Here is a 57671-nt window from a genome sequence, read left to right on the forward strand (position 1 = left end):
TTTCTGACTATCTGTCAAAACAAATGATTTACGAATGTATTCTTCAACGAAGCGGTCATTCTGATCATTGTCTTTAATTATAAATCGCTGTTTGGAATGGCTTTGCGACAATGCTTTTTCCAGGTCATCGGTAAATATCCGGATACTTACTTCAAAAGACCGGGCCACGGCATTGTACTGCATTTGCGTCACGGAAACATGGTAGTCGTGTTTCGGTTTGAATGACGTCAGCAGGAGTAGGGAGGAGAGGAGGAAGGGGAATAGAGGGAGGAAGGGGAATAATGGGAGGAAAGGGAATAAAGGGAGGATGGAGGAAGGGGAAGAAGGACAAAAATCCCTTTCCTCCCTTTCCTCCATTCTCCCTTTCCTCCCTTTCCCTAAAATACCGCTTTCCATACGTCGTTGAAGATCGCGAACGCCATCAGGCCGAGCAGGAGTACCATGCCCACTTTTTGTGCGTTTTCGAGGAAACGGTCGGACGGCTTGCGGCCGGAGATGATTTCGTAGGATAGGATTACCGCGTGGCCGCCGTCCAGCGCAGGGATCGGCAGGGCGTTCATGAATGCGAGTACCATTGAGAGAAGGCCGGTGAGTGACCAGAAACGGCCCCAATCCCACACGCCGCCGAACATCCGGGCAATGCCGATCGGCCCGCTCAGCGCTTTGGAAGCGGAAACTTCACCGCGGAAAATTTTACCGAAACCTTTGATATTATTATACACCACGCCAAAGGCATTCTCCGTGCCAATAGCCACGGCCTCGCCAAACGAATAATTCACGGTGGTGAAGTTCAGCAGCGTTTCGGGATAGAACCCTAGCGTGCCCTCTTCGCTTACAGTCGCATTCAATGTTTTCTGTCCTTCGCCGCGTTGTACGACCAGCGTGGTTGCCTTGCCTGCCAGCGTTTCTAGCTGCGCCTGCAATTCGTGGAAGAACCGGATAGGCGCTCCGTTGATGGACACTACTTTGTCGCCAGGTTCCAGGCCTGCTTTTTCTGCCGGCATTCCGGGAATCAGCTCGCCGATCTTGAATGGTTCGAGCGGGAGGATAAAGTTGCGTTTCTCGTCGGGGTCCGAAAGTTTTTCGATGAAATTATTCGGAATGTCGATCTGGATCTCCTGGCCGTTGCGAAGCACGGTGTAGGAGCTGTTGCTGCCCAGGAACACCTCCGAGCTCACCAGGTCGCTGTAATCGGAGAAGGGCTTGCCGTTCACGCGGATCACTTTATCGCCGGTTTTAAGCCCAATTTCCTGAGCGAGTTCGCCCGCCACGATGCCGTACTTATTCACTTCATTGATCGAAAGGAACTTCCTGCCGTCGTGGTAAGCAATGGCAATGAATATGATAATCCCCACGATTACGTTTACGATGATCCCGCCGAGCATGACAATCAGCCTTTGCCAGGCTGGTTTCGAGCGGAATTCCCACGGCTGCGGTTCCTGGCTCATGCTTTCGGTGTCCATCGACTCGTCGATCATCCCGGAAATTTTTACAAACCCGCCCAGCGGTATCGCGCCTATGCCGTACTCTGTTTCGCCTTTCTGGAAACTGAAAATTTTAGGAGGAAAGCCTATAAAGTATTTTTCAACCCTCATTCCGAACATTTTTGCGGCGGCCATGTGCCCCCACTCATGCAACCCCACCAGGATCGACAGGCCCAGGATAAGCTGCCCTGCCATGATCAATATTTCCAATGCTTTCTGTAATTCCATTCAGGTTTTGTAATCGCTACGGGTTAATTGTACAAGAATTAAAAAGTTCGACCTCCGCTGCCGGATCAGTATTTTAAACGTAAATGTAAACAGTAAAGTTACGCAAATCCTCGTATAACCGTACAAATGACCGTCATGAGTGTACAAGTGGAGATTCGTCCGGGCCGATCGCAATGCCCATCATGCGCATCAGCTCCGAGGCATTGAAGCTCCGGCAGATGCCGTCGTGCAGGCGGTAGTCGAAATGCAGCTGGCCATTCTCTACATCCGACCGGAAATGGAAGTTGTGAATGTACGTTTCCGTCGCGCCCCATTCGCCGAGTTCGAGGTCGTGGGTGGACACCATGCCCGATGCTTTTTTCGTGTGCAGCTGCCGGATCAGCGCTTCGGCGCCGCGGTGGCGGTCGGCCGAGTTGGTCCCTTTCAGTATTTCATCAAGTAGATAAAAAACCGGCGCATTGGCCTGCTCGTCGGCCAGTTCGAGGAGTTTTCGGAGCCTTTTCAATTCGGCGTAAAAAGAGGACGTGCTTTCTTCGAGCGAATCCTGCGTGCGCATGCTGCTGAACACCCGCACGGGCGAGCACGCGAGTGCGCCCGCGCTCACTACCGCCCCCATTTGCGCCAGCACGAGGTTGAGGCCGATCGTGCGCAGAAATGTACTTTTGCCCGACATGTTGGAACCCGTCACAAGAATCGTCTTGCCCGTGCCCTGCATCGCAAAATCGTTACTGATTCGCTTTGCTCCCGGAATAAGCGGATGGCCTAAATCGGCTGCGCTGATCGTTACTTCGGCAGTGTCACTCACTTGCGGCACAATGTAATGCGGGTTGGCGAATGCGTGGCCAGCCACACTGTTCATCGCCTCGGTATCGGCCAGTACATCGAGCCAGTGATTGAGGTGGCTGTGGTGTTCGGCCTTCCAGGCTTCCAGGCCGGCCAGGCAATGCATATCCCAAAGCGTGGGAATGCCCACAAAAATGGCGAAATAGGGATTGTTGCGGTAATCGAGCTTTTCGAACAGGTTCCCCACCTTCGCGAGCGCTGCCGACGAGCCGGTAATCCGCGCCTTCCGCGACTGCCACCACGCCGATTGGTAAGGCGCATCTTCCGCTTTTTTCAGCAATTCGGAATAGGCCGTGAGCGTCTGGCCCATGGAGGTCGTCCGGTTGGCGAGCACCTTGACGAACTCCGTGTAGCGCCCCAGGATAAAAAGGTGGACGGCCAAGCTGGCAAACACCGCGTAGCCCGGCACAATGCCCGCAAAATACAGCACCATAATCGCCAGCGTAACCAGCGGGAACCACCGCCATTTCAGCGCGGCCTGCAAAGGTGCCGGAAACATTTCGACCACCCACGTTTGGAATTCGCCCACGTGGCTCGCGGCGTGTTCGTGCAGCAGGGCGGTAGCTTCCCATTGCTGCATCAGTCCGGGATGGCGGCTGAAATCCGTTGCCGCGGCCTGCCGGAGCGCTATTTCCGGGGGGGTAGCGGGATTTTTAAGCCAGTTGGCCAGCCGGCGGCTTCCTTCGGCGGTGCGGGTACGGTTGAGGAGTTTGAACAGGGAATATTCTCCGAAAATATCGAGATCGTCGGCATAGTGGTGGTCCTTTTCGCGGAAGCCGGCGCCGGTATCGGGCCGTTTGAAGCGGAAATCGAGGCGTGCGAGCTCGTCGTCGTTAATGGTGACCAGGTTTCGCTGGAAGTTGCGGCCGATGCGCGCCTGCTGCTGTTTGCCCATCAAAACCAGGAAGATTACCAGCAAAACCAGTATTCCGATGCCCCAGTACGCGACGCCTGTTTTGTTCCACACCACAGCCAGCAGCACCATGCCCGCGAATGTGGCCAGGCGGAGCAATGCAATGCGTTTGAACCGCTCGTTCGCAGCCTGCTCGGCCGTTGTTGCTTTTTCTTTCTCGGCCTGGAAGAACTGCCGGGACGCGGAGGAGGTGATTTCAGTATTTTTCAATGGCTGTTTCAAATTGTAGTTTGATAAGATTGGCATACACGCCGTCGGGGATCGTGCTCAATGCCTGGTGCGTGCCCGACTCGGCAATGCGGCCGTCGCGCAGCACGTAAATCATGTCCACCTTGCGAATGGTGGCGAGCCGGTGTGCGATCACGATCGTGGTCCGGTTTTGCATTAATTCGTCCAGCGCGATCTGTACCAGCTTCTCCGACTCGGCGTCGAGCGAGCTCGTGGCTTCGTCGAGGATAAGGATTTTGGGATCTTTCAAAATGGCCCGCGCGATGGCAATGCGCTGCCGCTGGCCTCCGGAGAGCTTGATTCCCCGTTCGCCGACGATGGTTTCGAAACCTTCGGGAAACGATTCGATGAATTCCAGGGCATGCGCACGGCGGGCAGCGTCGATAATGGCCTCGCGTGAGGCCGACGGCTTTCCGTAAGCGATATTTTCATAAATCGTCCCGCCGAACAGCATCACTTCCTGCGGCACGATGGCGATGTTTTTGCGTAGTTCCGAAATACCATAATCCCGCACCGGCTTGCCGTCCACCAGGATTTCGCCCGATTGATAATTGTAAAAACGCATCAGAAGCTGCACGATGGTCGATTTACCCGCGCCGCTGTATCCCACCAAAGCGATTTTCTCTCCCGCCCGGATGTCCAGCGACACGCCTTTCAACACGGGCAGGTCCGCGCGCGATGGGTAGGCGAAATGCACGTCCTGATAGGTAACCCGGCCTTCGATATCGCCCGCGACGGCATTCCTGGCAGCTTCGACCGAGACCTCAGCCGTTTCACCCAAAATTTCAAAAATCCGCTCCGAGGCACCTACCGTCCGGTTGATTTGCGCATACAAATCGCCCATTCCGCTAATCGACGCGCCGATAAAAGTGGTGTAGAGAATAAATGTGAACAAGTCAGAAAGCCCGAATTCTCCCGCCTGCACCAGCGCCGCGCCATACCAGATCACGCCCACAATGCCGCCGAACATCGCAAAAATGATAAACGAAGCGAACCCGCCCCGAAAGCGGGCGGCAAACAGCATAAGGTTCACCACACGGTCCAGGATGGTGCGGTAGCGATGGATTTCGAGCGGCTCATTGGTAAATGCCTTCACCACATGCACCGATTGCAAGGTTTCTTCCACCACCACATTCGCCGCTGCGAGCTGATCCTGCGCCTTGCGGGAGAGCCTGCGCGTGTGACGGCCGAAAAAAACCGAAGCAACGCCAAGCACCGGCACCGTGGCGAGCATGAAGAGCGTGAGTTTCCAGGAAGTATAAAACAAAATGGACATACCGACGATCAATGTCGCCGCCTGCCGGAATAACTCGGCCAGTGTGAATGACAGCAGGCCCTGCAATTGCGAAACATCGGAAGTGATGCGGCTCGTAAGCTCGCCCACGCGCCGCTCTTCGAGATATGGAACAGGTAATGTGATAATCTTACTGAAAACATCCAGCCGGATATTGTTCACCGCCCTTTCGCTCACCTGGGAAAACAGGTAGATCCGGAAATATGAAAACACCGCCTGCCCGAGTAGGACCACAAACAAAAGCAGGGTGATCTGATTAATCGAAAACTGCGATTTGCCTTCGATTACCTCGATAATGCTGCCCACGAGCTTCGGAAATGCGAGCGAGGTGCCGGTCGATAATGCAAGGAACAGCATTCCCGCGGCAAATGTCATGCGGTACGGCCTGAGGTAACGCAGCAGATGAAGCGTGATTTTCAGTCCTTCCCATTTGATTTTTCTTACTGCGAATGGCGATTGCAAGTCGTTCCGGGGCAAATCTTTGCCGGACAGCCCTTTCCCATTTTCTTCTTTGGCCATTTGATCTGTGTAAAAGCGCGGGACAATCGTCAGCCCGCATCTTTGTATATAATTATTGAATGCTTGCCTGCAAAAATAAGCAATTATTCAAATGTCATCCGGCTGGGGCAAGGCATCAAGTTTACGTGCGATTTTGGCTAAAAATTGCTATTTTTTGAATGAACGGACGATGGGTCCTTTTGCCGGTGCGAAAATGTTGTAAAAAACTTGGGTTTCCCAGGCAACCCTGCTTTTCAATTCTACGTATAGGTTCAAAAAAGCAAATAGCATGCCCGAGTATAACTCCGCCGTTCTTCAAGAACTACTCGACGGCTGTTTACAAAAAAACCGCCGCAGTCAGGAGCTGTTATACAAGCAGTTCTACGGCTATGCTATGAGCATTTGCTTACGCTATACACGCAGCCGGGAAGAGGCGAAAGAAATACTCAACGATGGATTTTTGAAGGTTTTCACGAAGCTGGACAGTTTCGATGCAAGCCGGCCATTTAAAACCTGGTTGAGCAGAATCATGATTAACACAGCCCTCGATCATTACAGACAGGAAGTTCGCAGAGATGTTTTTGACGACGTGGAGGTGGCGGAACAGGTGTCCGTCGACGAAACGGTTATCAGCAAGCTTTCCCACGAAGAGCTGGTCGGATTGATCCAGCGCCTGACGCCCGCATACCGGCTGGTTTTCAGCTTGTCGGTCATTGATGGCTATACACACGAAGAGATTGCAGAACAACTGAATATTTCGGTTGGGGCGTCAAAGTCGAATTTGTCGCGTGCAAGGGAAAAGTTGAGAGAAATGTTATCCAAGATTAGTATTGACGACTATGATAGAGTTGCCAGATGACGAACTGGACAAGCTCTTCAGAAAGTCATCCGAAGAGCTTGATCCGACATACGAACCCGATGACTGGAACGACCTGCGCAAGCGCCTCGACCAGCAGGATGGGAAAACTCCGGCCGGATGGTGGCGGAAATGGTGGCCGCTGGGCGTGCTGGCGTTGTTGGTGCCGATTGGATTGATATTGTACCCGTGGGTAGGGGAGGATGGAGGAACGGTAGAGCGGAGGAAGGAGAAGTCAGAGGTCAATGGGTCAGGTGTTATTGCTGAGGGGGATGGAGCTGAGAACGGTGCCGTTGATAGCGGCGTGAAAGAGGATGAAGGTCTAAAAGCCGCCGTAACCGTGGAAAATGGTGATGGAATTGTGGATAACGGGATTTCGGGTGTTGATAATGAAACAAAATCCGGCGCTGAAAACAGTGTTGTTGATCGTAACGGAAAAGCTATTGGAAATAAATTGAAAACCAGTGTCAATCAATCTGGTAAATCTTCCTCAACGTCAGAATTGAATGCTGCTGTTGGTAACAATGGCAGAAAACCATTGCCCCGGAGCCGATCTAAGGCAGGCGGAGTGTTCTTAGAGCCTAACCGCTCAAAAGTGGAAGGAGGCGACGGGGCTCTTTCTTTTGAAAACAATACAAATGCGGTCGGCAGCGAAACGTACCTGCCGCAGCAAACGGGCCAGCCGATAGCCACGGGCGAAGCGGAGTCAAAAGCCGAAGAACCAGGTCGTACAGCGGTTTTTGCATCTGCATTAAGCAGTAAAGGGTTGAGATGGAGTGCATTAGCGCTGCCCGGGATTTCGGAGCCGGTGTATGAGCTGCCCGGGCCGTCTGCCCCGCCGAAGCCATCCTCACTTTCTGCGGACGATCAGCCGCTGGGCGCGGTACGATTTGGTTACTCGCCCGATCTGAGCACGGTAGGGTTGAAGGATTTTACAAAACCGGGAACGTCGGTTTCGCTGCTGGTGGAATATTCGGTGTTGCCTAAGCTGTATTTGCAAAGCGGGATGGTGTGGAGTAGGAAGGATTATTATGCCCCGGCAGAGGCTTACCAGTTGCCGAAACACGGCTACTATCCTCCATTGGCACTGAGCGGTATCGACGGCGTGTGCAAAGTGCTGGAAATACCATTGAATGTGCGGTTCGATATTGCCTCGGGCGAACGGTCACGCTGGTTCGCGACAGGCGGGTTCTCGTCGTACCACATGAATAGTGAAAAATACAAATACCATTACATCGATCCGAAGGACCCTAATGCGCAAACACGGAAAGGATGGAACGGAAATACCGGCTGGTACCTGCTTAGTCATGCCAATGTTTCGGCCGGTTATGAATATCGGATTTCGCGTAAACTCTCCCTCCTTGCGGAGCCTTCGATCCGGATGCCGCTCAAACGTGTCGGATACGGAAAAGTGAATCTCATTACGACAGGCCTCTGGCTATCGGTGCGCTACACCCCTGTTTTCAAGTGAGCACTATGCCCACATTAGCATTGAATCGTATCTACTAATTTATTCATTATTCACTATGAACTCAATTGAAAAAGGAAGCATGAAAAGAGGCGAATTCCTGCGCAGCCTTGGGCTCAGCACCTCAACGTTAATGGCATTCTACTGCCTCGGCACCACTATGACGGCCTGCGGGTCCAGCGACGACGATCCGAACCCGAACCCCGACCCGGGGACAGGCACCGGCATCTCGGGAACAACCACCGGCTCGAACATCAATTTTACCGTGGATCTGACCAATTCGAACACTTCGAAGCTGAAAACCAATGGCAATTCTATCATTACCGGCGATGTGCTGGTAGCCAAAACCACCGCCGGCAGCTATGTGGCGTTGAGCAAGATTTGTACCCACGAGGGAAATCCGGTTGCATACAGGACGACATCCAATGATATTTTCTGTCAAAGCCACGGCTCGACATTCACCACGGCCGGTGCCGTAACGAACGGTCCGGCTACCGCTGCATTGAAAACGTATACTGTGACCGTTTCTTCCGACGGCAACACTTTAACCGTGAAAGCTTAACCTGCACCGACCATGAAAGTACTCCGCCTACTCGTGATGTTGATGGGTTCATCAACAGTTTTATATGCACAGGACGACTTGCTGAACGAACTTTCCAAACAGGACAGCGCGCAAACGGTGCCGGTTACCGCCACTTTCAAATCGACGCGCGTGGTGAATGGGCAGTCCGTGGAAACGATGAAAAAGAAGCACCTCGATTTCCGCATTTCGCACCGTTTCGGGAAGCTTAATTCGGGCGCCTACCAGTTTTTCGGGCTCGACCAGGCGACGATGCGGCTCGGTTTCGAATACGGGCTGACGGACGATCTGATGATCGGAGTGGGGCGCAGCACGTCGCAGAAGGTGTATGATTTTTTTGGTAAATATAAACTACTGAAACAGAGCACCGGCGCACGCATTATGCCGGTTTCGGTGACGCTGTTTGGCGGCACGGGCGTGGCTACGGTGGATAAGGAGCGGGAGTTTCAGGATAAGCTTTATTACACGGCCCAGGTGCTGGTAGCGCGCAAGTTTGGCGAAAGATTGTCGCTCCAACTGTCGCCAACCTACTTGTACCGCACCATGCCGGACGTGACCGGCGATGAAAAAGTAGTACTTGCCGTGGGCATCGGCGGGAGGTTTAAGCTGTCGAAACGCGTGTCTTTGAACGGGGAGTACTTTTACACCGCCCGCGAGAAGAACACGGTCACGGCCCCTTACCACGATTCCATGTCATTCGGCGTCGATATTGAGACGGGCGGGCACGTTTTTCAGCTGCATTTTACCAATTCCCTGGGCATGATCGAGAAGCAATTCATCGGTGAAACCGCCGGCAGCTGGGGCAAAGGGGATATCCATTACGGGTTCAACATTTCCCGGACTTTCAGTTTCGACAAGAAGAATAAGAGACAGCCAAACTGATCCATTACCATCATGAAAACGCACTTTTTCCGCGTGGCCTGCCTGGCCATGTTCAGTACCGCTTTGCTCTCTGAAAATGCATTCGCCCAAATGTTTTCAACCTCCGGCGGCAATACGAAGTTTTCGGCATCGACGCCTTTGGAAAACATCGAGGCAGAAAACAAAAAATCGCAAGTGATCCTGAATACGGCGAACAGCGAAATCGCGATCCGGATGAACATGCGCGACTTCGTTTTCCCGAACAAGCTCATGCAGGAGCATTTCAATGAGAATTACATCGAATCGGAGAAATACCCGACGGCCACGTTTTCGGGCAAAGTCGATAAGGCGCCGGATTATGCCAAAGACGGCGATTACGACGTGTCAGCCACCGGGAAGTTCACGGTTCACGGCGTGACCAGGGAGCGGACGATCAAAGGGAAGATGAAAGTGGAGGGAGGTAAAATCACGATCAGTTCCGACTTCGAGGTGGCGCTGGTGGACCATAAAATCGAAGTACCAAAAGTGGTTTTCGTGAAAATCGCGCAGATCATCAAAGTGAAGGCGCAGTATGTGCTGTCGCCAAAAAAATGATAAAGACCTGGCAAGGTTTTCCGTGTTGTCAGGTCTTTATTAAAACTGTGGGGTATTGCAGACTTGGTAAGCCTTTCTTGAACTTGCCAAGTCTTTTCATTATCTCCTGCGGCGCCGGGTCGGTTTCTTCTTCCGCACGACCTTTTTGCGAACAGGCGCTTTTTTGACCGTCGTTTTGCGTACCGGTGCTGTTACCGCCTCTTCTTCCTCTTCGTCTTCTGTTACTGCTTCTTCGGTCGCCGCAGCGGTTTCCGCGGTCGAGACGCTCTCATTGGTTTCTTTCTGATCCACATAAGGCAGGCGCACGGCCGCTATCTGCTCGATATTGGAAGTGCTTTCGATCGGCCTCAGCCTGAATGCGTATGAATAGGTTTTCGCGGGCAGCAGGTACGCTTCATGCACGCGCGGCGACCAGCTATCGTCGCCGCCCAGGCCCATTTGCGCGAGGTCGATGTTAACGGTCGTGGACGTTCCCCGGGCCAAAACCGCTGCGCGGCGTTTTGCTGCCAGGAGGTCTTTGTCTGTATAATCGTGCACGTTGAAATTGAACGCGGTATCGCTCAGCACGAGCAGGCCGGTGCCTTCCGCATTGGTGACGGTTGCCCAGCGAATGCCGGTTTTATTGCCGTTTTCCTGCGGCGTAATGTAAGGGAAATGCTGCTCGGCCACCGTTCCGGCGTAAATGCCCACTTTTGCGCTCGTTTTACGATCTGCATAGGTTTCGTGGGGGCCGTTGCCGAACCATTGGGTTTTGGTAAATGTGGCCGGCATTCGGAGCTGCATGCCAATTTTGGCGAGCGGGGGCCATTCGCCGCGGGGCGTGAAAGTGTTTTGTACATGAATGTCGCCCGAAGCATAAACCATATATACCGATTGCACATCCATTTCACCTTTTGGCTGCTTTAATGTCTGGCTGAGCGTCACCTTGTAAATCTGTGCCGTGAGCCGCTGGGTTTTCATTTCGGAGGAAACGCGCTCCAATGTATCCAGACCGAAATTGCGCCATTGCGTGGCGTAGCTTTTGGCTGCGCCGCCTTCGTCGTTATCGGTCGGGACGCGCCAGAAGTTGGCATATGGCCCGCTTTCGAGCATTTCTTCTTTTTTGTTTTTAAAAGAAATCATGCGGCCTTCGTTTTTGTCGAACACCACCGTGAAATCCTGGCCGGCAACCTGCACGCGGGCCGAGCTGATTTGCGCAATGCGGAGCGGGCGTTCGCCGTACAGGCTCAGGTTTGGCCGCGGTGTGGCCGGTTTCACCACCGGCACCTGATGCCAGGCCACTTCATGGCCTTTCGGCGCCCACAGCGTGGCATCTTTTAGTCTCAAACTCAGATTCAGAAAATATTCCGCATTCGGTTTGGAAGCGGCAGGCAGCTCGTAGGGGATGGTAAGCTGCTGTTTGTGGCGCGGCAATGCATTCAGGTTTGCAATGCTGCCGCCTTTGCCTGCCGGCTTGCCGTTTTCGATCACTGACCAAACCAGTTCAAATGCATTCAGCGACTGAAAGTCGTAGGTATTGTGCAGCGTAAGGGCTTTTTCGCCAGTTTTCAGCGTGTCGGGCATTTCAAATTTGACATATTGATACACCTTTTTCACTTCGTTCAGCTCGGGCTGGGGCGTGCGGTCGGGGTTCACGAGGCCGTCGCCGGCATTGGCGCCGTCGAGGTAATTGAAGTAATCCCAGTAATCGGTGCCGTCGGGGCGTTTCAGTTTGAGTCCCTGGTCCACCCAGTCCCAGATGAAGCCGCCTTGCATGGTGGGATATTTTTCGATTACGTCCCAATATTCTTTGAGGTTACCGACGCTATTGCCCATGCCGTGCGCATATTCGCATACGATCAGCGGGCGGGTTTTGTCCTTTTTAACCAGCTCGGTCATATCCTGCGTGGATGGATACATGACGGAAATAATGTCGAAACTGCTCAGCGTGGTTGGTTTGTAATCTTTCCGGCCCTCGTAATGGATCGGCCGGGTAGGGTCGGCGAGCTTGATGAAATCGCCCATATCCACGAAATTCTGCCCCATTCCCGACTCGTTACCCAGCGACCAGATGATCACCGACGGGTGGTTTTTGTCGCGTTCCACCATCGCATTGCCGCGTGCGAGAAATGCCGAGCGCCATTGCGGGTTGTCGGCGAGGATAATGCCTTTGCTCCACAGCTCGTGGCTCTCGATATTGGCCTCATCCATCACATAAAGGCCATATTGGTCGCACAGGTCATACCATTCGGAAGCATTGGGATAATGCGAGGTCCTTACGGCATTGATATTGTGCTGCTTCATTAAAGTAATGTCCCGCATCATCGACTCGCGGCTGATCACACGGCCGGTTTCGGGATCGAACTCGTGGCGGTTCACGCCTTTGATGGTTATCGCTTTGCCATTCACAAGGAGTTGTCCGCCTTTGATTTTTACATCCCGGAAGCCCACGCGCTGGCTGGTCGCCTCGATCACCTTGCCGTCGGAGTTCATGAGCTGGACGGTGAGCATGTACAAATTCGGCGTTTCGGCACTCCATTTGGCGGGGCTCGGCACCGGCATTTCGGCACGGACGGCACCTTCGCGGCCCATTTCAAGCGTGCCTACCATCTGGCTCACAGGCGTAGTCACCACGTTTTTGGCAGCATCATACAATGTAAACAGCACCTGGTGCGCATGAATGGGCTGCTGGCCGTAGTTTTTTACAAATGCGCTGAGTTTCAAAGTCGCATTGTCGTGGTTGGCGTCCAGGATCGTCCTTACCGAATAATCTGTCAAAACTACCTTTGGCAAAAGCAGCAGGTTCACATCCCGGAAAATGCCGGACAGCCGCCAGTAATCCTGGTCTTCGAGGTAGCTGCCGTCTGACCAATTGATAACTTCCACAGCCAGGTTGTTCACGCCGGCCTTTACATCTTCTGTCACGTCGAACTCGAATGGCGTCATGCCGTCCTCGTGATAACCGATCGCTACACCATTCAGCCACACATAGCAGGCAGACTGCACGCCACCGAAATGCAGGAATATTTGCTTATCCTTCACATCTGCGACCGTGAACGTGGTTCGATACATGCCTACCGCATTGGTATCCGCATTAATGCGCGGCGGCGTGGCCTTAAACGGGTGTTTGATGTTGCTGAAAATCGGGCGGTCGTATTTGCGGCCTTCGCGCGCGCCGACGACCTGCCAGTTGGACGGAACGGGGATGTTATCCCAGCTTGCGTCGGAGACTTTGGGATCGTAGAAATTCAGCTGCGCTTTCGACGGATGCGGTGCCCATTTGAACTTCCAGCTGCCGTTCAGCGACTGCACGAACGAGCCTTTTTTGTCCATTGCCAATGCGGCTTTTTCCGTGGTGTACGGGAAAAAATCGGCGCGGGGCTTTTCGGTATTGATGCTGATCACCTGCGGGTCCTGCCATTCGGGAATGGCCTGTGCATGAGCCGCGTGGTGCACGATTTGTATTAAAAAAAACAGCGTCAGAAATGCGCGGGGGGTAGAAAATTGCATATCGCTTCCTGTGGTAACATGGGCGCGGTGCTTTGGTTGAACGGTTGGCAAGCACGCGATTTTATTTCGGAGGTTAAAATTAGGTATAAACCAAAAGAAACGGAGGCAAAAGGCGGGCAGCATGAAGTTTTATTTGAAGAATGCCTTTAATTTGCTTTCACATGTAAATTCTCTGCTATGCTTTTAGCCGTCGACGTTGGCAATACCGACACTGTTTTCGGGCTTCATGGTTCCGGTAACTGGGAGCACATCTGGCGGATGCGCTCGCTGGTGCAGGAAAACGAGGCGCATTACGAATCGAAACTGCGGCTGCATTTCCTGGAAGCGGGGCTGTGGTTTGGCGATGTGGAAACGGTGGTGGTGAGCAGCGTGGTGCCGGCAATTGCGCCAGTGATCCTACGGATGCTCCGTTCGCTGTTCGGAGACGGTGTGATCGTCGTCGGACCCGAGATTTATCCTGCATTATCCATTGAAATCGACCATCCGCACGAGATCGGCGCGGACCTGATCGCGAATGCGGTAGCCGTTTCCACGCGTTATAAACAGAATTGCGTGGTCGTCGATTTCGGGACTGCATTAACTTTTACGACTGTTTCCAAAGACAGCAAAATCCTGGGCGTAGCGATATTGCCGGGGCTGGTAACGGCCGTGAAAGCGTTATTTGCGAACACCGCGCAGCTGCCCGAAGTGCCGTTGGAACTGCCGCAGTCGGCGATTGGGAAAAACACGGTCGAGGCCATTCAGGCGGGCATTTTGCTGGGGTATGAAGGATTGGTGAAATCGCTGCTGGGCCGCATTCGTGCAGAGCTGGGCGGCGAATGCATTGCCGTTGCCACAGGCGGGTTATCGTCCATTATCGACACCCTCCGTGACGAGTTTACGGAAATTGATAGAAAATTAACATTGGACGGCCTGCGCATCATCGGCGAAAGCCTCAGGAAGTAGTTTTGAAATACCCATCCTCAATCAAAGGCAAATCCAAAACCGGCTGATTATACAAATACACCCAACAATCCCTGACCAGCTCCTCACCACCCCTAACCACTTCCTGACTATCCCTGACAGGCACCACCTTCCTGACATACAAACTCGCCGCCTCGTCTTCCAGAACATCCTCATACTCATCGAGTTCTTTTAGGATGTCGAGTGAATGCAATTGATAAATCTCGCCGCGCACGAGCGTAGGCGCATCAGGCTCGAACAAGGCTCCCGGATACCATTCCACGCGGAATAAGCGGCCATTGAAATACCCCTTTCCCAGGTACTCCGACGACGCTCGCAGCTTCCGCGCATAGGGGTTGTGAAATGCCTGCATCAGAGTGCCGTATGTGAATATATTATATAACTTTTCCATTCTGCGGCCAGAAGATCGGAAATTCCGCTTAATGCAGAACTGTATTTCTCTTATATTTACATGTAAGCTTCTTCATTATACTAATATACCGTTATGTACGAAAAGAATCTTGGTACAAAACAAAAAGCATTAAGGATCAACCTCGACCGCCGGATCTACGGGTCATTTGCGGAAATCGGGGCGGGTCAGGAAACGGCGGCTTACTTCTTCAAAGCCGGCGGCGCATCAGGAACCATCGCGAAAACCATGTCGGCCTACGACATGACGTTCAGCGACGCGATATACGGGACGGAAGAGGGCGGAAGGTACGTGGTGGAATCCCGGCTGATGAAAATGCTCAACCGTGAGTATAACCTCGTAGAAAAGCGGCTGTCGGAAAAACGCGGTGTGGACAGCACATTTTTTGCTTTTGCCAATACAGTAGTTGCCCTTAATTTTCAGAAAACCAACGAATCGCACGGCTGGATCGGCCTGCAATTTCAGCTCACGCCGATGGGCCCGACGAACTATGTCGTGATCCACGTGCGGATGCGGGACGATGAAAATATTTTGCAACAGCAGGCGCTGGGGATTATCGGAGTAAACCTGATTTACGGCTGCTATTACTACTACAAATCGCCCGAAATCCTGCTCATGTCGCTCATGGACGACCTAACAATTGATCGCATTGAGATCGACATGGTGCGGTTTAGCGGGCCGGATTTTGCCAAAGTGGATAACCGCCTGATGAGCCTGCGGCTCGTGAAAAACGGCTTTACCGACGCTGCATTGTTCGGCAGCGACGGCGGTGTGCTGCAACCTTCCGAGGCTTTATACAAAAAGCACATTCTCATGATGCGTGGCCGCCTGCGCCCGATCACGAACGTGCATATCGACCTGATCAGCAATGGTCAGCGGCAGTTTTTGGCAGAGGAAGATGTGGATGAATCGAAAGTGGTACTCATTTCGGAGCTCACCTTGCATAACCTCAAAGCCGGCGACCGCGATATCGACGAAAAGGACTTCCTCGACCGCGTGGACATTCTGTGTTCGCTGGGGCATATGGTGATGATTTCCAGCCACCATGAATATTACCGTCTGGTGGCTTACCTTTCCCGATTGACCAAACTGAAATCCGGCCTGCTCCTAGGTAGCCCCAATTTGCAGGATATATTTGAAGAAAAGCATTATCAGTTCCTGCAAGGCGGCATTCTCGAATCCTTCGCGACGCTGTTCAGCCGGAAGGTGAAACTGTACATTTATCCTACTTTACAGCCCGATGGCTCAGTTTACAGCTGCGAAAACTTCCGCGTGCCGGAGCATTTGCGGCCTTTGTTCCAATACCTCATTGTGAATGATAAGATTGAGGATATCCGGAACTACAACATCGAGCACATGCACATCACCACCGACTCGGTGCTGGAAATGATCAAGCGCGGCGAGCCGGGTTGGGAAAAGCTGGTGCCGGAGAATGTGGCGCAGATGATCAAGGAAAAGGCGCTGTTCGGGCTTCCGAGTGAGACTAATTACGTGGATACCGTAAAGCAGATTCACCAGGCTGTGGGGAATTTGTAGGAACGGCATTAAATATTGATTGATCTTAGCTTTTGGACATAAATTCCGGTTTATGTCCAAAATTTTATCCCCACCTACCACCTTCTTCGGCAGGCTCAAATACCTCGGTCCCGGTTTCATTCTTTCCGCTGCCATCGTAGGCTCGGGCGAGCTTATTGCTACCACCGCATTAGGCGCAAAAGCAGGATTTGTGATGTTCTGGCTGATTATTTTGAGCTGCCTGGTCAAAGTTGCATTGCAGCTGGAATTCGGCAAGAACGCCATTTACACCGGCACATTCATCATGCATAACTTCAACAACCTGCCCGGTCTGCGGCTCGGCAAGGCGCATTGGAGCATTTGGTTGTGGCTATCGTTGCAGGGGCTGAAACTGTTGCAGGTCGGCGGCATTGTGGGTGGGGTGGGCATTGTGCTGCACATGGCCTTTCCGGCGATTTCGGTTAACTACTGGGCTGTTATCGCGGTACTTATCACGTCTTTCTGGGTTTACAAAGGCAATTATGGGCCGGTTGAGAAGGGGTCGCTGGTGATGATCATTCTTTTCACTGCCGTCATTCTGGTGTCGGTCATCTCTCTGCAATGGACACCCTACGCCATCACCTGGCCGCAATTTGAAAGCGGGTTGCAATTTTCACTTCCTACGGCTTTGGTCGCGACGGCATTCGGGGCATTCGGCATTACCGGCGTGGGAGGCGATGAAATTATGTATTACAATTACTGGTGCATTGAAAAAGGCTACGCCGCTTACACCGGCCCGAATGACGGGACGAAAGAGTGGTCGGAGCGAGCCAAAGGGTGGTTCAGGGTAATGTATTTGGATGCTGTGTTATCGATGGTCGTCTACACGATTGTGACGGCTGCATTTTACCTGCTCGGCGCGGCGGTGCTGCATTCCGGTGGCAACGTTCCGGAGGGATATCAGATGGTGGAAACACTTTCGCGCATTTTCACCGAAACACTGGGCCCGTGGGCGAAGAATATCTTTCTCGTCGGGGCGTTTTTCGTGCTTTATTCAACATTATTCACGGCGGCGGCGAGCTGGGCGCGCGTTTGGGCCGATGCTTTCGGGCAGATCGGCTGGATGCCGTTCGGGTCGGAGCGGGAGCAGAAACGAAGCATTGGGATATTTTCCTGGGTGCTTCCTGCGGCGTGGTGCATATTATTCTTGTTTTTTCAGGCACCGGTGATGATGGTGATCCTGGGTGGTATTGCTACTTCGGTGTTGCTGTTGCTGGTCGTGTATGTGTCGCTGGTGTTCCGCTACCGTGAGCTGCCGGCTGCGTTGAAGCCTTCGTTTACCTATGATGTGTTTTTTTGGATGAGTGTGCTGTCGATCCTGTTTGTGAGCGGCTATGGGATCGTGCAAATTATGTGAATTTTGGATAGTACTTAATTTTAAATGCGTAGTACTTTTTGATAGATAGCGAATAGGGGAGTTACTTCTGATATTCGTCTAACCTATTGTTCGTCAGTGTACTGAACCGGACCTTCTTTCGAAATCCTAAATGCTTTCCTATGGACCATTCAACCGAAGTATCGAGAAGAAATTTTATTAAAAACACCACCGGCGCGGCCGTCGCGCTCTCCATTCCTTCCATTATTCCTGCGAGCGCATTCGGCGCGAACGACCGCGTGCGCGTAGCTGTGCTGGGTGTGAATGGCCGCGGCCAAAGCCACATTTCCGGGTTTAGTGCCCTCAGCAATGCGGAAGTGGCCACGCTCTGCGACCCGGACAATAATATTTTGCAAAAACGCGCCCAGGAATTCGAGCAGAAAACGGGTAAGAAAGTGAAGACTGAAAACGACCTGCGCAAGGTTTTCGATGACAAAACCATCGACGCCGTCAGCATCGCCACGCCAAACCACTGGCACGCATTGGCAGCCATTTGGGCGTGCCAGGCGGGTAAAGATGTGTACGTAGAAAAGCCCGGCTCGCACAACCTCCACGAAGGCCGCAAGCTGGTAGAAGCCGCAAACAAATACAAAAGAGTGGTGCAGCACGGCGTCCAGCTCCGCAGCTCGGAGGCATTGAAAGAAGCCGTAAAGCATCTCCGCGACGGCCTGATCGGCAACGTGTACATGGCCCGCGGCCTCGTGTACAAATGGCGGCCCGACATCGGCGACAAGGGCACCGAGCCGATCCCCGCAGGCCTCAACTACGACCTCTGGACCGGCCCGGCCGAAATGAAACCCTTCTCACGCAACTACGTGCATTACGACTGGCACTGGCATTGGAACTATGGCAATGGCGACATCGGCAACCAGGGCATCCACGAAACCGACATGTGCATGTGGGGCCTCGGCGTGGACACTTTCCCGGACAAAATCACGTCATCCGGCGGCAAATTCCTCTGGAACGACGCAAAGGAAACCCCGGAAGTGCTGAGCTCGTCATTTGTGTATACGAAAGAAAAGAAGATCATCGAATTTGAAGTGCGCCCCTGGATGACCAACGACGAAGGCGGCGTGGGCATTGGAAACATCTTCTACGGCTCGGAAGGCTACATGGTTGTGAAAGGGTACGACTATTATGAAACCTTCCTAGGCAAAGAAAAGAAAGCCGGCCCATCCCGCAAGGCCGGTGGCGACCATTACAAAAACTTCATCGACGCCGTCATCGCCAAAGATCCGAAGCTGCTGAATGGCCCGGTGGAAACGGCGCATTTGTCGTCGGGTTTGGCGCATTTGGGCAACATCGCCTACCGCGTCGGCCGCGCTCTGACTTTTGATAACAAGACGGAGAAGTTTGTGGGAGATGAGGAGGCTAACAAGCTGCTGACGAGGAAGTATCGCTCGCCGTATGCGCTGCCGCAGGTGGTGTAGGACTGCATTCGGGGTTATGGAATTATTGTTCAACTGAAAAAGTTCTCTATATGAGAACTTTTCTTATATTCACACACTTAATGAAGGTACATTTGATTAAGGAATCGACGATTGACAGGTTTACCTTGGACCATGCACGGAGCAAATCGTCATTCGATGAATGGTTGAAAAAATTAAAGACCGCGATTTGGCATTCGCCTGCGGATATCAGGGGAAGTTATCCGGCAGCGGACCTACTGGGCAATGGTTCAGATCGGGTCATTTTTGACATCGGCGGCAACAATTACCACATGGTCTGTAAATACTTTTTCGGTCCCAATCGCGTGCATTTGTCGATATGCTGGATTGGAACGCATGCGGAGTACACACATTTATGCAGGCGAGGACTGCAATATCCAATTTACATATACTAGCATGGACACATTGAGATACAAGGTCATCAGGAATTTCGAGCAGTATAACAATTACTGTAATGAGCTCATACAAATGTTGGAGTCCGAAAATCCGGATCAATATGAGGAAGAAATTGATCTGCTTACAGTCCTGATCGAGCACTACGACGCGGAGAACACCATTTTTAAAGGCGAGTTCGATCCTGTGGAACTGCTCAAATCACTTATGAAGGATCATCAAATGAAGGCTAAGGACATTGCCGAGTTGCTAAATGTAAGCAAAGGATATGTATCCGAAATTTTGAATTACAAAAAGGGGATGTCCAAAGATGTGATCCGCAAGCTGGCCACGCGTTTTGCGATGCGGCAGGAGGCATTCAACAAGCCGTACCGTTTGGAAGGGGAGAGAATGATGGTGGAAGAGGAGAATGCGGTGGCGCAGCAGACTGTGCTTTCATAATCATTAAATGCAAACATGTAACCACACTTTCAATTATGGATAATTATCAGGAAATCACACGCTATCTCGACAATGCTCGGGAGATTTTGAGTACCAAGGCCAATAAGGAGGGCCAGTTTTACAAGGACATCAAATATGTCCAGATGGCTTCGGGAACAGCTTATAATGCTGCATTGATGATTGCAGATGAATATTTACGGAAGAAAGAGGGAGCGAAATTTACAAAGCCCAACAGCATTGATGAATACCGTGTCCGTTTGAATAAGCATAATAAAACTTTACTGGCTTACCTGAACAGAGCTTATGATATGCTACATCTTGCCGGCTACTATCATGGCACACCTTCGGTCGGAACTATCAAGCAAGGAATGGAAGCTGCGCAAAAGATGCTGGCCTTGATTGAGCATTAACGCAAAACGGCCGACAGATCATTTCTGCCGGCCGTTCGCATATCTATCGGGTTCGAGATTATTTCAAAACAGAAAAATCAAACGACTCCAAGTATTTCGTAGTGAAGTTCCCCGATTTGAAGCCAGGATCATCCATGAGCTTAATGTGGAATGGGATCGTGGTTTTAATTCCTTCAATCACAAATTCCTGCAATGCACGCTTCATGCGGGTGAGCACTTCTTCGCGTGACTGGCCGCTGACGATCAGTTTCGCGATCATCGAGTCGTAGTTCGGCGGGATGGTGTAGCCGCTGTATACGTGGCTGTCGATGCGTACGCCGTGCCCGCCGGGGAAATGCAGGTTGGTGATTTTGCCGGGTGCGGGACGGAATCCATTGCCTGGATCTTCTGCATTGATACGGCATTCCATCGCGTAAAGCTTCGGCGTATAGTTCGTTCCGGAGATCGGCTCGCCTGCGGCTACTTTAATTTGCTCCTTAATAAGGTCAAAATCAGTGACTTCTTCCGTAATCGGGTGTTCTACCTGGATACGCGTGTTCATTTCCATGAAATAGAAATCACCGTGCTTGTCCACGAGGAACTCGATGGTGCCGGCTCCTTCGTAGCCGATTGCCTGAGCGCCTTTGATGGCCGCCGCACCCATGCGCTCACGCAATTCGGGCGTGATGATCGGAGAGGGCGTTTCTTCTACCAGCTTCTGGTGACGACGCTGGATCGAGCAATCGCGTTCCGAGAGGTGGCACACTTTACCGAATTGGTCGCCGATGATCTGGATTTCGATGTGACGGGGCTCTTCCACGAATTTTTCGAGGTAAAGGCCGTCGTTACCGAATGCAGCCGCAGATTCCGTACGGGCGTCGTTCCACGCTTTTTCGAATTCTTCGGGCTTGTTGATCACGCGCATTCCGCGTCCGCCGCCGCCCGCCGTCGCTTTCACGATCACGGGGTAGCCGATGCCTTCTGCGAGTTCTTTGCCTTGCTCCAATGATTCTAGCAAGCCTTCCGAACCGGGAACTACCGGCACGCCGGCTGCGATCATCGTCGCTTTGGCGGTAGCTTTGTCGCCCATTCCGTTGATCTGGGCGGCGGTGGCTCCGATGAACTTGATGCCGTAATCGGCGCAGATTTGCGAGAATTCAGCATTTTCGGACAAGAATCCGTAACCCGGGTGGATCGCGTCCGCGCCGGTTACTTCCGCTGCCGAAATGATATTCTGGATGCTCAGGTACGATTGCCTGCTGGGCGGAGGACCGATACAAACGGCCTCGTCGGCAAACCGCACGTGAAGGCTGTCGCGATCGGCTGTCGAGTAAACTGCGACAGTTTTGATGCCCATTTCACGACAAGTCCTGATAACACGCAGGGCGATTTCGCCCCGGTTAGCAATGAGTATCTTTTTAAACATGAAATTTCAGTGAGTTTTTGTTCGCTGCGTTATGCAGGTTCAACCAGGAACAATGGCTGGTCGAATTCTACCGGAGTTGCGTTTTCAACCAAAATCTTCACGATTTTACCTGATACTTCGGATTCGATTTCGTTGAACAGTTTCATCGCTTCAATCACGCATACCACCTTGCCGGGTTTGATCTCGTCGCCAATGTTGACGAAAGCAGGCGTTTCAGGGCTCGATGCGCGGTAGAATGTACCGATCATTGGTGATTTGATGGTGATGAGGTTCGAAGAAGCCGTTTCTTTGGAAACCGCTGGTTCTGCCGAAGCTGCCGGTGCCGCTGCCGCGGGTGCCGCAGGAGCGATAGCAGGTGCAGGTGCTGCAACTGGTGCAGCAGTGTACGATACCACCGGTGCAGCGCCGTAGCGTTTTACCTTGATTTTCAGATCGGTAGTTTCAATATTCACTTCATCCAATCCCGACTGGGCAATGAAGTCAATTAGTTTTTGGATTTCTCTGGTTTCCATTTAATTAAGATTTAACCCTTTCTACGTAATCGTATGTGCGTGTGTCAACTTTGATTTTCTGGCCTTCTTCGATGAACAAAGGAACCATAATCCGGGCGCCAGTCTCTACCTCGATCGCTTTCTTAGGCGAGTTGGCGGTGTCGCCTTTCAAGCCCGGCTCCGAGTAAGTAACAGTCAGCTCGACAAACGGAGGTAATTCGCAGATCAGCGCTGCATCCGTTTCAGTATTGATCAGGATTTCAACTTCCTGGCCCTCTTTCATAAGGTCGGCGTTGGTCACCAGCTTTTCGTCGATCAATACCTGGTCGAATGTCTCGGAGTTCATGAAGTTGTAGCCAACTTCATCTTTATATAGGAACTGGAATTTGTGACGCTCCACACGCACGGGCGTAATGCCTGCGCCTGATGAGAATGTATTGTCCAGAACTTTGCCGCTAGTAAGGCTTTTCAGTTTGGTACGAACGAACGCGTTGCCTTTTCCGGGTTTCACGTGTTGGAATTCAATCACCTGAAAAAGATCATGATTGAAATGGATCACCAAACCGTTACGCAAATCTGCAGTAGTTGCCATTTTTATGCTAATGAATTGTATAATAATGCTTTATTGAAAATCACATGCCTAGGCGTCGTAACCCCATTTGAGGTACATGGCGCCCCAGGTAAAGCCTCCGCCGAATGCGGCGAGTATCAGGTTATCCCCTTTTTTGAGTTGTGATTCATAGTCCCACAGGCACAAGGGAATGGTCGCTGCCGTGGTGTTACCGTACTTGTGAATATTCATCATCACCTTATCCATCCCTACGCCCATCCGGTTGGCGGTAGCCTCGATGATCCGGCGGTTGGCCTGGTGAGGGACGAGCCACGCGGTATTTTCGCTGGTAAGCCCGTTGCGCTCCATAATATCGGCCGCAATGTCGGCCATATTGGTTACGGCAAATTTGAAAACCTGCGCACCATCCTGGTAAACGTAATGCAGCCTGTTATCTACCGTTTCGTGGGTAGGCGGGTAGCGGCTTCCTCCCGCTTTCTGGTTGAGGTAGGGATACCCCGCACCGTCCGATTTGATAATCGAGTCGATAATGCCGTTTCCTTCGGTGTCCGGTTCGAGCAGCACAGCGCCGGCGCCGTCGCCGAAAAGGATACAGGTCTTGCGGTCGGTGTAGTCGACGATCGCGGACATTTTATCCGAACCTACGACGATCACCTTTTTATATTTTCCCGTCTCGATGAATTGCGAGCCGAGTGTCAATGCATAAATAAAACCCGAGCAGGCTGCCTGGATGTCGAAACTTCCGATGTTACGGATGCCCACCATGTCGCAGATGAGGTTGGCCGTGCAGGGGAATACAAAATCGGGTGTGGTAGTAGCGCAGATGAGCAGGTCGATTTCCTCGGGCTTTGTATTGGTTTTGGCGAGCAATCCCTTTACAGCCTCGGCACCCATATGTGAACTTCCTAAACCTTCGCCTTTCAGAATACGTCTTTCTTTGATACCTGTGCGGCTAACGATCCATTCGTCGTTCGTTGCCACCATTGTTTCCAATTCTGCATTAGTCAGCACATAATCAGGCACATACCCTTGTATTCCTGTTATAGAGGCTTTAATATGGGTCATGATAAATCAACTATTCAAAATCCGAATAGATTTGGTAAAATAGGACAGTTTCAGTTTTCTCATAGTCATGTGGTTGTCAGCATTCGTTGTTAGCTCAATGCCTGGGCGATGTGCAGGTAAGCTTTTGATTTCACCTGTTTATAGGCCCAGTCAACCATATTCTTGATGGCCAGCGGCGTTGATACCCCGTGTGCGATCATCACATTTCCATTCACCCCGATAATAGGACTGCCTCCGATGGATTCGTAGTTCGTCTGGTCGATAAAATCGTCCTGGAAACCTCTTTTCTTTGATATCTCGTAAAGAGATTCTCCGAGTTTAAACAAAATATTGCCGGTAAAGCCGTCGGTTACAATCACGTCGGCCTTGTTAGTGAAGAGATCTTTCCCTTCGATATTTCCGATAAAATTGATGCGCTTGTTTTGTTGCAGCAGGGGATAGGTGGCCTGCGAAGTGAGGGAGCCTTTTTGCTCTTCTTCCCCGATATTCATCAGTGCAACACGCGGCTTGTCGATCTGGAAAGTATGCTGTGCGAAGATCGAGCCGATCTCGCCGAACTGCGAAAGGACTTCCGGCTTGCAATCGGCATTGGCACCGATGTCGAGCATCACGGCATAGCCGCCACCAACCTGTGGCACAAGTCCTGCGATGGCCGGACGAAGAATACCTTCAATGGCTTTAATGCTGAAAAGGGCGCCCACGTGCATGGCACCTGTATTTCCTGCACTGCAGAATATATCTACCTCTTTTTCTTTCAGAAGTTTAAAACCTACTCCAATGCTGGAATTCGGTTTTTGAGAAAGGGCTTTGGTAGGATGTTCCCCCATCTCGATTACATCTTCTGCGTGAACGACGTCAACATTAGTAGGCGTAAAGTTGTGCTGGTTGAAAATATCCCAGATCACGTTTTCCCGGCCAATTAAAACGATTCTCGCCTCGGATGGTAGCTCAGAAGAGGCTTGGATCACCCCTTCAACAATTGCTTGCGGAGCTAAATCTCCCCCCATAGCATCTACCGCAATTTTCATTTACACGCTGTTATTTTGACAAATAAGTTAGAAACCGAAGGTGTAAATTTAGCAGATGTGCCGCAGTAAAAAAGAATTTCGCAACAACTTTTATAGGGCTGCTGCGAAATTGAATTGCTCATCGACTGAAACTAAACCGTTTTGGTGTAGTTTTCAACTACTACCTTACCTCTGTAAACCAGGTTGCCTTCGTGAACGTGTGCACGGTGCAATTGGTGGATTTCTCCGGTTGTAGCATCAGTTCCCAACTGCTTTCCGGTAAGGAAATCGTGCGCTCTGCGTGAATCGCGACGGGTGCTGGAATGTCTCCGCTTAGGATGTGCCATGATATTTTTGGTCTATTGTTATTTACTATTTATGTTCCAGGGATTAAAATCCCTGGTTGTTGTTATTTTTTCAAATTCTTCAAGGCTTCCCAGCGAGGATCGATCTTTTCTTCTTCCTCCCCTTCTTCCCCTTCCTCCGTTTCTCCCGAGGTATACACCAGCGTTCCTTCTTCCTCATCATCTTCCAGGTCAAACTCGTCTTCCTCGGTGCGCAGGCTCGGATGGAGCTTTTTGACCGGGAGCGACAACGCGATAAAGTCGAAAACGTAACGCGCTACATTGATCCTGTTGGTGTTACGGCTGATGATCTCAATCTCTTCCGTCAGCTCCTCGTTGTGATCGCCGAACTTTAATATAATGCGTTCGTCGGAATCAATCGGTTCTTCGAACGGTTCGAGTGTGCGGTCACAGGCAAGGGTCACGCTTCCCTCGGTATGAAAACGAAGCTGGATCATCGTTGCCGATTTGTTGAGCGTCACGTGCGTTTTGAACTGCCCGTGCTCGATCAGATCCTGCTCCATTTCCTCAAAAAAAGCATCGCCGGATTCCATATCATAGTCATACTGTTTGTCTTCCAAACCGTAAATGTCTATGTTGTATTTACTTAGCTCTTTCACTTTTTCTGTCAAAAGGAGTGCAAAGGTAATGTGTTTCAGTTTAATAAAAAACATTGGGCGGGAAAATTGTTGCCATCCCGCTGCTATTCCGGTGGTCTGTCAGATTTTCCGTGCCGGATTGCCAAAATAGGTCGCTCCTGCGGGCACATTCTCCACCACCACCGAGCCCGCACCGATGCGCGCATTCTTGCCCACCTGAATGCCTGCCACAATCACCGCGCCGGAGCCGATGAACACGCCGTCGCCCAAAGTCACGCGGTCGTTGATAACTGCTCCTGCCCCGATAGTCACAAAATCGCCCACAATGGCCGCGGTGTCAATAATTGCCCCTGTTTGTACCAGGCAATGATGCCCTACCACCGTCCGCGCGCCGATGGTCGCCCGGGCTGCAATAAGGTTACCGTGGCCGATGGACGCCATGCCGGAAATCACCGCGGTGTCGTGGATCGCATTCACGGGCATATTTTTGTATTCTTCGTTCAGCGATTCCACCAGCCTTTCACGTACCGAGCGCTCGCCGATCGCGATGAATGCCTCACATTTGGAACCGATGATGTTCAGGTAGCTCGTGTCGTCGGTATTGCCGAGCACGCTCACTTCGCCGAACTCCCGGCCGTGCAGCTCCGCATGGTCGTCGAGGAAGCCGTAAACGAGTACATTATTTCTTCTGAAAATATCGAGGGCCTGCATACCTACGTCGCCGGCGCCAAAAATTAATACGGGATTTTCCATAGTTGAAGTTAGTATTGAATAAAAAGTCTTCATCTGAATGGTTAGTTCAAATGAAGACTTAAAAATCAGGCCTGAGCCTTTTTACAGGAATGTTACCCTGAAAACGAACGGGCTGCCGTAAGGCGACAGGTTCTGGCCGCTGTATTTGTCGATCTGGCTGTCGTAGCTGAAATTATACAAGGCCGTTAAATGCACTGCTTTGATAAATTTCCCCCCAATAGGCTGCGAATAGGATGCCCCGGCCATCGGTGAGCCGAGCCACTGCCGTTTTTGGTAAGATCCTACGACATTCATCGCCTCAAATTCGCCGATGATGTTGACGACGGGGATCACATTGTACATCAGAAACGCGCGCCCGCCGTAGTAAGCCGTGTTGATATCATAATATTTATAGCGGAAATACATGATTGTCGCACCTACGCCGCCTACGAGTTTTTCAGTCAGCTCATATCCCGCCATCGGCGAAACGTTGATGTTTGTTACCGTTCCAAGGCTTAGCCCGAAACTCCCGCCGAGACGGAGCCTTTCGATGAATTTCTTATCCTTAAAATCTTCCAGCTTCTTCTTTTCCGCCAGCACCGGCTTCTGGTCCTGGGGGTTTCTTTCAATGGGAGGGACTTCCTTTCTTTCCGGCTGCTCCTTGCGAAGGGAGTCGGGACGGTAGTATTCGTCTTGCGCCATCAGGGAAGGACTGATCAAAACCGCCAGCAGAAACATCACTGGCAGGAGGATTTTGCTTTTCATCTGAAAATCGTTTGTTTTATAATATTGTAACTGGTAACGTAGGAACTTCTGTTTTTGGTCTTCTCCAAACTGCGCTTCCGGCTCCTCTTAACACCACGCGTTTCGCTTATGCATTATTACGTTTCCGTACCTGACCCGCAATCCCGTTTTCTCGACATTACCTACACCATCCCCGAAATCACCAGCGATCACATCGAGATCCAGCTGCCTGCGTGGCGGCCCGGGCGGTATGAGCTTCAAAATTTTGCCAAAAATATTCAATTTATCGAAGCGACCTCACCCGCTGGTCACAAACTGCCTTTGCATAAAGTAACCAAAGACCGCTGGCGCGTTGGAACGGCGGGCGAAAACGAGGTCCGGATACATTATACTTACTACGCAGCCATTCAAAATGCGGGCAGCAGCTATGTGGACGAGGGATTGTGGTATCTCAATTTCGTCAACTTCTGCATGTACACCGAAGGCCGCATGACGGAGCCTTACCACGTGGAGCTGGATTTGCCCGAAGGATACCAAATCGCGTGCGGTTTGCCATCGGCTGGTAAGAATGCATTATCGGCCAGGGATTTTTATCAGCTGGTCGACAGCCCGATGCTCGCCTCGGCAACCTTACAGCAGTGCGACTACGAAGTCCGCGGCGTGCAGTTTAAAATATGGATGCACGGCAACCTGAAACCTAACTGGCGCCGCATCGAGCGCGATTTCCGCCGCTTTTCCCGCGAGCAGATCGCGATGATGCAGGAATTCCCGGAAAAAGACTACCATTTCCTGAACCTCATTTTACCCACCGCATTCTACCACGGCGTGGAGCACCAGAACTCGACGATGGTGGTGCTCGGCCCAGACGATGAGGGCGAAGGCCTGTATGCCGACCTCCTCGGCGTGAGCTCGCACGAGCTTTTCCATGCCTGGAATATCATCCGCATTCGTCCTGCGGAGCTGTTACCCTATGATTTTACCAAAGAAAACTATTTCCAAACCTGCTTTGTGGCCGAAGGCTGCACGACTTACTATGGCGACTTGTTCCTGAAACGGGCCGGCGTGTTCAACGACGAAACCTACATCAAGGAATTGCAGGTGTATATGAAGCGCCATTTCGAAAGCAGCGCCCACGCCGCGCAATCGCTGGCCGAATCGTCGTTCGACCTTTGGTTGGATGGCTACGAAAAGGGCATCCCGAACCGTAAAGTGTCGGTGTACCACAAGGGTGCATTGGTAGCGCTCATTCTGGATTTGTATTTGAGGAAAAAAACCAACCACACCCAGTCGCTGGACGATGTGATGCGCCTGCTATGGGTGCGTTTCGGCAAGCCATTTATCGGTTACACGGTTCAGGATTATATCAATATTGTAGAGGAAGTAGCCGGCGAATCGCTGGAATGGTACTGGCATGACTGCATTTTTACTGCCACGCCGCTCGAAGACCGCCTGAACGAGGCGCTTGCATTCGTAGGCTTGCAAATGTCGGTTTTCAGCAATGGCAATGTGCAACTGAACGTGCTGGATGATTTTAAGGCACAACTCCAACGGGAAAAATGGCTCGAAACCGCACAGGTGCTGACGATTGACGAAGAGGAGTTGGAGAGTGACGAGGAGGAGTGATTTTACTTCGGCTGTCGGCTGTCGGCTTTCGGCCTTGCGATGTGCCGGACAGGCGACAGCGGTTTCCGGTTGCTGGGCGCTGACTACTGAAAGCCGACAGCCGATCGCCGACAGCCGACAGCCGAAGTTTTCAAACCAATTCCGCTTTCAACGCCGCTTCAAGCTCGCCATATTGGTATTGAAACCCGGTTTCGCGTTCAATTCTTTCATTAATTACATAATTGCCGCCCAGCACCACTGCTGACATTTCGCCAAAAACAAGCTTCAATGCAAATGCTGGTACATTTGGGAACCATTGGGGGCGGTGGAGGACTTTGCAGATCGCTTTGGTGAGGCCTTCGTTGGTCACTGGCGGCGCGGCTACGGCATTATATGCACCTTGCCAGTTTTCGTTTTCGAGCGCTTCGATATACATTTTGCACATATCATCGAGGTGAATCCACGAAATCCACTGCTTTCCCGAGCCTAGCGGCGCGCCCACGCCGAAGCGGGCGGGTAATGCAATTTTCGGGATCGCGCCGCCTTCCTTGCTGATCACAATGCCCGTGCGGAGCTTTACCGTACGAATGCCCAACGCGGCAATTTCATCGGCGGCTTTCTCCCATTCAACGCTCACGTGCGAGAGAAAATCATGGCCTGCGGGCGTGGATTCGGTGTTTTTCTGATCGCCGGTATCCTGGCCGTAGTAGCTGATGCCCGATGCCGAGGCGAATGCGACGGGCTTGTTGGGTGCGTGCGCGAGCTTTTTGGCTATGAGTTTAATGGATTCCGTGCGGCTGGCGAGGATGTCTTTTTTGCGTTCTTCGGTCCAGCGGCCTTCGCCTACATTGGTACCGGCCAGATGCACGAGGAAATGCACATTGTCGAGCGCGCCCTCTTCGATGTATCCCTTTGAAATATCCCATTCAAAAACCTGAACGGATGGAATGGTGGCCTTTTTCCGGCTCAGAAATGCCACTTCATAACCTTTTTCGAGGAGCATTTGCGTCAGCCGCTTGCCTATCAGCCCGGTGCCGCCGGTGATCAGTACTTTCTTTCCCATAATGTGTGGTATCAAAAAAGCCGTACCATGCTAGATGTTTGTCGGCTGTGCATCTCCATTTGGCGAAGCGTCGCCCGGCGAAACCTCTCCCGGCGCCTCCTGTTCGATCGCCTGCGTGACGCGTGCGACCATTTGCTCAACCGATTCGCCCGGCAGGAAATGCATGGGCGGCTTGAACTGCACAGTGAGCTTCGTGTTTCGCTTCTTGAAACGTAATCCTTTTTTATCAAATGCCCTTCTGAAACCGTTGATCACGACCGGGATGACGATTGGGTGGTGCTCGCTGATCAAATGCGCGGTGCCTTTGCGTACAGGGGCGTACGGTTTGGTGGTGCCTTGCGGGAAGCTCACCACCCAGCCATGCTGCAAGCCCTCGCCAATGCGGTCCTGGGCGGAGGTGTCGAGCTGGCGTTTCACATCCTCGCCATTTGCCCGCCACGAGCGCTCGATGGTAATGGCGCCGCCCATGCTGAATATTTTGGGTAAAAGTCCGCCACGCATCGTCTCGGCGGCGGCCACGTAATACATTCTTGCACGGGGCGAAAAGAGGTAAAACGGTGGCGACATGGTGTCTTTGTAGCCCCATTTCACGGCACAAAAAATGTGGAAAAATGCGATGACGTCCGCGAAATAGGTTTGATGGTTGGACAGGAAAAGCACGCCCTGATCGGGAAGGTCCATTAAATGCTCGGTGCCGGTAATGCGGATCTTATTGACGGCCGTGTACCGGTAATAGGTAAACCAGCCCAGTATGAAGATTAATAATCGTTTGATTGTCAGTAAATTGCCGAATGGGTCTTTCTCGAACAGTCCCAGAAAATCTAGTCGGGCAAGCAAGGATGGAAGCGCGCTATATGTGATTTTTTTAAAACTCATAGTGCTGTAAAATGAGGCATGTACGGGCGTCAGGTCGGGTTTGTATAAAATATCTGTTCCGCTTGAATTGTGGACTAAGGCGTAATTTATGGAATATGCCTTGGGAATGGAAAATATTTTTGAACGGCAGCACGACGCCAGTTTTGGAACGCCTATTGATAAAAGCCAGCGGCCGATCGCTCAATGCGCGAATTGGCATGATTCTTTGCATAAAAGTTGACAACAACGTTTAATTTTGGCAACTCCTTCTAACTAGTAATTTTCACACTAATATGAAAATGAAATACGCATTTCGCATTCTGCCGGCAGTTGTGGCGGCTGGAATGCTCGCAGGCTGTTCTAAAAATCCGGTGACGGGCAAAAAAGAGATCGTCTTCATGTCCGAAGAAAAGGAAAAAGCGCTCGGAGCCGAATCGCACCCGTCTATTGTGGCAACAATGGGCATTTACGATGATAAAAACCTGCAATCCTTCATCAATGAAAAGGGGATGGCGATGGCCAAAATTTCCCACCGGCCGGAATTGCCCTACAAATTCTTCATCGTAGACTCGCCCGTCGTGAATGCATTTGCGGTGCCTGGCGGTTACGTATACTTTACACGGGGAATTATGGCGCATTTCAATAATGAAGCAGAATTCGCCGGGGTACTAGGCCACGAAATCGGCCACATTACCGCCCGCCACTCGGCGCGTCAGCAAACTTCCCAGATTTTTGGTCAGGTAGGTCTGGCGGCCGGGATGATCCTCTCGCCGCAGGTCCGCGCCATGGGCGAGCAGGCGCAGCAGGCATTGGGCTTGCTCTTTTTGAGTTACAGCCGCGATCACGAGACCGAATCGGATAAAATCGGGGTGGATTATTCAAGCAAAATCGGGTACGATGCGAAAGAGATGGCCGATTTCTTTGGTACACTGAAACGCATCTCTGAAAAGGCCGGACAGTCTATTCCTACTTTCCAGTCTACCCACCCCGATCCGGGCGACCGTATGTCGAAGGTGAGCAAGCTGGCAACGCAATACCAGACCGAGCATCCGGGCAAATACAATGTGAACCGTGATGCGTACCTGCGCAAAATCGACGGCATTATATATGGTAATGATCCGCAGCAGGGATTTGTGGAGAACAACACGTTTTACCACCCGTCGCTGAAATTCCAGTTCCCGGTGCCGAGCGGCTGGCAGTATGAAAACTCCCCGGCGCAGTTTCAGATGGCCGCCAAAGACGGTAAATCAATGATGCTGTTCACGCTCGCGCAAGGCAAAAGGTTGGAAGAAGCCGCGCAGACAGTGGTGAAAAACTACGGTTTGAAAGTGATTGACAATGAAAAGGCCACTATTAATGGCAACCCCGCGATCGTGATGACGTCGCAGCAGGTGGAGCAGGGTGCGAATGGACAGGCTGCGGCAGCAACGGCAAATACGATCCAGGTGGCGACGTGGCTGATCCAGTACGGCGGCAATATTTACGCGATCCACGGCGTGGCTGCGGCGGGTAACTTCGCGGCGAATGCCGGACAGTTCCGCTCGGTAGCGCAGGGCTTCAAATCCGTTTCGGATGGCAATATTCTCAACCGCCAGCCGGAGCGTATCCGCATCAAAACCGTGCAGCGCGACGGCACACTGCGCGACGCGCTGAAAGATGCGAACCAGCCTGATAATAAGCTGGATGAGCTCGCGATCATCAACGGTATGGCGCTCACGGACAAGGTGACGAAAGGCTCGCTTTTCAAGACACTGGGCAAGTAGAATACTTCGAAAAACAGGAGAGCGGCGGCATCAAACGATGTCGCCGCTCTTTTTGTTAGCCATTCATCCAACGCATTCAACCATTAATCCTGTTATCAAAAACTTTTTCATCTGAAATTTGGTTGACATATCAACACATTTTACCTTTGTATCATCATGAGCGCAAACATAGATAGCTGGCAGAACCTTCGGGAAGAATTGAAGAACTCATTGCAGTTCAAACTGGGGGCTGTCACGAAAACTGTTTTCAAGAAAATGAATGCCGAGCTGGTCAATGAGGGGATACCCGTGCTGGCCGAGCAGCTTCCTATTCTGATGGTTGTATATTTCCAGGAACAGGCGCGAACGCAGCAGGACATTGCCAATATTTTGCAAAAAGATAAAGCGGGAATCCAGCGTTCTGTGCAGACATTGCATAAGGATGGTTTCCTGAAAATTGAAAGTGATATTGAGGACAAAAGAAAGAACCTGATTTCACTGACGCCGAGCGGCAAGTTTGTCTGCGAGCGCATTCAGTCGCTGGCTATCGCATTCAACAATCAGATTATGGAGCATTTTAGCGAGCAGGAATGGGATACGTTCCTGGGTTACCTGGACCGCGTCGTGAAAGTAGTAGACAAATAAAAATTTTTAAATAAATAGTTGACATATCACCAGTAGAGGTATCAACTATCTACCATTAGCCACAAATCAACAACTCGTCAGAAAATGAAAAGTAAATGGATCGCAGCAATCATGGTCGCAGCCGCCTCGGTGGCGCCGGGCTGGGCTCAAACGAGCCTGACTTTGAAGGATTGCATTGCATACGGGATCAAGAACAACGGGAATGTCAAAATAGCCCAGTATAAGGAAAGTACGGCCGTTCAGCAAGGACGAGAGGCGCTTGCGGGTTATCTGCCGCAAGTGGCGGGTAATGCCTCGCTCGACGATAACCTGAAACTGCAATCGACCGTGCTGCCGGGCGCATTGTTTGGCGGGGAAGACCGTCGCGTGGCGCTGGGTACCAAATACCAGAGCAATGCATCGGCCCAGGTAGACCAGGTGGTGTTCGACCAGGCGATGCTGATCGGCATTAAGGCCAACAAGCCTAACCAGCAAAATGCAGTGCTGAACTCGCAGCGGACGAAGGAAACGATCATATATAATGTCGCCAATGCTTATTACCAGGTGTTTGTAACCCAGCAGCAGATCGCGCTTTTGAAGGATAATCTGGATAAAACGAGTCAGATCCTGGGTACATTGAAGCTGCAACTCGACAATGGCGTGATCAAGAAAGTGGATTACGACCGCACGCAGGTGAATTTGAATAACATCAAATCACAACTCACACTCGCCGAAAGTAATCTCACGCTTTCCGAAAACCAGCTTAAATTCCAGATGGGCATGCCGCTGACCGAACCGTTGGTTTTGGCAGACAATCCGCTGGAACAGCCATTCAAGCTCGTGGAACCGGGCGCGTTCGAGGCTTCCAACCTGACGGATTTTAAAATACAAAACCTGAACATGGAGTTGCAGGAGCTGGAAAAAGCGCGCATCAAGGCCGGTTACCTCCCCAAAGTGTCGGTTTACGGCCGTTATGGCGTGCAGGCGTTGGGCAACGACCTGGGTACTTCCTGGGGCAACTGGTTCAGCTACGGCGCCATCGGTTTGAAACTGAGCATTCCGATTTTCGACAGCTTCCGCCGCGATGCCCAATTCAAGCAGGCCGATTTGAACCTGATGACGCAGAAAGAGCAGCTGAAACTGAATGTGCAGAACTACGAATTGCAGAACAGCAACGCATTGACCCAGCTTCAAAAAGCGAAATCCAACCTGGCCAGCGACGAAAATAACGTGAACCTCGCGAAAGAAGTCTACGACGTAACGACCCTTCAATATAAAGAAGGCACCGTTCCGCTCACCGACCTCCTCAACGCCGAAACGTCCTACAAAGAGTCGCAAAGCAACTACATCAACTCGATGCTGAGCTACTACCAGGCCAAACTCGGCTTGGAGCAGTCACAAGGCAGTCTTAATACTTTTTACACAGCATTGCCATAAATACACTTCATCAATAAACATTCACTCGCTTGACATTCAGTCATTCAATCATTCAGTCATTCAACATTGAATTTTTCCCATGAAAAGAAAACTCATCATCATCGGTTCCATCGTCCTCATCGGCGTTTTGATCGGCGTAAGATTGGTCGCCAACAAGGCTAAGATCGACGAGAAGAAGAAAATGCCCGACAATAAAAACGTTACCATTCCGGTAACGGCCATGGCCGTGAAGGAAGGCAGCGCGGATCAGCAACTGATCCGCACGGGTAGCCTCATTCCATATAAAGAAGCGGAAATCATGGCCACCGCAGCCGGTAAAGTGCTTTCTGTGAAATATGAACTCGGCTCGCACGTACAGCAAGGCGCGACGATCGTGAAAGTGGACAGCAAGCTGAAAGAGCTGTCGCTCGAAGCTACGGAACTCAATATTAATAAATTGAAGAAAGACACCGACCGCTACAACAAGCTTTTGGCAGGTAATGCAGCCACCGAAGTTCAGGTGAACGATACCAAGTACAACTACGACAATGCATTGAACCAGGCCGAGCAGATCAAACAGCAGATCAGCGACGCGTCCATTCAGGCGCCGATCAGCGGCCGCATTGTGAAGAAGAACATCGAGCCGGGCGAGTTTGTGAACGTGGGCACTTCGCTGGGGACCATCCTGGATGTATCGCGCCTGAAAGTGCAGGTGATGATCAATGAAAATGATGTGTACAAGCTCAAAGAAGGCCAGCACGTGGCGGTGAGCACCAGCATTTTCCCTGGTAAAAAGATCGATGGCGTGATTTCCTACATCGCTCCGCAAGGCGACGAGTCGCACAACTATCCGGTGGAAATTACGGTGAAAAACTCGACGGAACTGAAAGCGGGTACATTCGTGAGTGTGGAATTCCAGCAAAAAAGCAGCGCGCAGTCGCTCCTAATCCCGCGCAGCGCCCTCGTGGAAAGCGTGCGTAACCCGTATGTGTACGTGGTGGAAGGCAATGTGGCCAAGCAGCGCAAGATCGAAGTGGGCCGCGAAGTGGGCGACAATGTGGAAGTACTCGGCGGCCTGAAAGCGGGTGAAACGGTGGTGACGACCGGCCAGATCAACCTCAGCGAAGGCGCCGCGGTGACCGTTACAAAATAACTTCATCAGCAAACTGAAAGAATTATGTCAATTACCGAAGTAGCCGTAAAGAGACCGCTCTTCATCACCGTAGTATTCGTCGTACTGGTACTATTCGGGTTGATCAGCTACAACCAATTGTCTTACAACCTGTTGCCTAAATTCGAGGCCAATGTTGTGAGCGTGATGACGACCTACCGCGGTGCTTCCGCGGACGAAGTCGAAACGAATGTGACGAAGCATATCGAGGATGCTGTGTCGGCCATTGAAGGTCTGGACCAGATCAACTCGACTTCGCAGGAAGGGGTATCGTCCGTGATTATCCAGCTCAAGCAGGGCATTAGCGTCGATTTGGCGCAGCAGGAAGCGCAGCGGAAAGTGGAGCAGGTGATTTCGCTCCTGCCCGACGACGCCGACCGCCCCGTGATCAACAAATTCTCGACCGACGAAATCCCGGTTTTGAGAATGGGTGTGACGGCGAACCTGTCGCCCTCTGCATTGTACGACCTGATCGACGACAAGCTGAAACCGCAGCTTTCGAACGTGGCGGGTGTGGGGCAGGTGACCATTATCGGTGGTACCGAGCGCCAGATCCAGGTGAATATCAGTCAGGATAAATTGAAGGCTTACCATTTGTCGATCAGCCAGGTTTCGGCCGCGATCAACAATGCAAACACTTCTTACCCGGCCGGCCAGGTGAAAACCCAGGACGACCAGTTGTCCATCCGTTTCGATGCCAAGCTCACTACGGTTGAAAATCTGAGAAATGTAATCGTAGGTAAATCTTCGAATGGCGGACAGGTCTTTTTGAGGGACATTGCCGAGGTGTATGACGGCGTGGCCGATGCTACGGCGGTGAATCACATCAATGGCCGTCCGTCGGTGGCATTGCAAATCCAGAAACAATCCGATGCGAACGCGGTGGACGTGAGCAAGCTCACCCGCGAGCGCCTGACGAGCCTGGAAAAGCAATATGCGTCGCAGGGTTTGAAATTTAACATCGCCTCTGACCAGTCCATTTACACATTGGCATCGGCCGACGCCGTGGTATTTGACCTTGGACTCGCCGTGTTGATTGTGTCAGTCGTGATGCTATTGTTCCTTCACAGCTTCCGGAGCTCGATGTTCATCCTCGTGGCGTTGCCGTCGTCGATGATCCCGACGTTCATTCTGATGAGCGTAATGGGCTTCTCGCTGAACCTGATGACGCTCATGGCGCTCTCGCTCGTGGTGGGTATCCTCGTCGATGACTCGATTGTGGTGTTGGAAAACATCAACCGCCACATGGAAATGGGCAAAAGCCGCTGGCAAGCCGCATTGGATGGTCGGGCCGAGATTGGTTTCACCGCATTGGCCATTACCCTGGTGGACGTGGTGGTATTCGTGCCGCTCGCATTGACGCAGGGCCTCATCGGTAATATTTTGCGCGAGTTCTCGCTCGTAGTCGTGTTCTCGACATTGATGAGTTTGCTCGTGTCATTCACCTTGACGCCGCTGCTTGCATCGCGTTTCGGTAAGGTGGAGGTTTTGGATAAAAACACGCTTTGGGGCCGTTTGAACCTTGGTTTCGAGAAATTTCTGGATAATATCAAAGAAGAATACGGTCGCATCCTCACCTGGGTGCTGGGCCACAAGCGCTACATTTTCCTGCTTTCTCTGGCATTGATCATCGGGTCGATTGCGTTGGTACCGGGCGGGTTCGTGGGAGCGGCATTCATGCAGCAAAGCGACCGCGGCGAGTTGAATGTGTCGATTGAACTCGCGCCGACGGCGTCCGTTTACCAAACCAACCAGGTAGCGCAGCGTGTGGAGAAAATCCTTTTGGCCAAACCCGAAGTGACCAAGGTATTTACCAATGTCGGTTACAGCAGCACCGGTTTGGGAACCACTTCCAACAGCAACATTGCCGATTTGACTGTGCAATTGGTCGATAAGAAAGAGCGTACGGTTTCTTCCGAAGAATTTGGTCAAAGCATTGAAAAAGAGGTATTGCAAATCCCGGGCGTAAAAGTGACCGTGGCGCCGACTTCGATTACCGGTAATGCCAACCAGGCGCCGATCCAGGTGGCCGTAAAAGGTACGGACATGACCGTGATCCGCAAAACGGCCGCGCAAGTGAAGGAAATCGTGGCTTCCGTGCCGGGAACTTCCAACGTGGATTACTCGGTGGACGACCCGAAACCGGAAGTAGGCGTGACCCTCGACCGGGAGAAAATGGCGCAGCTCGGCATCAATGCCGCCGAAGTGGGAGCGACCTTGCAAACCGCCTTCCGCGGCGACGACCGTTCGAAGTTCAAACAGAATGGTAAGGAGTACGACATCATGGTGAACCTCGACCAGATCGACCGTTCGAAAGCCGATGACATCCGCCAGCTCACTTTCGTGAACAACCAGGGCCAGACTTTCGAGCTCGCTCAGTTCGCGACCGTGAAAGAAGGCATGGGCGAAAGCGTCCTTCAACGCATCGACCGCCTGTCGTCGATCACGATCAACTCGCAGGTAATCGGCCGTCCATCCGGCTCGATCGGTGCCGACATCCAGGCCAAAATGGCCAGCGTGAAGCTCCCCGAAGGCATCAGCATCGAATACCGCGGTGACCTGAAAAACCAGGCCGACGCATTCGGCAGCCTCGGCGCGGCATTGCTCCTGGGTATCATTTTGATCTACCTCATCATGGTGGCGCTTTATGAAAGTACCATTTATCCATTCGTGGTACTCTTCTCGATCCCGGTAGCCCTCGTAGGCGCATTGACCGCCCTGGCTTTGACCATGGAAAGCTTGACGATCTTCTCGATTGTGGGTATGATCATGCTCCTCGGTCTGGTAGCCAAAAACGCGATTTTGATCGTGGACTTTGCGAATCAGCTGAAAGAAGAAGGTTATGCATTGAAAGAAGCGCTGATCGAAGCGGGTAAGGAACGTTTACGTCCGATCTTGATGACTACCATCGCGATGATTGCGGGTATGCTGCCGATCGCATTGGCCTCCGGTGACGGTGCTGAGGTGAAGAATGGGATGGCTTGGGTGATCATTGGGGGGTTGACCAGTTCCTTGCTTTTGACTTTGTTCCTGGTTCCTAGTGCTTATTATGTGGTGGATAGGATTAAGGAGAAGCTTGCCAAGCGGAAGAAGCGGAAGAATAGGGAGGAGTTGGTTTTGGAGGCTTGATGATGCCTTGGTGCTGGCGCCCAATGATCATGTCGGGTGGCATGGAGATGAATGAAACGCCCCGCTGTCGGTTGATAGCGGGGCGTTTTTATAGCAATGCATCATACAATTCGGCCGTGCTGATCGTTCGCTCGAAGCCCATCTTACGCAGGTGATCGACCAGCTTCTTATCGCCGGTCCATAGCATGGCGCCTGTTTGCAAGGCGAGAGCCACATAGTTAATGTCAAATGAATCAACGCCTGCTGTGAGCCGTTCCGCTTCTTTCCAATGCTCAGGCTCTATTAATGTTTCATTGTAAAGGTGCATGCTGGTGAGCACATCGAATAGGTCATCGATGACTTCATCAACTGATTTCTTTGAATACTTTACAATTTTGGATTGATGCTTGAAAAGCTCTACAACCGCATAATAGCAGCTTATGCGCCGGGCAGGTAAATCGGGATGGGTGAGAATTTTGGCCAGTTTACCATCTGGCGTGATGAGGGCACTGAAAATGATGTTTACGTCTACAACTATAATCACGTGATAAAACGGCTACGGTTCTCCGCCCACCATGTGCTATGCACTTCACGTGCGAGTTCTGCGGCCTCTTCCTCCGTTCCGGCATTTCGGGCGTTGGATTCGATGAAGCGGAAATAGCTGGTAAGCTTTTGTACTTCCTCCATATTGATGAGGGAAGCGTTGAGCCGTATGACGATGTCTTCGTTTTGTCTTTCAATTTTCATTGTCGCGTCGTCAGTTGTAATGACAATTTAACCAAATTTCGCAAGACATAATCCTGGGAATGAGCAGAAGGCTTGAAATCAACTATTAAAAGGGCTCAGAAGTCGAAGGATTGGCGATTCCTGAGCCCTTCATTTACAATCACGCTTTCACACTTTCAATGCGCTGCATGAAGAAGATCAGCTCCCGGAAAGTCATGAAAATGTCACTAACACGCGGATTGTAGCCCGCTTCTTGCTGAAATGCCATTGCATCGCTGTAAATCGACCACAGATGATCCAGCATTTCGGAAGGGCTGCCTGCGTTTAAAAGTTCCTGTACTTGCCTGCCATAGGCAAGGCATACCGAATCCGTAAATTCGGCTGTGTGTGTTGATGTTGTCATTATTTTACAATTTTTAGGTTGGAAAAATAATGCCCTGCCTAAGGTGACCTAACGTATGTAACTACGTCCGGGGGGCTTTCGCCACACCCACACCATCGCAGGGCAATGCTAGCAAGATTCTTCATGATGTTACAATTTTTAGGTAGGCGTAAGTTGGGAAAGCGGCGTAAAAAATGCAAGAAGATGTTACTGCGATTATCTGCCGGTCAATTTCTGGAATGTAAATGCATTGAGGGTTATAAGATTATGCGCGCCGCATATATTTCGCGAAAAGAATTGCTGTAAGTACTGGAAGATGGAAAATGTGCCCTGTTTTAGGTGTCCTAATGCACAGTAAAAGCATTCGGGTGGCTTTCGCAGTTCCCGCACCATAACAGGGCAAAACTTTAAAGCTTCTTTATCGGGAACTGTAAGTAATTTCAACATGAGCTATCTTAGGTTGCAAATGAGATAACCCATTATCAAGGCGACCATTGGTTAAGCCTAATCTTGCATTCTAAGAGAGGCAGCCGATGAAAACCTTTCATGAGCAGGCTCAATGCTTCGCAAAGTTCCAATCCCGTCGAGAGGCCCTGTTCGAAAAACAAGTCCATAAGCCAAAGCATCCCATGCACTTCAATGTGGTAATGTTGACACGTGCTACGCAAGAGTTGGTCGTTGGTGAGAATCAAATAATCTTCGCCAGTCTTGGCAAACAAAAACAAACCCGTGTCGACGACGGACAGCCCACGGGGAATCGGCCAACTCTCGATCAGCCTGATGTCGTCGGCGGAAAAACTGGAAACAATGAGATTACCGCTTTCAATGAATGGCGACAAAACAGCTTGTTGATATCCCAGCAGTTCGTTGATGACTTCTTCGGTCGTCGTTATGCTGACGCCGATTTTGAACAGGTTGATCTTGATGAGGTCGATGAAAATGTTGGTATCAGTGACCGCTATTCTCATCCAGCATCTTGTCTAAATATTCCCTGAATTCCGCGACTTTCATGTTCATCAGCGAGGCGGCTTTGCTTTCGGAGACAATTCCACAAGCCAGTGCTCGGAGAAGAAGTTGCTGAAATCGGTATGGTTCCTCAATTCCCGCAAAGCTGCCGCCATCGTGGGCTTTCAACCCTGCATTATATTGAACCATTTGTTCGGTAAAGTGGGATTGGGAAATGATCCCGTTTTGCCGGAGTGCTGATAAAATCACGCTGATCGGAGCACCATGAATGCGCTGAAAAAGTAAAAGTTCAGTGATATGAATTGAGGTACGGTACTCCCCAAAGGCTTCGATCAACGACAATCTCGGTGCTAACAGTGCCCCTGCAAAAGCATCGCAAACGGTCTTAGCTTCCTTCGTTTCCAGCTCCGAGACGTCGATGTACAGATTTACGAATTCCCGAAGCAATATAAAGCGTTTCCTGACAAGCGGGATAGCCGGGTTCTCGTTGACTACAATGCAACCTTTTTCTCCGCTGACAATGGTGGAGAATCCATCAAATGTGGCCTCGGGCAGCGATTCTTCTGAAACCATAAGAACTTTCAACCCATTCGTTTCCAAAATGCCGCTAATGTTGTGCAATGGACCGGTTCCTACGTTCCAGATCATCTGGCGAACATGCAATGCGGCTTGGTTTATTGCCGCATAATCGCCTGGCACCAGTTTCACGCTTTGAAATGGCCACTGAGTTTGATGCTTAATTCCAAGCAAATCTTCGAGTTCCAGAAATCGCTCAAAGTAATCGCTCGCCAACTCGAGAACGCGTCCGCCCGCCTTTTTTCCTGCTTTTTGGATTTTCTTCGAGTCGAGTTCAGCAACCGTTGCAAAAGAAGGTTTCAGAAAATAGTCAAGCGGCTGGTCAAGTGCATTACTCAGTTTGATCAACTGATTGCCATTGGGCACCTGGCTACCGTTTTCCAGCCTGTGCAGTAGTTGTTTGTTAAATGGTCTCCCTAGCATAATAGCCAATTTTTGTAGTGACAATCCCTTCATTTTCCGGGCGGTGGTCAATCGGTAGGGGAACGGCGAGTCCATGTTGAGTAGTGAAGGTAGGCGTTGTCCTGCACTTCGTGCCGTTAAGTTAGTGAATTGTTACAAAAACTAAAAAATGTCCGCAAAAGTCCGGCAAAGTCGATCAACTTGGAAATCAACTTGCAGATTTAACATCGCGCGTTAAATTTACAAGGATCAAAACCTGTCATAGCTCCAACCGTGTTCCGCTCTAAATATGAAACAATATATTCTTCCAAGCCTGATCCTGCTTATCAGCACCAGTGTCCTTGCACAGCAAACCACTGAGGCGAACCCTCAAAAGCCGTACGTGCAACTGATCCAGGGAAGCGAGCAATCCGCCTATAAACGTTTGGAACTTCGGTCGGATATTGATACGACATGGTTTCGGTGGAAGGAGCGGGGATATAGCTTTGGTTTTGCACGAGATAAAACACCGATGTACACGACCGTTGACGGCATCCTGAGCACGCCGTACATGATTCAGGTGCGCGGTAATGCAGAGGAACGGAACCGGAAGCGATGGGGATATCACGTGTTTGAAGGGTATGCGAAAGACGATAAGTCGCGCATCACCATGCTTGTCAATAAACATATCGAGGCTGAGCGACCGGTGGCAGAGCTTTACTATTACTCGACGGTCTATAACCACGACGAGACGGCCTACAACTGGTTTAAAATCGGCTCCGACGTTCGGCAGCATTCATTTATGTTCGGGCGCGACAAGGCGCTGTTCTACGGCTCGCTCAAACTGACCAACGCATTAACGCTCGGTGCGATCGGAAAAGAAGATGTTTCGGCCACAAAGCCGAACGGTGACGATGAACAGAATGCGGAGAAAGATGCCAAATATGTCAATTACAAAGAGCTGAAAAACGGCGGGGATGGGACGATCTTTTACGATAAGGATCGCGACATCGTAGTGATCAAAATCAAAGGGAAGTGGATGAAAGTCGCTGTGGAAGCGCTTCCGGATGGGGTTAGTTATGATTTCTAAAAAGGGCCAGAAATCGCCAAAACCTGACAACTTCTGACCCCTTGACTTCACGACTAAGCGAAGCTTACTACTTCCACTTCTCCCCAAGCACCTTCATCCAATAGCCCCCAACCACAGACCGCGCCCGAAAACCAACCGATTTCCCATTGGTAGTCTCATGCCAGTCGGATAATGGAATGCGATCGGTAGTGCCATTAGCATATTTAAACACCGGCGCAATCAGCGCCTGGAAGTCTTCCGGCTTTTCAGCTAATGTGGCCGTCCAGACGATCCAGTCGGATTTGGTGTACGTTTTGCGGCTGTCGAGTGGGAGGCCGAACGGTTGCTGTTTGGTGAGGTAATAGGCCATTTCCTTTTGGGCTACGGTGGCGGGGAACACGTTCAGGCCGAGGAGCTTGTCCCAGACGAGGTTGTATTTCTGGCTCCAAGTGCCTTTTTTGTCGAAGGTCAACGCGTAGTGGTTGCCGTCGGCGGCCATTTGCATCCATTTTTGGGCGAAGTCTTTGGTTAATGCATTTACTTCGGTGGCTTGCTGGGTGTCGCCGAGTTGTTCGGCGAGCTTGGCGTAAGAGGCGAGACCCATGATGGCTTTGATCGACAGGTTCGTGTTCCGGGCGAGGTGGCCCGCGAAATCGTCGGTGCAGAGCTGGTTGGCAGGGTCGAAGCCTTCTTTTTTCAGGTAATTGGCCCACACGGTGAGGGTTTGCCAATGCTTTTTGGCGAAATCCGTGTTACCCTCGGCTTTGGTGATGGCGTAGGTGAGGATGAGCATGTTACCGGCTTCTTCCACGGGCATGTCCTCGCCGTAGGTCTGGCCATTGGCGAGAGGGTAGGTGCCCACGTCGTGCGCAGCGAAAGGCTTGGTCCATTTGCCGCTTTCGGAATAATAGAAGATGGGCTCCATCATGCCTTTGAGCAGCGTCGGGTTATAAAGCAGGAACAATGGCGCCGATGGATAAGTGATATCGACCGTTCCAATAGAGCCGTTGCTGAAATTTTCTTTGGAGAAAAACAATGGCGTGCCGCTTGGGTCGGCGACGAGCTTGTGGGCTGAAATGGCCTGACGGTATGCCAATACGCATAGCTCGGCATACTGCTTGCCGCCGGCTTTGAATGCGTCGTCGTAAATGGTTTTGTCAGTCTGCTCGCAGGCGAGGAGGATTTTAGTGAAATCGGTTTCGGCGCTTTTCAGCTCTTCTGCGATGGTTTTGTTGCCCTCGCGGTTCCACCACGGACGGAGGTTTTGGCCAAAATATTGCACCGAATAGCCGTCGTCATAGCCCACCAATGCATGCAGCTGCTTGCTTTCGCTGCCTACTTTGCCTGCATTCAGTATCAATCCCATTGATTTCGCATCCGCCAATGCCGTGCCGGCCTGATCGGTGCTCAGCGAGCCTTTGGAGGCAAATTCTTTGATGATATCGGTCGGGATGCCGATGGCGGAGCCTTTTACCGCTGCCGCCGGAGCCGACAGGTAAGCCTGGCCCCAGTCAATGCGGACGTCGTCGCCCTTTCTGGCCAGCAGATTTTGAACCGTATTCGCAAGGGATAATGTGGTCAAACCATCCTGGTTCGCCTCTTTGCCGGTGACCGACTGGGTGGCGTCATGCACCGCCCAAAGTCCGGAAACCGCATTGAGAATGCTTACATCGTGCTGCTTGCCGTCGGACGACTTCACTTCGTAAACAATGTAATTCACGGGGCGGGAAATGAGGTCGAGGTTCTTCATCACCAGCGGCGCCACGAACTGGACAGTGAGCTGCACGGGGCCCGCTTCGAAATGGTAAATGGATTGCGTAGCCGTCATTTCAAAGCCGGTTTGCTTGGCAGGCGCAATGGCATCTGCACCTTTCGGGGCAATTTCATCGGCCAGGCCCACATCAATGTAGCCCGGCCCGGCGCCGTTTTTCACATAAGCAGCCAGCGTGTTTTTGCCCTTTTTCAATGCCTTCACCGCCGCCGGACTGATCGGTTTGAACTCATAATCGCTCGTAAAACAAGGCGCGCAATCGTAAGCGGGCACGCCGTTGATGAACACCTGCACATCATCGTCGTGGAAAATGTTCAATACAGGCTTCTCGAAATCGACATTTGTGAGGTTGAAATCGCGGCGGTACCAAAGTTCCTGCGGGAATTCGGTGCCTCCTTTGAGCATGGCATCGTTGCGCTCGTGCGTGCCGAATGGCGCGGGGCCCTGCTTCCAGGTGCTGATATTATAGCCGTCTTTGAACCACCATTTCGGGTCCGGCTTGGTGGTGGTGAATTTGGCAGTGTAGGGCTCCTGCTTGGCAGTTGGGAGGATGATTCGCATCTCGGCTGTGCCGGCGCCCATGAAGCGGTACGCCTTGCCGTCGACGCGGATGAGGCCGTCCATCGGATGCGGCTTGCCGGTCCAATGCTTCGTGATGGAGCCCGTGAGCTCATCGCCAAACGACCATACGCTCGTGTAGGGATCAATGGTCACCAGCGGCGTCGCCGGCGGCCGGATGGATTGGGCAAAAATCGTTGAGGTAGTAAGCAGCGTCAGCGCGGTAAGCCAGCGTTTGAGCATAGTTTCGGTCGGTTTTATGGAAATAGTGTTTGGTAATTATCCTGTAATGATAGGGGATAGGTCAATACAGAGCAATTTGAATGCGGATTTCGTTGCACGGAATGTGCTATTCGTCAGCGAGAAGTGCTGGGATGGTTTGATGTAGTGGAGGGAGTTGAATAAATGCTGGCGCGGTCACCGTCAGATTTTTTCATAGATCAATTGCTTCTCCTGATCAGTCTGACGTTTGATGTGTGAAGACAGGCCGTTGGAGCTGACCAAATCCACTTTGACTGCCAGCAGCTCCGCGAGCTGTTCCTGCATATCGATGAATGCGAAAAAGTCAGCGCCGTTTTCGTAATCCAAGTCTACGAGAATGTCAACATCGCTTTCGCTGGTATTCTCACCGCGGGGCTGCGGAGCTGAAAAGGTAAGCGCGTTTGACAGGTTTGTCCCGGAAAAATTGGGCCGCTATTTGAATGATTTGCTCCATAGCAGGATTTTTTTGATCCTAATATAGGAGTAATCCAGAGATGAACGTTTGCATCGCCACGGGATTCGTGGGCCTAGATAGACTTGAATTCTACCCATGTTGCGTCGCAACGCGACTTCCTCAATACTACTTCTTCCCAAAAGCCGCCTTCCCGCTATCCAAAAACGCTGCGAACTTCGCAGGGTCCAGATCGTAGTTTTTAGGCGAAACCAGCAGATTCCCCTCATGATCCACGAGGCAGTAATGCGGCTGGGCGTTGTTGTTGTATTTCACAATCTGCAAATCCGCATTCTGGGCGCCGATGGTTTTCTTCACCTTGTTATCGTATTTCGAGGTGTACCATTGCGATTCGGGGAGCTCGGTTTTGTCGTCCACATAGAGCGCCACGATCACATAATCGTTGTTCAGCCGCTGCAACACCGCCGGATCTACCCACACGCGGGCTTCCATTTCGCGGCAGTTTACGCAGCCGTGGCCGGTGAAGTCGATGAAAACGGGCTTGTTCACTTTTTTGGCGTAGGCCAATGCTTCCTGGTAATCGTAGAAACCTTCGAGTTCGTGGGGGAGATGGAAGAGGTCGGCGTACTTGCGAGATTCCCCTGCTAATGCAGAAGGCGTAGTTGCGGCAGCACTTCTTTTGCTCAGATCAAAATCCAATGTCGATTGCGGCGGCAGGTAACCGGCCAGGGCTTTCAATGGCGCACCGAACATGCCGGGGATCATGTATACCACAAATGTGAATGTCACAATAGCGAGCAGCAGGCGCGGGACGCTCACTTTTTCAATGGGTGAATCGTGCGGCGTGCGGATTTTACCTAACAAATAAAAGCCTAGCAACGCGAAAATGACGATCCAGAACGCCAGGTAAATCTCACGATCCAACAAATTCCAGTGGTAAACCTGGTCGGCGATGCTGAAAAATTTCAATGCCAATGCCAGTTCCAGGAAGCCCAAAACAACCTTTACCGCATTTAGCCAGCCGCCGGATTTGGGCAGCGATTTCAGCCATTGCGGAAACAATGCGAACGAGGTGAATGGAATGGCAAATGCCGCCGAAAATGCCGCCATACCCACGATCGGTTTCACGACTTCTCCGCCCGCCGAAGCCACCAGCAAGCTGCCGACGATGGGCCCGGTGCAGGAGAATGATACCAGCACCAATGTAAATGCCATGAAGAACACGCCTGCGTAACCTCCCTGATCTGCTTTTTGATCCATTTTATTCACAAACCCACTCGGCAGCACGATCTCGAACAGTCCCAGAAACGAGAGCCCGAACGTGATGAAAATGGCGAAAAACAGCAGGTTAGGCAGCCAGTGCGTGCTGAGGAAGTTTGCAAATGCCGGCCCATTCAGCCGCGACACGACGGTACCTATTAATGTATAGATGAGAATAATTGAAATACCATATAATAATGCCTTGAACTTGCCCTTTTCCTGGTTGGTGAAAAAGCTGACGGTCATCGGGATGATCGGGAAAACGCAGGGGGTAAGCAATGCCACCAAACCCGACAGGAATGCAGCCAATGCAAAGCCTAAGAGCGAACCGTCGGCTGGCGTGTCGGTGGCCGCGGTAACTTCGGTGGAGGCGGTTGGAGCAGTAGTTGCTGCGCTGGCACTATCGGCGGCTGCGGGATTGTCCGATGCGGAAATGGATATGGCAGTGTCGTTAGTTGCTGCGGAGGCCGATGCCGGTGTGGCTACGCCCGATGACGTGGTGGCTGCGGATTTGGCTGTTTCGGTCGCTGATGCAGCGCCTGATTGCGTGTTTGCGGGTGTCGCAGCGCCTACATGAGGCTGTGACCCTCCGGCGGCGGCTACTTTCAGTCCCTTGAATTCGAAATCTTCACCACCGGCAATGCAAAGCCCCGTTACGTGACTGCAGGTCTGGAATTCGGAAGCACCTTTGATCACCGGATTGTCGGCCAGGATCTTTACGGTTTGTTTAAAAACCCCTTTTCCTTCAAAATAACGTACATTTCCACCCCATACTTCCTCAAATTTGGTCTTCGGGCTTTGTGGCTTCAGCTTGCCTACTACTTCAAAGGTGTTGTTTTTTTCGAAGGTAAATGTCGTCAGCACCGGGCCCAGGTCCGGGTCGAAATCGGAGGAATACATGTACCAGTCCTTGTCGATGGTTGCGGTAAAAACCAGGTCGACGGTCTCGCCTTTTTTAACTTCCGGTTTGGAAAAAGAATATGTCCAGCGTGCCTTCGGTTTCTGAATCTGCGCCTGCACAACGCCGGCGACGAAGAGGACAATGCTGAGAATGAATAAAATACCGCGTTTCATGTCGATGTTTTGGGGTAATGTCTTAGGCCGGAATCATGCGCGGACGGTCCCTTCGCTTGCGTCGGAAATCCGTTGGTGTGGCAGCCCGGCGATCAATCTACAATTTTGATAGAGCTTTCTTAACCAACGTAATTTTCACAAAAAAATTCATCATTTGAAATTCCCTTTCCCCCGATTCGCGTTTTGGCTACCTTTGTCGCCTCAAATCCAGAATAGTTAACAGTTATTAACATGTCCCAGACCTTATACGTTGTCAAGATCGGCGGTAATGTGATCGATAATCCCGAAGCATGTACCCGTTTTCTCCAAGTATTTGCGCAGCTCGATGCCCCCAAAATCCTCGTCCACGGCGGCGGGAAGGTAGCCACGCAAATCGCCGCGAAATTGCAGATCGAAACACAGATGGTCGATGGCCGCCGCATTACCGACCAGCCGATGCTGGACGTGGTGACGATGGTTTACGGAGGACTGGTTAACAAAAACCTCGTAGCCCAGCTCCAAGCCGCCGGCTGCAACGCCATCGGCCTCACCGGCGCCGACGGCGGCATTATCCGTTCCGTAAAACGCCCTGTAAAAACGATCGACTACGGCTTCGTAGGCGACATCGAAGCAGTGAACGGCGCGCAAATCAGCGCCATCCTGTCGAGCAATCTCACGCCAGTGATCGCCCCGTTGACATACAGCGCCGAAGGCCTGCTCCTCAACACCAATGCCGACACCATGGCCTCCGCCACCGCCGTAGCCATGTCCGAGGCATTCGAAGTGAACCTCATTTATTGTTTCGAGAAAAAAGGCGTCCTCTCCGACCCGGACGACGACGATGCCGTGATCAGCAAGCTCATTCCCGCCACTTACGAAGAATATAAAGCATCCGGCGCCATTAATAAAGGTATGATCCCGAAGCTGGACAATGCATTCGCTGCATTGAATGCGGGCGTGAAGCAGGTGACCATTTGCCATGCGGATGAGCTGGCGAACGCGGTTTCGGGTGGGGCGGGGACGGCGATTGTGTTGTAATCTTCAAATCGTTAAGTGCACAGCCGCGGTCGAAACAAGTTCCAGCCGCCGGAGGCTTGTTGACGTATATATACTAACGTGAAGTTAGTTCGTGGCGCAATGCACGCATACACGAAGAGTGTACGTTAACGGGCCGTATTTAATCGCCTCGGTGTGAATTCACTTCACTTCCGCCATTTCTGAAAATTTAATGTGCCGTAACGCTCATTCGGCCAAATAGTATATGCCATTTACCGATTATTTATTAATTTTTTTTAATAAATATTTAAATGTTGTTAATAAAAATACTTAACTTTGGCGTCATATTCGTAGAACCAAAAACCTCTAAAATTCACATTCATTTAACAGAGCATGAAACACAAACTTGCCGCGTCAGCCAAAGAAGCTTTTTTCCTCTCTATCGGCGGTAAGTGCCCATTAACGATTTAAAGCCCGCCGGGTTCTCACCCAGCTCAGTTTGCCTAGCGGAAATGCCGCGCACGAAGCACGGGACGTAACAGCTTGACCAACCTCGATCCCAGGAAGAATGACCTTTGTTTATAAAAAATTTTAATATGTATAGGCGGTTTAACTAATTTTTTATTAAAATTGTGATAATTTTTAATACCAACAACAATCTAGCTTAACTTATGGGAAGAAATTTACATAGGCTTATCGTCATGTTGATGATGATAAGCGCCCCGGTTTTCGCCCAAACGATTACCGGTAAAGTTTCCAGCAGCTCCGACGGCGCCACGCTCCCCGGAGTTTCGGTGCTGGTGAAAGGTACTACCACCGGTACTACCACAGATGCCGATGGTAAATACAGCATTGCAGCACAGGGAAATTCTACCCTCGTGTTCTCTTACATCGGTTACAAAACGCAGGAACTTGCTGTTGGAAACGGTAGCGTGCTGAACGTAACCCTGGTTGAAGATGCCTCAAACTTGCAGGAAGTAACTGTAACGGCCTTGGGTATCCCTAAGGAGTCACGTGCGCTGGGTTACGCTACTTCGACGATCAAAAGCGAGACGCTTATCAAAACCGCTACACCAAACTTCGCAACCGCGTTGTACGGTAAGGCTCCGGGTTTGACCATCAACGCTACTCCGGGTGGAGCAACGTCAGGTGTGAGCATCAGCATCCGCGGTTTTAGCTCGATCACCGGTAACACTCAGCCCCTTATCGTTCTTGATGGTATCCCCATCCGTAACGGTGAAGCGCAAAACGGTGATTACTGGGGCGACCAGCGTATCCGCGGTAACGGTCTTCTTGACTTGAACCCTGCTGATATCGAAAACATTACGGTATTGAAAGGTGCATCTGCGGCTGCATTGTACGGTTCGGAAGCGGTAAACGGGGTTCTCCTTGTAACTTCTAAAACCGGTAAAGGAAGAAAAGGTCTTGGTGTTGATTTCAGCGCTAGTTACAGTGTTGATAAAATCGCTTACCTGCCACGTTACCAGAATGTAAGAGGTCCGGGTTACATGAAAAACTACCTCGATGGTGGTCAGGATGCCAACGGCTTCATTATGTATGATACCAATGGCGACGGCGTAGGCGACACAAGAGGTCTGTTGAACGCTACGGTGAACTTCGGTCCTAAGTTCGACGGACAGCCTGTGATGGCATTCGACGGAAAAATCCGCCCTTACTCGGCATCCGGAAACAGCTATGCGGATTTGTTTGAGAACGCAAGCAGCTCAAACATCAACCTTTCGGTATCCAAAGGCAGTGAGAACTCGACCATTCGTTTCTCTTTCACCCGCCAGGATAACGGAATGATCAGCTACAATGCCAAGAACAGCAAGAACATCGCCAACCTGAATGCCAGCTTCAATGTAAACAAGAAGCTGACGACCGATTTGATGGTGAACTACATCAACCAGAAGACGCACAACCGTCCGTTCAAGGTGGATCGTATGATCAACAACTTCACCGGTATGATGAACCGTTTCGAGTCTGCTGACTGGTATTTCGATAAATATCAAACCAGCCAGGGCTACAAATACGTAACGCAGGCATCCGGTAACCCAAGTTTGACTCCGGAAGAGAACATCCGATTCAATGGTTTCAAATCCGATATCGCGGATTACGTTTGGAATACCAGAAGAAATACTTCTGACGAATGGAGCGACCGTGTGATCGCCAGCATTACACAACACTGGCAGATCACCGACGAATTGAAACTCCGTGGCCGTATCGGTGCTGACGTTACCGGCGAGCGTATGGAAAACAACAATGCTACCGAAAGGCCGCTGGCATTCGGTTACTCAGGCGGTTTCAGCATGGCTAACAACGCTTACAGAAACGTTTACGGTGAGGCTTTGTTGACCTACAACAAAAAACTGACCGACGATGTGTCATTGGCATTGATGGCAGGTTACAACGCTTATAAGCAAGCCAACACCCGAATCAGTTCAAGCACTGAAGGTGGATTGAGCACTGAGAACTTCTTCGACCTGTCGGCGTCGGTAAACAACCTGAGCGTTACAAGAAGCCGTGACCGCTGGACCCGTGACGCGCTTTTGGGAACTGCCCAGTTCGACTTCAGAGGCTTCATTTTTGTGGAAGGTACCGTTCGTAGGGACCGCACTTCTACACTCGCCCCAGGCAACAATGCATTCGTTTATCCTTCTGTGAACGCATCGTTCGTGTTCACCGATGCCCTGGATCTGCCGGCTTTCTTTAGCTATGGTAAATTGAGAGGATCTTGGGGTGAAGTGGGTAACTATCCGCAGATCTACGCTGCAAACGTAGCTTATCAGCAAGGTAGCTTGAACGTTCAGCAAAATGGCGGCCAGTCGGTACTTTATACTACTATGGCTAACGCCTACGGTAACGACAAGATCCGTCCTGAAAGAAAGCGTGAATTTGAATTCGGTTTGGAGACTAAATTCTTCAACAACCGTATTGGCCTCGACATTGCATACTATAATGCACAGATCGTAGACCAGATCCTTCCATTGTCGATCGCTTCGTCATCAGGAGCACGCTCGATCCTTGCTAACGTAGGTACTTTGAGAAACAAAGGTTTGGAAGTTGCGTTGAACGTGTCGCCTATTCAGGGTAAAACTTTTAACGATTTCAACTGGGATCTGACTTTGAACCTTGCGAAAAACGTAAACAAAGTAGAGAAACTGGCTAACAACTCTACCGAGTTGCTGCACTCCGACCTTGATGGTAACGCTGCCCAGATCCGTTCGGTAGTAGGCCAGCCAATGGGTGACATTTATGCGCACGGTATCCTTACAAACGAGCAAGGCCAGAAAGTAGTAGGACCGAACGGTCTGTACCAACTGGACGGAGCAAACTGGATCAAAGTAGGTAATGCAATGCCTAAACTGACCGGTGGTTTGGTGAACAGCTTCTCATGGAAAGGCTTCACACTCGACGCGATCACAGATTTCCGTTTCGGTGGTTCTATCATGCCAACCGGTATCAACTGGATGACCTCACGCGGTTTGACAGAAGAAAGCTTGAAATACATGGACGCGGCGAGCGGCGGTTTGAGCTACTACCAGGATGCGAATGGAAAAGGTGTACCAACCACGGCTGCAACAGGTCCTAACGGCCAGACTGTATACCACGACGGTATGCTGATGGAAGGTGTACTCGCCAGCGGCGAAGCTAACACCAACATTGTGTCACAGGCGGTGTATTACAATGCTACTTACAACTGGGGTGGTCCACAGTACGGTAACTCACGTTACGAGCTGTACGTTAAGAAAAACACTTACATCAAAATGCGCGAGCTTTCATTGGCGTACCGCCTGCCATCGTTTATCGGTAGCAAAATCGGTGCTTCGAACGTGACGGTTTCGGTATTCGGACGTAACCTGTTCTTCTTCTACCGTACCATCAAAGACCTGGATGCTGAACAGACCAATGTTTCTACAAAATGGTATGAAAACATCAACAACGCCGGATCTAACCCATCTTTCCGTACTGCGGGTGTAATGTTGAGAGCCAGCTTCTAATTTCAATCAGACTATGAAAATGAAAAAGATATCATCAGTTATTTTGGCAGGGCTCATGCTGGTGGCAGCGTCCTGTAAAGAGTCCGATTTCAGCGACGTTTACCCTGATCCTTCGAAGATCTCCGAAACGACCGTTGAGAAGCAGTTCACAGGGTTTCTTCAATCCAACAAGGACTATGTTCTGCCGGGCTACCTGCATTACTTTACATTGCTCCGTGTAACATTGAACCAATACAACCAGACAATCGGCTGGATCAATGCTTCGGGACAGTACGTTCCGGGATCTGCGGGTGTGGAAAACATCTGGTTCAACTACTATAACCTGCTGGCGCAATACCGCGAGCTGGAAAAAGTGTACAACTCCAAATCTTCGACTGAGCAGGCTGACCGCAAGTTCTTCATGACCGTTGCGAAAGTTTACCTCTACGACCAGACTCAAAGAATGATCGACGTGTTCGGAGCGATTCCGTTCACCGAGGCAGGTATGCTGAGCACCAAAGGCGGAGACTACACTTCTTCCGCAGCGAAGTTCGACGATCCTCAGGCGCTTTACACGCTGATGCTCGACGATCTGAAAGCGATCTCGGCGGAACTGAATGCAACGACCATCAACGCAGGTTACCAGCAGTCGTTCAAAACGCAGGATTTCGTGAACAAAGGCGACCTCACTGCCTGGAAACGTTACTGCAACTCGCTGCGTCTTCGCATGCTGAACCGCGTGTCGGATGTTGCGGCATTCCAGTCGCGCTCTAACTCGGAAATCGCCGAGATCCTGGGTAATGCAACTACTTATCCGGTGGTTGAAAACAACGATCAAAACATTCAGATCACCGTTTTTGATATCAACAGCGGTATCAACTCGAAAGGGTTCCAGGATGGTATCGCATCAAGCGGTGAATGGTACGGTAACACAGCCGGCAAGAAACTGGTCGACTTCCTGAACACCAACGCTGATCCACGTTTGCGATTGTTGTTCGAGCCGGGTGCTAATGCAAAAGGTGCTTACATCGGTATCGATCCACTTGGAACAGCTGCTACACAGCAGGCATTGGCACAGTCCGGACAAGTTGCGATTTACAACCGTTACGTAACCAGCCACAACCAGTTTTTCCCAGGTATCATTATTAATGCTCCTGAGGTTAACCTGATCAAAGCTGAGTATTACCTGAGAACCGGTAACGACGCATCTGCTAAAACGGCTTACGAAACTGCAATTGCTCAGTCGATGGATTTCTATAACCGCATTAACAACATCAGCAATGCGGCACAGGGAACCAAGCCTGCCAACGTAACCACTGCCGAGGCAACTGCCTACATCGCAGGAAACGGCGTAAGCTGGGCAAAAGCGACTACGCCTGCTCAGAAACTGGAACTGATCGCGGCTCAGAAGTGGGTACATTACAATCTGGTGCAGCCATACGAAAACTGGGCGGACATCCGTCGTTTGAATATGCCTTCGCTCTCGTTCTGGGTGGATAACAACAACAACCAGACGCAGCCGCCGGTACGCCTCAACTACCCAGGCAACGAAATCACTTACAACCCGCAGAACTATGCGGCCGTTCGTGAAAACGATAAACTCACTACCAAGCTATTCTGGGATGTGAAATAACCCACAGAATACTGACAATAGATTTAGTTAATATTTGGAAAGCGGCAGGTCGATGACTTGCCGCTTTCTTTTGTTTTAACCATAAATCAATGCTTATCTGCGGCGGTTGGTGAGGACTAGCAGCTGGGGGAACGATGTCTGGCCGCTGGAAATGAGCTTCGTCATTTCGTTCACGGTATGGAAGTAGGAGCCCAGCACAATGTCGGTGTCGCCGTCCTTGTCGAAATCGCCGGCTTCCATGGTAAGCCATTTGCCCGAAGCTGCCAGCGGGTTGGAATATGCCTTGAAACCCATTTTGCCGTCATTGGCAAGATAAATGAAGCTGTGCGCCGGATTGGCCAGGTCCGAATAGAAGGACGTGGCCGCAATGTCGAGATCGCCGTCGAGGTCGAAATCGCGGGCAATGGCTTTGCTGGCGCCGTAGAGCGGGAAAAACCACGCGAGTTTGAAACGGTCCTTGCCGTCGTTGAGGTAAATGCGGATGCCGTGGTAGTTTTTGTAAACCGGCGACAGGTCCCAGTTGTCGCCATTCGTTAGTAAAATATCCTGAAAGCCGTCCCGATTGAAATCGGCCATTTCAAAATAACTCATACCATACGATGGCGGGAATTGCAGCACGGTCTTTTCCCTGAATTTGCCGTTTCCCAAATTATAAAAGAACGAAACCTGCTCCCAGGCCTGCGCCATCAGCGCAACTATGTCCGGCTTCTTATCATTGTTAAGATCGCGTATTTCGGCACGTCTGGCGCCCGGAAGTTCCTTTAATACATGCTCCTTATCCGCTTCGAAATTATCCAGCCAGAACAATTTGCCCGAGTGGTTTCCAAACCCGGAGATCAATGCATCTTCTTTTCCATCCATATTGAGGTCGCCCGCCGTGAATTGCACCGGCCTGGGCAGGTTACGGATGTCCACCAGCGATGCGTCCGATGTTTTCGATAGCGACATCAGCCGGCCTGTCCGCTGGTCGGATGGCTTGAAAACGCCGATCGACAGGAGCCGGGGCGGCGCGTTTTTCGGGAAATCGATGTCGGTAGGTGCCGAATCGATCCACCAGGTATCCTGCAAACCCGTTTTGCCAAAGACATATAATGCATTCTGATCATCGCCAATGAAAAGCTGTGACGACACCGGGTCATATTTGAGCAATGTGGTTTTGGGTACTTGTTTGTCGCCCACCGTCATCGGCGAAAAGTCAAATAGCGGAAGCGAATCCGCTACCGCGATCGTGTTCTCCTGTGGAAGCGGCTGCTCGGGGGCCATTGCCCGGTAGTAGGCGACGATCTTTTTCCAATCCGCATCGGAAATCTGCCTCGCTTCGGGATACACGTCCAGCGCCCGCATGGCCTTTGCTTCTTCGGGAATGAGATCGGCATACGGGTCGTGCCCATTTGCGCGGACGCCCAGGCGCAGGCCCATGTTGGGCAGTACACTGGCTGTCCACGTTTTCTTGTCGAGCAGCGAAGGTTCGGGGAACAAGTGGCAGCGCTGGCAATAGTCCATCGCCAGTTTTTTACCTTCCTGAACGGAATCCGCCATGGCAAGCGGCTTGCCGCTACGAGCCGACAAACCGGTGTCGACAGCAAGCGAAAGCCCCGCCATTCCGATGGGTAACGAAAACAGCAGGGCTTTTCTAAGGACGGTCATGGGATCGCTTAACGGATCAGTTTGGAAAGCGTTTCAAGCACTTCATCATATCCGAACGCGGCGATCTCACGTTCCATTCGCGCACGGATTTGTTCCGTCTGCAAATTGCCAATACTCCCCTCATGCGAGTGTTTCAGTTCACGCGGTGCCGTATAGCTGCCATCGCCGATTTCCGCGCCCACCTGCTTGTAAGCGTCGCGGAAAGGCACTCCGGCAAGCACGAGCTCGTTTACACGCTCCACGCTGAACAGCAGATCGTATTTCGGGTCGTCGAGCAGGTTTTGCTTCACTTTCATATGTTCGAGCATGAATGCGGCGATGTCCAGGCAGTCCAGGATTTCGTCGAATGCAGGCATCAGGATTTCTTTCAGGAGCTGCATATCGCGGTGGTAGCCCGATGGCAGGTTGCTCAGCACCATCGTCACTTCCATCGGCAATGCTTTCATGCGGTTGGTTTTGGCGCGGAGGAGTTCGGCTACGTCGGGGTTCTTTTTATGCGGCATAATGCTGCTGCCGGTCGTGAGGTCGTCGGGGAGGACGATGAAGCCGAAGTTCTGGCTGTTGTACAGGCACACGTCCATCGCCAGCCTCGATACCGTTGCGGCGAGGGAAGCGATCGCGCTCAATGCGGCCTGCTCGGTGCGGCCGCGGCTCATTTGGGCGTACACCACATTATGGTGCATTCCTTCAAAACCGAGCAGGTCGGTGGTGAGCTGGCGGTTCAGCGGGAACGATGAGCCGTAACCTGCGCCCGAACCCAGCGGATTGCGGTTGGCGAGGCGGTAGGCGGCGTTCAGCTGGATAATATCGTCAATAAGTCCTTCGGCATAGGCACCAAACCACAGCCCGAACGACGACGGCATGGCAATCTGTAAATGCGTGTATCCTGGCAGGAGATCGTTCCGGTGTTCCTCCGATTTGCGCGAAAGCACATCAAAAAGCTTCTCGGTAGCCTGTACCACCTCGAAGAGGCGCGCGCGGGTGTAGAGTTTCATGTCCACCAGCACCTGGTCGTTCCGGGAGCGGCCCGAATGGATTTTTTTGCCCGTGTCGCCGAGCTTGCGGGTGAGCAGCAGTTCTACCTGCGAATGCACGTCTTCGATGCCTTCCTCGATCACGAATTCGCCCGCCT

Annotated in this window: 49 protein-coding genes (2 of these 49 cut by a window edge); 22 read left to right on the forward strand and 27 right to left on the reverse strand. The window is 51.4% G+C overall.

Annotated elements, in window-relative coordinates; translation table 11 throughout:
• From DFER_RS20550 to DFER_RS20565, 4 genes are all read right to left on the reverse strand, one after another.
• On the reverse strand, positions 1 to 396 hold the 5' portion of the coding sequence (locus DFER_RS20550) for a DUF6702 family protein (RefSeq protein ID WP_015813576.1). The gene continues 219 nt to the left of window position 1, outside the view; 396 of the gene's 615 nt are visible here — the first part of the coding sequence; the start codon lies at positions 394 to 396; the stop codon falls past the left edge of the window.
• Positions 378 to 1694, reverse strand: coding sequence for an RIP metalloprotease RseP (gene rseP / locus DFER_RS20555; RefSeq protein ID WP_015813577.1), 1317 nt, complete (start codon positions 1692 to 1694; stop codon positions 378 to 380). The genes DFER_RS20550 and rseP overlap by 19 nt, the downstream gene beginning before the upstream one ends.
• 151 nt (positions 1695 to 1845) lie before the next feature.
• Positions 1846 to 3678, reverse strand: a complete 1833-nt coding sequence (locus DFER_RS20560; RefSeq protein ID WP_015813578.1) for a MutS-related protein — start codon at positions 3676 to 3678, stop codon at positions 1846 to 1848.
• Entirely contained in the window at positions 3665 to 5509 is a 1845-nt protein-coding gene (locus DFER_RS20565) for an ABC transporter ATP-binding protein (protein WP_015813579.1), read from the reverse strand. Before DFER_RS20565 ends, DFER_RS20560 begins: the two co-directional genes overlap by 14 nt.
• Positions 5510 to 5777: 268 nt before the next feature.
• On the opposite strand from DFER_RS20565, the gene DFER_RS20570 reads away from it, so the two are divergent.
• The 5 genes from DFER_RS20570 to DFER_RS20590 are packed head-to-tail and all read left to right on the forward strand — an operon-like array spanning position 5778 to position 9847.
• Complete coding sequence (locus DFER_RS20570; protein WP_015813580.1) at positions 5778 to 6347, forward strand: RNA polymerase sigma factor; 570 nt, start codon at positions 5778 to 5780, stop codon at positions 6345 to 6347.
• Positions 6328 to 7815, forward strand: coding sequence for a hypothetical protein (locus DFER_RS20575; RefSeq protein ID WP_015813581.1), 1488 nt, complete (start codon positions 6328 to 6330; stop codon positions 7813 to 7815). Before DFER_RS20570 ends, DFER_RS20575 begins: the two co-directional genes overlap by 20 nt.
• Positions 7816 to 7870: 55 nt before the next feature.
• On the forward strand, positions 7871 to 8374 hold the full coding sequence (locus tag DFER_RS20580; RefSeq protein WP_015813582.1) for a QcrA and Rieske domain-containing protein: 504 nt from the start codon (positions 7871 to 7873) through the stop codon (positions 8372 to 8374).
• 12 nt (positions 8375 to 8386) lie between these two features.
• Positions 8387 to 9274: a DUF5777 family beta-barrel protein gene (locus DFER_RS20585; RefSeq protein WP_015813583.1), complete on the forward strand. Its 888-nt coding sequence runs from the start codon at positions 8387 to 8389 to the stop codon at positions 9272 to 9274.
• A gap of 12 nt (positions 9275 to 9286) precedes the next feature.
• Positions 9287 to 9847, forward strand: coding sequence for a YceI family protein (locus DFER_RS20590; RefSeq protein ID WP_015813584.1), 561 nt, complete (start codon positions 9287 to 9289; stop codon positions 9845 to 9847).
• Between the two features lie 99 nt (positions 9848 to 9946).
• Here DFER_RS20590 and lacZ read toward each other — a convergent pair whose 3' ends face one another.
• Positions 9947 to 13336, reverse strand: a complete 3390-nt coding sequence (gene lacZ, locus DFER_RS20595) for a beta-galactosidase, LacZ type (RefSeq protein ID WP_015813585.1) — start codon at positions 13334 to 13336, stop codon at positions 9947 to 9949.
• A gap of 177 nt (positions 13337 to 13513) precedes the next feature.
• Here lacZ and DFER_RS20600 point away from each other — a divergent pair, with 177 nt between their 5' ends.
• Positions 13514 to 14281: a type III pantothenate kinase gene (locus tag DFER_RS20600; protein WP_015813586.1), complete on the forward strand. Its 768-nt coding sequence runs from the start codon at positions 13514 to 13516 to the stop codon at positions 14279 to 14281.
• Here the strand turns inward: DFER_RS20600 and DFER_RS20605 are convergent.
• Complete coding sequence (locus DFER_RS20605; RefSeq protein ID WP_015813587.1) at positions 14271 to 14690, reverse strand: gamma-glutamylcyclotransferase family protein; 420 nt, start codon at positions 14688 to 14690, stop codon at positions 14271 to 14273. The genes DFER_RS20600 and DFER_RS20605 overlap by 11 nt on opposite strands.
• A gap of 93 nt (positions 14691 to 14783) precedes the next feature.
• On the opposite strand from DFER_RS20605, the gene DFER_RS20610 reads away from it, so the two are divergent.
• The 6 genes from DFER_RS20610 (at position 14784) to DFER_RS20635 (ending at position 20329) form a co-directional block, all read left to right on the forward strand.
• Entirely contained in the window at positions 14784 to 16244 is a 1461-nt protein-coding gene (locus DFER_RS20610; RefSeq protein ID WP_015813588.1) for a hypothetical protein, read from the forward strand.
• A 52-nt stretch (positions 16245 to 16296) separates the two neighbouring features.
• Positions 16297 to 17619 carry an Nramp family divalent metal transporter gene (locus DFER_RS20615; protein WP_015813589.1) on the forward strand — a complete coding sequence of 441 codons (1323 nt, stop codon included), beginning with the start codon at positions 16297 to 16299 and terminating at the stop codon, positions 17617 to 17619.
• A 140-nt stretch (positions 17620 to 17759) separates the two neighbouring features.
• Positions 17760 to 19067, forward strand: a complete 1308-nt coding sequence (locus DFER_RS20620) for a Gfo/Idh/MocA family protein (protein ID WP_015813590.1) — start codon at positions 17760 to 17762, stop codon at positions 19065 to 19067.
• A gap of 80 nt (positions 19068 to 19147) precedes the next feature.
• The gene (locus DFER_RS20625) at positions 19148 to 19480 is read left to right on the forward strand and encodes a type II toxin-antitoxin system HigB family toxin (RefSeq protein WP_015813591.1); all 333 of its coding nucleotides are present in this window, start codon (positions 19148 to 19150) and stop codon (positions 19478 to 19480) included.
• Position 19481: 1 nt separating this feature from the next.
• Positions 19482 to 19919 (forward strand): helix-turn-helix domain-containing protein, encoded by a 438-nt coding sequence (locus DFER_RS20630; protein WP_015813592.1) that lies wholly within the window; start codon positions 19482 to 19484, stop codon positions 19917 to 19919.
• A gap of 35 nt (positions 19920 to 19954) precedes the next feature.
• Positions 19955 to 20329: a DUF5618 family protein gene (locus DFER_RS20635; protein WP_015813593.1), complete on the forward strand. Its 375-nt coding sequence runs from the start codon at positions 19955 to 19957 to the stop codon at positions 20327 to 20329.
• Between the two features lie 58 nt (positions 20330 to 20387).
• On the opposite strand, the gene accC is transcribed toward DFER_RS20635, so the two are convergent.
• The 9 genes from accC to DFER_RS20675 all read right to left on the reverse strand — a co-directional run bounded on the left by accC (position 20388) and on the right by DFER_RS20675 (position 27308).
• Complete coding sequence (accC, locus tag DFER_RS20640) at positions 20388 to 21734, reverse strand: acetyl-CoA carboxylase biotin carboxylase subunit (RefSeq protein WP_015813594.1); 1347 nt, start codon at positions 21732 to 21734, stop codon at positions 20388 to 20390.
• Between the two features lie 29 nt (positions 21735 to 21763).
• Complete coding sequence (gene accB, locus DFER_RS20645) at positions 21764 to 22246, reverse strand: acetyl-CoA carboxylase biotin carboxyl carrier protein (RefSeq protein ID WP_015813595.1); 483 nt, start codon at positions 22244 to 22246, stop codon at positions 21764 to 21766.
• 4 nt (positions 22247 to 22250) lie between these two features.
• A complete protein-coding gene (efp, locus tag DFER_RS20650; protein WP_015813596.1) occupies positions 22251 to 22817 on the reverse strand; it encodes an elongation factor P in 567 nt (188 codons plus the stop codon).
• A 48-nt stretch (positions 22818 to 22865) separates the two neighbouring features.
• Positions 22866 to 23861, reverse strand: a complete 996-nt coding sequence (locus tag DFER_RS20655; RefSeq protein ID WP_015813597.1) for a beta-ketoacyl-ACP synthase III — start codon at positions 23859 to 23861, stop codon at positions 22866 to 22868.
• 89 nt (positions 23862 to 23950) lie between these two features.
• On the reverse strand, positions 23951 to 24889 hold the full coding sequence (gene plsX / locus DFER_RS20660) for a phosphate acyltransferase PlsX (protein WP_015813598.1): 939 nt from the start codon (positions 24887 to 24889) through the stop codon (positions 23951 to 23953).
• A gap of 131 nt (positions 24890 to 25020) precedes the next feature.
• Entirely contained in the window at positions 25021 to 25215 is a 195-nt protein-coding gene (gene rpmF / locus DFER_RS29665) for a 50S ribosomal protein L32 (protein WP_015813599.1), read from the reverse strand.
• Between the two features lie 62 nt (positions 25216 to 25277).
• A complete protein-coding gene (locus tag DFER_RS20665) occupies positions 25278 to 25886 on the reverse strand; it encodes a YceD family protein (RefSeq protein WP_015813600.1) in 609 nt (202 codons plus the stop codon).
• A 45-nt stretch (positions 25887 to 25931) separates the two neighbouring features.
• Positions 25932 to 26564: an acetyltransferase gene (locus DFER_RS20670; RefSeq protein WP_015813601.1), complete on the reverse strand. Its 633-nt coding sequence runs from the start codon at positions 26562 to 26564 to the stop codon at positions 25932 to 25934.
• 81 nt (positions 26565 to 26645) lie between these two features.
• On the reverse strand, positions 26646 to 27308 hold the full coding sequence (locus DFER_RS20675) for a hypothetical protein (RefSeq protein ID WP_015813602.1): 663 nt from the start codon (positions 27306 to 27308) through the stop codon (positions 26646 to 26648).
• Positions 27309 to 27416: 108 nt separating this feature from the next.
• Between DFER_RS20675 and DFER_RS20680 the strand changes: the two genes are divergently transcribed.
• Positions 27417 to 28910, forward strand: a complete 1494-nt coding sequence (locus DFER_RS20680) for a M61 family metallopeptidase (RefSeq protein WP_015813603.1) — start codon at positions 27417 to 27419, stop codon at positions 28908 to 28910.
• A gap of 130 nt (positions 28911 to 29040) precedes the next feature.
• On the opposite strand, the gene DFER_RS20685 is transcribed toward DFER_RS20680, so the two are convergent.
• Positions 29041 to 29952, reverse strand: coding sequence for a TIGR01777 family oxidoreductase (locus DFER_RS20685; RefSeq protein WP_015813604.1), 912 nt, complete (start codon positions 29950 to 29952; stop codon positions 29041 to 29043).
• 30 nt (positions 29953 to 29982) lie between these two features.
• Positions 29983 to 30828, reverse strand: a complete 846-nt coding sequence (locus DFER_RS20690; protein WP_015813605.1) for a lysophospholipid acyltransferase family protein — start codon at positions 30826 to 30828, stop codon at positions 29983 to 29985.
• 272 nt (positions 30829 to 31100) lie between these two features.
• On the opposite strand from DFER_RS20690, the gene DFER_RS20695 reads away from it, so the two are divergent.
• The 5 genes from DFER_RS20695 (at position 31101) to DFER_RS20715 (ending at position 38889) form a co-directional block, all read left to right on the forward strand.
• Complete coding sequence (locus DFER_RS20695) at positions 31101 to 32570, forward strand: M48 family metalloprotease (protein ID WP_015813606.1); 1470 nt, start codon at positions 31101 to 31103, stop codon at positions 32568 to 32570.
• A gap of 156 nt (positions 32571 to 32726) precedes the next feature.
• Positions 32727 to 33194, forward strand: a complete 468-nt coding sequence (locus DFER_RS20700; RefSeq protein ID WP_015813607.1) for a MarR family winged helix-turn-helix transcriptional regulator — start codon at positions 32727 to 32729, stop codon at positions 33192 to 33194.
• An 84-nt stretch (positions 33195 to 33278) separates the two neighbouring features.
• On the forward strand, positions 33279 to 34610 hold the full coding sequence (locus DFER_RS20705) for a TolC family protein (protein WP_015813608.1): 1332 nt from the start codon (positions 33279 to 33281) through the stop codon (positions 34608 to 34610).
• Positions 34611 to 34689: 79 nt separating this feature from the next.
• Positions 34690 to 35742 carry an efflux RND transporter periplasmic adaptor subunit gene (locus DFER_RS20710; protein WP_015813609.1) on the forward strand — a complete coding sequence of 351 codons (1053 nt, stop codon included), beginning with the start codon at positions 34690 to 34692 and terminating at the stop codon, positions 35740 to 35742.
• 24 nt (positions 35743 to 35766) lie between these two features.
• Positions 35767 to 38889: an efflux RND transporter permease subunit gene (locus tag DFER_RS20715; protein ID WP_015813610.1), complete on the forward strand. Its 3123-nt coding sequence runs from the start codon at positions 35767 to 35769 to the stop codon at positions 38887 to 38889.
• A gap of 88 nt (positions 38890 to 38977) precedes the next feature.
• On the opposite strand, the gene DFER_RS20720 is transcribed toward DFER_RS20715, so the two are convergent.
• The 5 genes from DFER_RS20720 to DFER_RS20745 form a co-directional block, all read right to left on the reverse strand.
• Positions 38978 to 39412, reverse strand: a complete 435-nt coding sequence (locus tag DFER_RS20720) for a PIN domain-containing protein (protein ID WP_015813611.1) — start codon at positions 39410 to 39412, stop codon at positions 38978 to 38980.
• Positions 39409 to 39615 (reverse strand): hypothetical protein, encoded by a 207-nt coding sequence (locus tag DFER_RS20725; protein ID WP_015813612.1) that lies wholly within the window; start codon positions 39613 to 39615, stop codon positions 39409 to 39411. The genes DFER_RS20720 and DFER_RS20725 overlap by 4 nt, the downstream gene beginning before the upstream one ends.
• 139 nt (positions 39616 to 39754) lie before the next feature.
• Positions 39755 to 39997 carry a hypothetical protein gene (locus DFER_RS20730; protein ID WP_015813613.1) on the reverse strand — a complete coding sequence of 81 codons (243 nt, stop codon included), beginning with the start codon at positions 39995 to 39997 and terminating at the stop codon, positions 39755 to 39757.
• 461 nt (positions 39998 to 40458) lie between these two features.
• Positions 40459 to 40944: a PIN domain-containing protein gene (locus tag DFER_RS20740; protein WP_015813614.1), complete on the reverse strand. Its 486-nt coding sequence runs from the start codon at positions 40942 to 40944 to the stop codon at positions 40459 to 40461.
• Positions 40925 to 42016 (reverse strand): helix-turn-helix domain-containing protein, encoded by a 1092-nt coding sequence (locus DFER_RS20745; RefSeq protein ID WP_015813615.1) that lies wholly within the window; start codon positions 42014 to 42016, stop codon positions 40925 to 40927. Before DFER_RS20745 ends, DFER_RS20740 begins: the two co-directional genes overlap by 20 nt.
• A gap of 193 nt (positions 42017 to 42209) precedes the next feature.
• On the opposite strand from DFER_RS20745, the gene DFER_RS20750 reads away from it, so the two are divergent.
• Positions 42210 to 42989, forward strand: coding sequence for a hypothetical protein (locus DFER_RS20750; protein WP_015813616.1), 780 nt, complete (start codon positions 42210 to 42212; stop codon positions 42987 to 42989).
• Between the two features lie 67 nt (positions 42990 to 43056).
• On the opposite strand, the gene DFER_RS20755 is transcribed toward DFER_RS20750, so the two are convergent.
• From DFER_RS20755 to DFER_RS20765, 3 genes are all read right to left on the reverse strand, one after another.
• The gene (locus DFER_RS20755) at positions 43057 to 45540 is read right to left on the reverse strand and encodes a glutaminase family protein (protein ID WP_015813617.1); all 2484 of its coding nucleotides are present in this window, start codon (positions 45538 to 45540) and stop codon (positions 43057 to 43059) included.
• Between the two features lie 180 nt (positions 45541 to 45720).
• The gene (locus DFER_RS30605) at positions 45721 to 45885 is read right to left on the reverse strand and encodes a hypothetical protein (protein WP_229206070.1); all 165 of its coding nucleotides are present in this window, start codon (positions 45883 to 45885) and stop codon (positions 45721 to 45723) included.
• Between the two features lie 253 nt (positions 45886 to 46138).
• Positions 46139 to 48304, reverse strand: a complete 2166-nt coding sequence (locus DFER_RS20765) for a protein-disulfide reductase DsbD family protein (RefSeq protein WP_015813619.1) — start codon at positions 48302 to 48304, stop codon at positions 46139 to 46141.
• A gap of 231 nt (positions 48305 to 48535) precedes the next feature.
• Here DFER_RS20765 and argB point away from each other — a divergent pair, with 231 nt between their 5' ends.
• From argB to DFER_RS20780, 3 genes are all read left to right on the forward strand, one after another.
• Positions 48536 to 49321 carry an acetylglutamate kinase gene (gene argB, locus DFER_RS20770; RefSeq protein WP_015813620.1) on the forward strand — a complete coding sequence of 262 codons (786 nt, stop codon included), beginning with the start codon at positions 48536 to 48538 and terminating at the stop codon, positions 49319 to 49321.
• A gap of 659 nt (positions 49322 to 49980) precedes the next feature.
• Positions 49981 to 53280 (forward strand): SusC/RagA family TonB-linked outer membrane protein, encoded by a 3300-nt coding sequence (locus tag DFER_RS20775; protein ID WP_015813621.1) that lies wholly within the window; start codon positions 49981 to 49983, stop codon positions 53278 to 53280.
• Between the two features lie 19 nt (positions 53281 to 53299).
• Positions 53300 to 54892: a SusD/RagB family nutrient-binding outer membrane lipoprotein gene (locus DFER_RS20780; protein WP_229206071.1), complete on the forward strand. Its 1593-nt coding sequence runs from the start codon at positions 53300 to 53302 to the stop codon at positions 54890 to 54892.
• 93 nt (positions 54893 to 54985) lie between these two features.
• Here the strand turns inward: DFER_RS20780 and DFER_RS20785 are convergent, their stop codons facing one another.
• Both DFER_RS20785 and argH read right to left on the reverse strand, forming a co-directional pair.
• On the reverse strand, positions 54986 to 56539 hold the full coding sequence (locus tag DFER_RS20785; RefSeq protein WP_015813623.1) for an FG-GAP repeat domain-containing protein: 1554 nt from the start codon (positions 56537 to 56539) through the stop codon (positions 54986 to 54988).
• Between the two features lie 8 nt (positions 56540 to 56547).
• On the reverse strand, positions 56548 to 57671 hold the 3' portion of the coding sequence (gene argH / locus DFER_RS20790) for an argininosuccinate lyase (protein WP_015813624.1). Its footprint extends 211 nt past the window's final position; the window shows 1124 of its 1335 coding nt (coding positions 212-1335); its start codon lies off the right edge, out of view — the gene reads right to left on this strand; the stop codon is at positions 56548 to 56550.

Origin of the sequence: Dyadobacter fermentans DSM 18053 (assembly GCF_000023125.1) — a bacterium.
Lineage (GTDB): Bacteria > Bacteroidota > Bacteroidia > Cytophagales > Spirosomataceae > Dyadobacter > Dyadobacter fermentans.

What these genes read in the sequence shown, in the direction of transcription:
- lacZ (WP_015813585.1), bottom strand. Translation starts at nt 13,336, where the DNA reads ATGCAATTTTCTACCCCCCGCGCATTTCTGACGCTGTTTTTTTTAATA.
- plsX (WP_015813598.1), bottom strand. Translation starts at nt 24,889, where the DNA reads ATGAAAATTGCGGTAGATGCTATGGGGGGAGATTTAGCTCCGCAAGCA.
- DFER_RS20570 (WP_015813580.1), top strand. Translation starts at nt 5,778, where the DNA reads ATGCCCGAGTATAACTCCGCCGTTCTTCAAGAACTACTCGACGGCTGT.
- DFER_RS20705 (WP_015813608.1), top strand. Translation starts at nt 33,279, where the DNA reads ATGAAAAGTAAATGGATCGCAGCAATCATGGTCGCAGCCGCCTCGGTG.
- DFER_RS20715 (WP_015813610.1), top strand. Translation starts at nt 35,767, where the DNA reads ATGTCAATTACCGAAGTAGCCGTAAAGAGACCGCTCTTCATCACCGTA.
- DFER_RS20710 (WP_015813609.1), top strand. Translation starts at nt 34,690, where the DNA reads ATGAAAAGAAAACTCATCATCATCGGTTCCATCGTCCTCATCGGCGTT.
- DFER_RS20665 (WP_015813600.1), bottom strand. Translation starts at nt 25,886, where the DNA reads ATGTTTTTTATTAAACTGAAACACATTACCTTTGCACTCCTTTTGACA.
- DFER_RS20620 (WP_015813590.1), top strand. Translation starts at nt 17,760, where the DNA reads ATGGACCATTCAACCGAAGTATCGAGAAGAAATTTTATTAAAAACACC.
- DFER_RS20680 (WP_015813603.1), top strand. Translation starts at nt 27,417, where the DNA reads ATGCATTATTACGTTTCCGTACCTGACCCGCAATCCCGTTTTCTCGAC.
- DFER_RS20670 (WP_015813601.1), bottom strand. Translation starts at nt 26,564, where the DNA reads ATGGAAAATCCCGTATTAATTTTTGGCGCCGGCGACGTAGGTATGCAG.
- rpmF (WP_015813599.1), bottom strand. Translation starts at nt 25,215, where the DNA reads ATGGCACATCCTAAGCGGAGACATTCCAGCACCCGTCGCGATTCACGC.
- DFER_RS20675 (WP_015813602.1), bottom strand. Translation starts at nt 27,308, where the DNA reads ATGAAAAGCAAAATCCTCCTGCCAGTGATGTTTCTGCTGGCGGTTTTG.
- DFER_RS20615 (WP_015813589.1), top strand. Translation starts at nt 16,297, where the DNA reads ATGTCCAAAATTTTATCCCCACCTACCACCTTCTTCGGCAGGCTCAAA.
- argB (WP_015813620.1), top strand. Translation starts at nt 48,536, where the DNA reads ATGTCCCAGACCTTATACGTTGTCAAGATCGGCGGTAATGTGATCGAT.
- DFER_RS20700 (WP_015813607.1), top strand. Translation starts at nt 32,727, where the DNA reads ATGAGCGCAAACATAGATAGCTGGCAGAACCTTCGGGAAGAATTGAAG.
- DFER_RS20785 (WP_015813623.1), bottom strand. Translation starts at nt 56,539, where the DNA reads ATGACCGTCCTTAGAAAAGCCCTGCTGTTTTCGTTACCCATCGGAATG.
- DFER_RS20725 (WP_015813612.1), bottom strand. Translation starts at nt 39,615, where the DNA reads ATGAAAATTGAAAGACAAAACGAAGACATCGTCATACGGCTCAACGCT.
- accC (WP_015813594.1), bottom strand. Translation starts at nt 21,734, where the DNA reads ATGTTTAAAAAGATACTCATTGCTAACCGGGGCGAAATCGCCCTGCGT.
- DFER_RS20610 (WP_015813588.1), top strand. Translation starts at nt 14,784, where the DNA reads ATGTACGAAAAGAATCTTGGTACAAAACAAAAAGCATTAAGGATCAAC.
- DFER_RS20745 (WP_015813615.1), bottom strand. Translation starts at nt 42,016, where the DNA reads ATGGACTCGCCGTTCCCCTACCGATTGACCACCGCCCGGAAAATGAAG.
- DFER_RS20565 (WP_015813579.1), bottom strand. Translation starts at nt 5,509, where the DNA reads ATGGCCAAAGAAGAAAATGGGAAAGGGCTGTCCGGCAAAGATTTGCCC.
- DFER_RS20750 (WP_015813616.1), top strand. Translation starts at nt 42,210, where the DNA reads ATGAAACAATATATTCTTCCAAGCCTGATCCTGCTTATCAGCACCAGT.
- DFER_RS20575 (WP_015813581.1), top strand. Translation starts at nt 6,328, where the DNA reads ATGATAGAGTTGCCAGATGACGAACTGGACAAGCTCTTCAGAAAGTCA.
- DFER_RS20635 (WP_015813593.1), top strand. Translation starts at nt 19,955, where the DNA reads ATGGATAATTATCAGGAAATCACACGCTATCTCGACAATGCTCGGGAG.
- DFER_RS20740 (WP_015813614.1), bottom strand. Translation starts at nt 40,944, where the DNA reads ATGAGAATAGCGGTCACTGATACCAACATTTTCATCGACCTCATCAAG.
- DFER_RS20775 (WP_015813621.1), top strand. Translation starts at nt 49,981, where the DNA reads ATGTTGATGATGATAAGCGCCCCGGTTTTCGCCCAAACGATTACCGGT.
- DFER_RS20780 (WP_229206071.1), top strand. Translation starts at nt 53,300, where the DNA reads ATGAAAAAGATATCATCAGTTATTTTGGCAGGGCTCATGCTGGTGGCA.
- DFER_RS20590 (WP_015813584.1), top strand. Translation starts at nt 9,287, where the DNA reads ATGAAAACGCACTTTTTCCGCGTGGCCTGCCTGGCCATGTTCAGTACC.
- efp (WP_015813596.1), bottom strand. Translation starts at nt 22,817, where the DNA reads ATGGCAACTACTGCAGATTTGCGTAACGGTTTGGTGATCCATTTCAAT.
- accB (WP_015813595.1), bottom strand. Translation starts at nt 22,246, where the DNA reads ATGGAAACCAGAGAAATCCAAAAACTAATTGACTTCATTGCCCAGTCG.
- DFER_RS20585 (WP_015813583.1), top strand. Translation starts at nt 8,387, where the DNA reads ATGAAAGTACTCCGCCTACTCGTGATGTTGATGGGTTCATCAACAGTT.
- DFER_RS20695 (WP_015813606.1), top strand. Translation starts at nt 31,101, where the DNA reads ATGAAAATGAAATACGCATTTCGCATTCTGCCGGCAGTTGTGGCGGCT.
- DFER_RS20630 (WP_015813592.1), top strand. Translation starts at nt 19,482, where the DNA reads ATGGACACATTGAGATACAAGGTCATCAGGAATTTCGAGCAGTATAAC.
- DFER_RS20580 (WP_015813582.1), top strand. Translation starts at nt 7,871, where the DNA reads ATGAACTCAATTGAAAAAGGAAGCATGAAAAGAGGCGAATTCCTGCGC.
- DFER_RS20755 (WP_015813617.1), bottom strand. Translation starts at nt 45,540, where the DNA reads ATGCTCAAACGCTGGCTTACCGCGCTGACGCTGCTTACTACCTCAACG.
- DFER_RS20655 (WP_015813597.1), bottom strand. Translation starts at nt 23,861, where the DNA reads ATGACCCATATTAAAGCCTCTATAACAGGAATACAAGGGTATGTGCCT.
- DFER_RS20765 (WP_015813619.1), bottom strand. Translation starts at nt 48,304, where the DNA reads ATGAAACGCGGTATTTTATTCATTCTCAGCATTGTCCTCTTCGTCGCC.
- DFER_RS20605 (WP_015813587.1), bottom strand. Translation starts at nt 14,690, where the DNA reads ATGGAAAAGTTATATAATATATTCACATACGGCACTCTGATGCAGGCA.
- DFER_RS20690 (WP_015813605.1), bottom strand. Translation starts at nt 30,828, where the DNA reads ATGAGTTTTAAAAAAATCACATATAGCGCGCTTCCATCCTTGCTTGCC.
- DFER_RS20685 (WP_015813604.1), bottom strand. Translation starts at nt 29,952, where the DNA reads ATGGGAAAGAAAGTACTGATCACCGGCGGCACCGGGCTGATAGGCAAG.
- DFER_RS20730 (WP_015813613.1), bottom strand. Translation starts at nt 39,997, where the DNA reads ATGACAACATCAACACACACAGCCGAATTTACGGATTCGGTATGCCTT.
- DFER_RS20600 (WP_015813586.1), top strand. Translation starts at nt 13,514, where the DNA reads ATGCTTTTAGCCGTCGACGTTGGCAATACCGACACTGTTTTCGGGCTT.
- DFER_RS20625 (WP_015813591.1), top strand. Translation starts at nt 19,148, where the DNA reads ATGAAGGTACATTTGATTAAGGAATCGACGATTGACAGGTTTACCTTG.